Source organism: Streptomyces sp. NBC_00239, from assembly GCF_036194065.1.
Lineage (GTDB): Bacteria > Actinomycetota > Actinomycetes > Streptomycetales > Streptomycetaceae > Streptomyces.
This window is the reverse complement of record NZ_CP108095.1, coordinates 3,323,022-3,379,086: the sequence shown is the minus strand read 5'-3', so window position 1 is coordinate 3,379,086 and position 56,065 is coordinate 3,323,022. Positions and strand designations below refer to the sequence as shown.

General features: G+C 72.2%; 54 protein-coding genes and 2 pseudogenes (2 of these 56 only partly in view). 33 read left to right on the top strand and 23 right to left on the bottom strand.

Translation table 11 applies throughout. The features are described 5' to 3' along the window. A protein-coding gene (locus OG764_RS14705) for a hypothetical protein (RefSeq protein ID WP_328968882.1) crosses the window boundary here: on the top strand, positions 1–69 show its 3' end. Its footprint begins 1,080 nt before the window's first position; the window shows 69 of its 1,149 coding nt (coding positions 1,081–1,149); the start codon falls outside the window, past its left edge; its stop codon occupies positions 67–69. A gap of 660 nt (positions 70–729) precedes the next feature. Here OG764_RS14705 and OG764_RS14700 read toward each other — a convergent pair. Then, a complete protein-coding gene (locus OG764_RS14700; protein ID WP_328968881.1) occupies positions 730–1,590 on the bottom strand; it encodes a L,D-transpeptidase family protein in 861 nt (286 codons plus the stop codon). 118 nt (positions 1,591–1,708) lie between these two features. On the opposite strand from OG764_RS14700, the gene OG764_RS14695 reads away from it, so the two are divergent. Both OG764_RS14695 and leuE read left to right on the top strand, forming a co-directional pair. After that, entirely contained in the window at positions 1,709–3,292 is a 1,584-nt protein-coding gene (locus tag OG764_RS14695) for an acyl-CoA mutase large subunit family protein (protein ID WP_328968880.1), read from the top strand. Positions 3,293–3,337: 45 nt separating this feature from the next. Continuing rightward, complete coding sequence (gene leuE, locus OG764_RS14690; protein WP_328968879.1) at positions 3,338–3,994, top strand: leucine efflux protein LeuE; 657 nt, start codon at positions 3,338–3,340, stop codon at positions 3,992–3,994. On the opposite strand, the gene OG764_RS14685 is transcribed toward leuE, so the two are convergent. The 3 genes from OG764_RS14685 to OG764_RS14675 are packed head-to-tail and all read right to left on the bottom strand — an operon-like array spanning position 3,987 to position 7,518. Beyond that, positions 3,987–5,180 carry an acyltransferase family protein gene (locus tag OG764_RS14685; RefSeq protein WP_328968878.1) on the bottom strand — a complete coding sequence of 398 codons (1,194 nt, stop codon included), beginning with the start codon at positions 5,178–5,180 and terminating at the stop codon, positions 3,987–3,989. The two genes, leuE and OG764_RS14685, sit on opposite strands and share 8 nt — an antisense overlap. Next, positions 5,177–6,541: a polysialyltransferase family glycosyltransferase gene (locus OG764_RS14680; RefSeq protein ID WP_328968877.1), complete on the bottom strand. Its 1,365-nt coding sequence runs from the start codon at positions 6,539–6,541 to the stop codon at positions 5,177–5,179. The genes OG764_RS14685 and OG764_RS14680 overlap by 4 nt, the downstream gene beginning before the upstream one ends. Continuing rightward, a complete protein-coding gene (locus tag OG764_RS14675) occupies positions 6,541–7,518 on the bottom strand; it encodes a glycosyltransferase family 2 protein (protein ID WP_328968876.1) in 978 nt (325 codons plus the stop codon). The genes OG764_RS14680 and OG764_RS14675 overlap by 1 nt, the downstream gene beginning before the upstream one ends. Before the next feature lie 225 nt (positions 7,519–7,743). On the opposite strand from OG764_RS14675, the gene OG764_RS14670 reads away from it, so the two are divergent. The 12 genes and pseudogenes from OG764_RS14670 to OG764_RS14615 all read left to right on the top strand — a co-directional run. After that, the gene (locus OG764_RS14670) at positions 7,744–9,042 is read left to right on the top strand and encodes a DUF6716 putative glycosyltransferase (RefSeq protein WP_328973010.1); all 1,299 of its coding nucleotides are present in this window, start codon (positions 7,744–7,746) and stop codon (positions 9,040–9,042) included. Next, a pseudogene (locus OG764_RS14665) lies at positions 9,039–9,764 on the top strand (acylneuraminate cytidylyltransferase family protein); the annotation flags it as partial. The gene OG764_RS14670 and the pseudogene OG764_RS14665, both read left to right, overlap by 4 nt. Positions 9,765–10,016: 252 nt before the next feature. Then, entirely contained in the window at positions 10,017–10,940 is a 924-nt protein-coding gene (locus OG764_RS14660) for an N-acetylneuraminate synthase family protein (RefSeq protein ID WP_328968875.1), read from the top strand. Positions 10,941–11,017: 77 nt separating this feature from the next. Then, positions 11,018–12,358, top strand: a complete 1,341-nt coding sequence (locus tag OG764_RS14655; protein WP_443055933.1) for a hypothetical protein — start codon at positions 11,018–11,020, stop codon at positions 12,356–12,358. 137 nt (positions 12,359–12,495) lie between these two features. Further along, positions 12,496–13,740, top strand: coding sequence for an amidohydrolase (locus OG764_RS14650; protein WP_328973008.1), 1,245 nt, complete (start codon positions 12,496–12,498; stop codon positions 13,738–13,740). Between the two features lie 239 nt (positions 13,741–13,979). Next, the gene (locus tag OG764_RS14645) at positions 13,980–15,041 is read left to right on the top strand and encodes a BMP family lipoprotein (RefSeq protein WP_328968874.1); all 1,062 of its coding nucleotides are present in this window, start codon (positions 13,980–13,982) and stop codon (positions 15,039–15,041) included. A 231-nt stretch (positions 15,042–15,272) separates the two neighbouring features. Continuing rightward, positions 15,273–16,910, top strand: coding sequence for an ABC transporter ATP-binding protein (locus OG764_RS14640; protein WP_328973007.1), 1,638 nt, complete (start codon positions 15,273–15,275; stop codon positions 16,908–16,910). Further along, positions 16,907–18,022, top strand: coding sequence for an ABC transporter permease (locus tag OG764_RS14635; RefSeq protein WP_328968873.1), 1,116 nt, complete (start codon positions 16,907–16,909; stop codon positions 18,020–18,022). The genes OG764_RS14640 and OG764_RS14635 overlap by 4 nt, the downstream gene beginning before the upstream one ends. After that, positions 18,019–19,284: an ABC transporter permease gene (locus tag OG764_RS14630; RefSeq protein ID WP_328968872.1), complete on the top strand. Its 1,266-nt coding sequence runs from the start codon at positions 18,019–18,021 to the stop codon at positions 19,282–19,284. The genes OG764_RS14635 and OG764_RS14630 overlap by 4 nt, the downstream gene beginning before the upstream one ends. Then, a complete protein-coding gene (locus tag OG764_RS14625; RefSeq protein WP_328968871.1) occupies positions 19,281–19,685 on the top strand; it encodes a cytidine deaminase in 405 nt (134 codons plus the stop codon). The genes OG764_RS14630 and OG764_RS14625 overlap by 4 nt, the downstream gene beginning before the upstream one ends. A 100-nt stretch (positions 19,686–19,785) precedes the next feature. Continuing rightward, on the top strand, positions 19,786–21,063 hold the full coding sequence (locus tag OG764_RS14620) for a thymidine phosphorylase (protein WP_328968870.1): 1,278 nt from the start codon (positions 19,786–19,788) through the stop codon (positions 21,061–21,063). 64 nt (positions 21,064–21,127) lie between these two features. After that, positions 21,128–21,418, top strand: a pseudogene (locus tag OG764_RS14615) (STAS domain-containing protein); the annotation flags it as partial. A gap of 9 nt (positions 21,419–21,427) precedes the next feature. On the opposite strand, the gene OG764_RS14610 reads toward OG764_RS14615, so the two are convergent. From OG764_RS14610 to OG764_RS14600, 3 genes are all read right to left on the bottom strand, one after another. Then, positions 21,428–22,453 carry a sigma-70 family RNA polymerase sigma factor gene (locus OG764_RS14610; protein ID WP_328968869.1) on the bottom strand — a complete coding sequence of 342 codons (1,026 nt, stop codon included), beginning with the start codon at positions 22,451–22,453 and terminating at the stop codon, positions 21,428–21,430. Between the two features lie 85 nt (positions 22,454–22,538). After that, on the bottom strand, positions 22,539–23,252 hold the full coding sequence (locus OG764_RS14605; protein WP_328968868.1) for a L,D-transpeptidase family protein: 714 nt from the start codon (positions 23,250–23,252) through the stop codon (positions 22,539–22,541). A gap of 120 nt (positions 23,253–23,372) precedes the next feature. Beyond that, positions 23,373–24,707, bottom strand: coding sequence for an MFS transporter (locus OG764_RS14600; RefSeq protein WP_328968867.1), 1,335 nt, complete (start codon positions 24,705–24,707; stop codon positions 23,373–23,375). Between the two features lie 99 nt (positions 24,708–24,806). Between OG764_RS14600 and OG764_RS14595 the strand changes: the two genes are divergently transcribed. Then, positions 24,807–25,733, top strand: a complete 927-nt coding sequence (locus tag OG764_RS14595; protein WP_443056215.1) for a LysR family transcriptional regulator — start codon at positions 24,807–24,809, stop codon at positions 25,731–25,733. Here the strand turns inward: OG764_RS14595 and OG764_RS14590 are convergent. Both OG764_RS14590 and OG764_RS14585 read right to left on the bottom strand, forming a co-directional pair. Next, a complete protein-coding gene (locus OG764_RS14590; RefSeq protein ID WP_328968866.1) occupies positions 25,684–26,817 on the bottom strand; it encodes a helix-turn-helix transcriptional regulator in 1,134 nt (377 codons plus the stop codon). The two genes, OG764_RS14595 and OG764_RS14590, sit on opposite strands and share 50 nt — an antisense overlap. A gap of 377 nt (positions 26,818–27,194) precedes the next feature. Then, positions 27,195–27,893, bottom strand: a complete 699-nt coding sequence (locus tag OG764_RS14585; protein ID WP_328968865.1) for an alpha/beta hydrolase — start codon at positions 27,891–27,893, stop codon at positions 27,195–27,197. Between the two features lie 114 nt (positions 27,894–28,007). Between OG764_RS14585 and OG764_RS14580 the strand changes: the two genes are divergently transcribed. From OG764_RS14580 to OG764_RS14570, 3 genes are all read left to right on the top strand, one after another. After that, positions 28,008–29,156 carry an adenosine deaminase gene (locus OG764_RS14580; protein ID WP_328968864.1) on the top strand — a complete coding sequence of 383 codons (1,149 nt, stop codon included), beginning with the start codon at positions 28,008–28,010 and terminating at the stop codon, positions 29,154–29,156. A gap of 139 nt (positions 29,157–29,295) precedes the next feature. Further along, positions 29,296–29,574 carry a hypothetical protein gene (locus OG764_RS14575; protein ID WP_328968863.1) on the top strand — a complete coding sequence of 93 codons (279 nt, stop codon included), beginning with the start codon at positions 29,296–29,298 and terminating at the stop codon, positions 29,572–29,574. Between the two features lie 132 nt (positions 29,575–29,706). Next, positions 29,707–30,462, top strand: coding sequence for a hypothetical protein (locus OG764_RS14570; RefSeq protein ID WP_328968862.1), 756 nt, complete (start codon positions 29,707–29,709; stop codon positions 30,460–30,462). Positions 30,463–30,498: 36 nt separating this feature from the next. Here the strand turns inward: OG764_RS14570 and OG764_RS14565 are convergent, their stop codons facing one another. The 3 genes from OG764_RS14565 to OG764_RS14555 all read right to left on the bottom strand — a co-directional run bounded on the left by OG764_RS14565 (position 30,499) and on the right by OG764_RS14555 (position 32,015). Continuing rightward, positions 30,499–30,708, bottom strand: a complete 210-nt coding sequence (locus tag OG764_RS14565; protein ID WP_328968861.1) for a PspC domain-containing protein — start codon at positions 30,706–30,708, stop codon at positions 30,499–30,501. Positions 30,709–30,743: 35 nt separating this feature from the next. Next, positions 30,744–31,268 (bottom strand): VanZ family protein, encoded by a 525-nt coding sequence (locus tag OG764_RS14560; RefSeq protein ID WP_328968860.1) that lies wholly within the window; start codon positions 31,266–31,268, stop codon positions 30,744–30,746. A 123-nt stretch (positions 31,269–31,391) separates the two neighbouring features. Beyond that, positions 31,392–32,015: a PH domain-containing protein gene (locus tag OG764_RS14555; protein ID WP_328968859.1), complete on the bottom strand. Its 624-nt coding sequence runs from the start codon at positions 32,013–32,015 to the stop codon at positions 31,392–31,394. 234 nt (positions 32,016–32,249) lie between these two features. Here OG764_RS14555 and deoC point away from each other — a divergent pair, with 234 nt between their 5' ends. The 3 genes from deoC to OG764_RS14540 are packed head-to-tail and all read left to right on the top strand — an operon-like array spanning position 32,250 to position 35,546. Further along, positions 32,250–33,212 carry a deoxyribose-phosphate aldolase gene (gene deoC / locus OG764_RS14550; RefSeq protein ID WP_328973005.1) on the top strand — a complete coding sequence of 321 codons (963 nt, stop codon included), beginning with the start codon at positions 32,250–32,252 and terminating at the stop codon, positions 33,210–33,212. A gap of 5 nt (positions 33,213–33,217) precedes the next feature. After that, positions 33,218–34,654, top strand: a complete 1,437-nt coding sequence (locus OG764_RS14545; RefSeq protein WP_328968858.1) for an aldehyde dehydrogenase family protein — start codon at positions 33,218–33,220, stop codon at positions 34,652–34,654. Further along, a complete protein-coding gene (locus tag OG764_RS14540; RefSeq protein ID WP_328968857.1) occupies positions 34,647–35,546 on the top strand; it encodes an aldehyde dehydrogenase family protein in 900 nt (299 codons plus the stop codon). Before OG764_RS14545 ends, OG764_RS14540 begins: the two co-directional genes overlap by 8 nt. A 102-nt stretch (positions 35,547–35,648) precedes the next feature. Here the strand turns inward: OG764_RS14540 and OG764_RS14535 are convergent, their stop codons facing one another. Then, complete coding sequence (locus tag OG764_RS14535; protein ID WP_328968856.1) at positions 35,649–35,990, bottom strand: hypothetical protein; 342 nt, start codon at positions 35,988–35,990, stop codon at positions 35,649–35,651. A gap of 62 nt (positions 35,991–36,052) precedes the next feature. On the opposite strand from OG764_RS14535, the gene OG764_RS14530 reads away from it, so the two are divergent. Further along, positions 36,053–36,769 carry a uridine kinase family protein gene (locus OG764_RS14530; protein ID WP_328968855.1) on the top strand — a complete coding sequence of 239 codons (717 nt, stop codon included), beginning with the start codon at positions 36,053–36,055 and terminating at the stop codon, positions 36,767–36,769. 130 nt (positions 36,770–36,899) lie between these two features. On the opposite strand, the gene OG764_RS14525 is transcribed toward OG764_RS14530, so the two are convergent. Continuing rightward, positions 36,900–37,595 (bottom strand): SigE family RNA polymerase sigma factor, encoded by a 696-nt coding sequence (locus OG764_RS14525; protein ID WP_328968854.1) that lies wholly within the window; start codon positions 37,593–37,595, stop codon positions 36,900–36,902. A 165-nt stretch (positions 37,596–37,760) separates the two neighbouring features. Here OG764_RS14525 and afsQ1 point away from each other — a divergent pair, with 165 nt between their 5' ends. From afsQ1 to OG764_RS14505, 4 genes are all read left to right on the top strand, one after another. After that, the gene (gene afsQ1 / locus OG764_RS14520; RefSeq protein ID WP_328968853.1) at positions 37,761–38,438 is read left to right on the top strand and encodes a two-component system response regulator AfsQ1; all 678 of its coding nucleotides are present in this window, start codon (positions 37,761–37,763) and stop codon (positions 38,436–38,438) included. Continuing rightward, positions 38,435–39,919: a sensor histidine kinase gene (locus tag OG764_RS14515; protein ID WP_328968852.1), complete on the top strand. Its 1,485-nt coding sequence runs from the start codon at positions 38,435–38,437 to the stop codon at positions 39,917–39,919. The genes afsQ1 and OG764_RS14515 overlap by 4 nt, the downstream gene beginning before the upstream one ends. Continuing rightward, a complete protein-coding gene (locus OG764_RS14510; RefSeq protein WP_328968851.1) occupies positions 39,916–40,572 on the top strand; it encodes a hypothetical protein in 657 nt (218 codons plus the stop codon). Before OG764_RS14515 ends, OG764_RS14510 begins: the two co-directional genes overlap by 4 nt. A gap of 128 nt (positions 40,573–40,700) precedes the next feature. Beyond that, positions 40,701–41,492, top strand: a complete 792-nt coding sequence (locus OG764_RS14505) for a VOC family protein (protein ID WP_328968850.1) — start codon at positions 40,701–40,703, stop codon at positions 41,490–41,492. A gap of 56 nt (positions 41,493–41,548) precedes the next feature. Here the strand turns inward: OG764_RS14505 and OG764_RS14500 are convergent, their stop codons facing one another. The 4 genes from OG764_RS14500 to OG764_RS14485 form a co-directional block, all read right to left on the bottom strand. Further along, positions 41,549–41,983: a CBS domain-containing protein gene (locus tag OG764_RS14500; protein ID WP_328968849.1), complete on the bottom strand. Its 435-nt coding sequence runs from the start codon at positions 41,981–41,983 to the stop codon at positions 41,549–41,551. A 161-nt stretch (positions 41,984–42,144) separates the two neighbouring features. Continuing rightward, positions 42,145–43,794 carry a phospho-sugar mutase gene (locus tag OG764_RS14495; RefSeq protein WP_328968848.1) on the bottom strand — a complete coding sequence of 550 codons (1,650 nt, stop codon included), beginning with the start codon at positions 43,792–43,794 and terminating at the stop codon, positions 42,145–42,147. A gap of 29 nt (positions 43,795–43,823) precedes the next feature. Further along, on the bottom strand, positions 43,824–44,630 hold the full coding sequence (locus OG764_RS14490) for a purine-nucleoside phosphorylase (RefSeq protein WP_328968847.1): 807 nt from the start codon (positions 44,628–44,630) through the stop codon (positions 43,824–43,826). 123 nt (positions 44,631–44,753) lie between these two features. Continuing rightward, on the bottom strand, positions 44,754–45,191 hold the full coding sequence (locus tag OG764_RS14485) for a gamma-glutamylcyclotransferase (protein ID WP_328968846.1): 438 nt from the start codon (positions 45,189–45,191) through the stop codon (positions 44,754–44,756). A 172-nt stretch (positions 45,192–45,363) separates the two neighbouring features. Between OG764_RS14485 and OG764_RS14480 the strand changes: the two genes are divergently transcribed. Continuing rightward, complete coding sequence (locus OG764_RS14480; RefSeq protein ID WP_328968845.1) at positions 45,364–46,803, top strand: NAD(P)H-quinone dehydrogenase; 1,440 nt, start codon at positions 45,364–45,366, stop codon at positions 46,801–46,803. Between the two features lie 175 nt (positions 46,804–46,978). Beyond that, positions 46,979–47,935: a DeoR/GlpR family DNA-binding transcription regulator gene (locus tag OG764_RS14475; protein ID WP_328968844.1), complete on the top strand. Its 957-nt coding sequence runs from the start codon at positions 46,979–46,981 to the stop codon at positions 47,933–47,935. A 171-nt stretch (positions 47,936–48,106) separates the two neighbouring features. Here the strand turns inward: OG764_RS14475 and OG764_RS14470 are convergent, their stop codons facing one another. Next, positions 48,107–49,873, bottom strand: coding sequence for an acetyl/propionyl/methylcrotonyl-CoA carboxylase subunit alpha (locus tag OG764_RS14470; RefSeq protein ID WP_328968843.1), 1,767 nt, complete (start codon positions 49,871–49,873; stop codon positions 48,107–48,109). 407 nt (positions 49,874–50,280) lie between these two features. On the opposite strand from OG764_RS14470, the gene OG764_RS14465 reads away from it, so the two are divergent. Continuing rightward, positions 50,281–50,700, top strand: coding sequence for a hypothetical protein (locus OG764_RS14465; protein ID WP_328968842.1), 420 nt, complete (start codon positions 50,281–50,283; stop codon positions 50,698–50,700). A 216-nt stretch (positions 50,701–50,916) separates the two neighbouring features. Here OG764_RS14465 and OG764_RS14460 read toward each other — a convergent pair whose 3' ends face one another. From OG764_RS14460 to OG764_RS14445, 4 genes are all read right to left on the bottom strand, one after another. Further along, on the bottom strand, positions 50,917–51,528 hold the full coding sequence (locus tag OG764_RS14460; protein ID WP_328968841.1) for a Maf family protein: 612 nt from the start codon (positions 51,526–51,528) through the stop codon (positions 50,917–50,919). Between the two features lie 41 nt (positions 51,529–51,569). Continuing rightward, positions 51,570–51,695 (bottom strand): morphogenic membrane protein MmpB, encoded by a 126-nt coding sequence (mmpB, locus tag OG764_RS14455; protein WP_328968840.1) that lies wholly within the window; start codon positions 51,693–51,695, stop codon positions 51,570–51,572. Between the two features lie 94 nt (positions 51,696–51,789). Then, positions 51,790–51,996 (bottom strand): acyl-CoA carboxylase epsilon subunit, encoded by a 207-nt coding sequence (locus tag OG764_RS14450; protein WP_328968839.1) that lies wholly within the window; start codon positions 51,994–51,996, stop codon positions 51,790–51,792. A gap of 52 nt (positions 51,997–52,048) precedes the next feature. Further along, a complete protein-coding gene (locus OG764_RS14445; protein WP_328968838.1) occupies positions 52,049–53,650 on the bottom strand; it encodes an acyl-CoA carboxylase subunit beta in 1,602 nt (533 codons plus the stop codon). A gap of 117 nt (positions 53,651–53,767) precedes the next feature. Between OG764_RS14445 and OG764_RS14440 the strand changes: the two genes are divergently transcribed. The 3 genes from OG764_RS14440 to OG764_RS14430 all read left to right on the top strand — a co-directional run. Continuing rightward, entirely contained in the window at positions 53,768–54,646 is an 879-nt protein-coding gene (locus OG764_RS14440; RefSeq protein WP_328968837.1) for a biotin--[acetyl-CoA-carboxylase] ligase, read from the top strand. A gap of 128 nt (positions 54,647–54,774) precedes the next feature. Then, complete coding sequence (locus OG764_RS14435) at positions 54,775–55,941, top strand: adenylate/guanylate cyclase domain-containing protein (protein ID WP_443055930.1); 1,167 nt, start codon at positions 54,775–54,777, stop codon at positions 55,939–55,941. A gap of 91 nt (positions 55,942–56,032) precedes the next feature. Then, positions 56,033–56,065 carry the beginning of an enoyl-CoA hydratase/isomerase family protein gene (locus OG764_RS14430; protein ID WP_328973003.1) on the top strand. 771 nt of this gene lie beyond the right edge of the window, so only the first 33 of its 804 coding nucleotides appear in the window; the start codon lies at positions 56,033–56,035; its stop codon lies beyond the right edge, outside the window.

The following is a 56,065-nucleotide window of genomic DNA, read 5'->3' as shown; positions in this document are numbered from 1 at the left end:
CCGCCGGGAGGCACGACGCCGGGCGAAGGAACCCTCCCCACCCTCGGCTTCGGCCGCCCCGCGGCCTGACGCGTCCCAGCCCGCCCGGCTCGGCCGACGCCCTTCCGGGCAGCCCCCGGCCTCGCCGACGCCGTTCCGGGCAGCCCCCGGCCTCGTCGGCGTTTCAGGTGCGCCTCAGCCTGAGCGGGCCATCTTCAGCCTCGCCGGCGCCCTTGGGCGCAATGCCCAGCATCGCCGGCGCCTCGGGCGCAACACCCAGCCTCGCCGGCGTTTGAGGCGCGGGGTTTGGGGCGGAGCCCCAACGAACAACCCGGCTGGCGCCGGGCACCGGGCTCCGCCCGGACCCGCTCCTCAAGCGCCGGAGGGGCTGGAGGGGGCGAGGGGGTTGCCGGGCTCTGCCCGGACCCGCTCCTCAAACGCCGGAGAGGCTGGTCATGCCCAGGGCGCCGGCGAGGCTGCGGGTTGCGCGTCAGGGCACTGGCGGCGCTGCAATCCGCCGTTGCAAACAGGGGGGGCGGACCGGTTTCGGGAGGGGCACGGACGCGGTGGCGAAACGGTTCATCGGATTCGTGCACACGGCTGTAACACTTTTCGAGCGGTCGGCGCAGTACCTAGTGAGCCGACTGGTCATCGGCCGCGCATGAGCCGGGGTTCCCCCCGTACCCCTGGGCTCTGCGCAACCGGCGCGAGCGGGGCACGTTCCCCCGGCCCCGCTCGCGCCCCCCTCCGTCACCAGTAGACGACGACCTTGTCGCCCGTCTTCACCTGGTCGAACAGCGCCGACAGCTTCGCCTTGTCCCGGACGTTCACGCAGCCGTGCGAGGCCCCCGCGTAGCCGCGCGCGGCGAAGTCCGCCGAGTAGTGCACGGCCTGGCCGCGGCTGAAGAACATCGCGTACGGCATGGGCGTGTGGTAGATCGTCGAGGTCCACTTGCGGGCCTTCCACTCCACGCTGAACAGGCCCTCGCGGGTCGGGGTGTTCTCCGACCCGAAGCGGACGTCCATCGCCGAGACCACCTTGCCGTCGATCATCCACGCCAGGGTGCGGCTCTCCTTGCTGATGCACAGCACCCGGCCGGTCAGGCACCGCGGGTCCGGCGTGTCCAGCTCGTTGGTGGTCGGCGGCCGCAGCTCGTTCTCCGTCGGCTCGCGGGTCAGCCCCAGCAGCTTCTGCCAGGTCGCGTCGTTCACCGAGCCGGTCGCGGGCAGGCCCTGCCCGCTCTGGAACGCCTTGACGGCGGTGCTCGTGATCGACCCGTAGAAGGCGGTGGGGCTGCGCTTGAAGTGGCCGAGCTGCTTCAGGCGCGCCTGCAGCTCGCGGACCTGCTCGCTCTCCGTGCCGTCCTTCATCAGCACCCCCGTCGCGGGGGCGGACGGCGACGCGGCGTCCGACGGGGCGCCGGATCCGCCCGGCTTGCCGTCCGAGGAGCCCGACCCCGGGGCCGGACCCGAGGCCGACCCCGACGGCGTGCCGGCACCGGTCGGCTCCGACACGGCGGCCCCGGCGGAGGCCTGCGGATTGCAGCCTGACGCGAGCGTGACCGCCGCGACTGCCGCGATCGTGTGGATTATGACGGACTTACGGCGCATCGCTCTTCCCCCGAAATCTGCGTGTGTACCTAATGGATGCTGCTCGGACCTGCATGGTTGCGAACGGCTCGACGATGTTGCCAGGACGTGACCCGGCCCCTTCACGGAGGTACAGCACATGGCGCGCGAGACGGAATCGGGCCTGCCCATCCGGCAGGTGTACGGGCCGGGCGACCAGCGCGACTGGGACCCCCGGGAGCAGCTCGGCGAGCCCGGGGAGTACCCGTACACCCGCGGGGTCTACCCCACGATGTACACCGGCCGCCCGTGGACCATGCGCCAGTACGCCGGCTTCGGCACCGCCGCCGAGTCCAACGCCCGCTACCGGCAGCTGATCGAGCACGGCACCACCGGGCTGTCGGTGGCCTTCGACCTGCCCACCCAGATGGGCTACGACAGCGACGCCCCGCTCGCCCACGGCGAGGTCGGCAAGGTCGGGGTCGCCGTCGACTCCATCGACGACATGCGCGTGCTGTTCGGCGGGATCCCCCTCGACCGGGTCTCCACCTCGATGACCATCAACGCCCCCGCGGCCCTGCTGCTCCTGCTCTACCAGCTGGTCGGGGAGGAGCAGGGCGTGCCCGCCGGGCAGCTGACCGGCACCATCCAGAACGACGTCCTGAAGGAGTACATCGCCCGCGGAACGTACATCTTCCCGCCCGGCCCCTCGCTGCGGCTGACCGCCGACATCTTCCGCTACTGCCGGGCCGAGATCCCACGCTGGAACACCATCTCCATCTCCGGCTACCACATGGCCGAGGCGGGCGCCTCGCCCGCACAGGAGATCGCCTTCACCCTCGCCGACGGCATCGCGTACGTCCGTACCGCGGTCGCCGCCGGGATGGACGTCGACGCGTTCGCGCCCCGGCTGTCCTTCTTCTTCGTGGCCCGCACCACCCTCCTGGAGGAGGTCGCCAAATTCCGTGCCGCCCGCCGGATCTGGGCCCGGGTCATGAAGGAGGAGTTCGGGGCCCGCGACCCCAAGTCGATGATGCTGCGCTTCCACACCCAGACCGCCGGCGTCCAGCTCACCGCCCAGCAGCCCGAGGTCAACCTGGTGCGGGTCGCCGTGCAGGGCCTCGCCGCGGTGCTCGGCGGCACCCAGTCGCTGCACACCAACTCCTTCGACGAGGCCATCGCCCTGCCCACCGAGAAATCGGCCCGGCTCGCGCTGCGCACCCAGCAGGTCCTCGCCTACGAGACGGACGTGACGGCGACCGTCGACCCGTTCGCCGGCTCGTACGTCGTCGAGGCGATGACCGACGGGCTGGAGGCGGCGGCGCTGGCCCTGATGGCACGGGTCGAGGAGCAGGGCGGCGCGGTCGCGGCCATCGAGCAGGGCTTCCAGAAGGCCGAGATCGAACGGAACGCCTACCGGATCGCGCGGGAGACCGACAGCGCCGAGCGGGTCGTGGTCGGCGTCAACCGCTTCACCCTCGAAGCGGAGGAGCCGTACGAGCCGCTGCGGGTGGACCCGGCGATCGGGGCGCAGCAGGCCGAGCGGCTGGCACGGCTGCGGGCCGAGCGGGACGGGGCGGCCGTGGCCCGGACGCTGGAGGCGCTCAAGGAGGCGGCCGCCGGCACGGAGAACGTCCTCTACCCGATGAAGGAGGCGCTGCGGGCCCGGGCCACGGTGGGCGAGGTCTGTGACGCGCTGCGCACGGTGTGGGGCACCTACGTGCCCGCCGGTCCCGCCTGGTGAGAAAGGCCGGGAGCGCTGTCGGACCCCTGTGGGAGACTCCTGGACATGCTGGGTGTGACCGATCTTCCGACCTATGTCGCGGCGCTGGTGCTGATCGTGCTGCTGCCGGGGCCCAATTCGCTGTACGTGCTGTCCGTGGCCTCCCGCCGCGGGGTCCGCGACGGCTACCGGGCCGCCTGCGGGGTGTTCACGGGCGACACCGTGCTGATGGTGCTGGCCGCGGTCGGCGCGGGGGCGCTGCTGCAGGCCAGCCCGCTGCTGTTCGGCATCGTCAAGGTGCTGGGCGCCGGCTACCTGGCCTGGCTGGCCGTCGGGATGATGCGGGCGGCCTGGGGCATGTGGCGGACCCGCAGCACCCGGGCCGAGGAGCCCGCCGAGGCCGGTTCGCCGCAGCCCGGCCCGGCGGCGGAGCGGCCCTACCGGCGGGCGCTGGTGGTCAGCCTGCTGAACCCGAAGGCGATCCTCTTCCTGCTGTCCTTCTTCGTGCAGTTCGTGGACCCCGACTACGCCTACCCGGCGCTGTCGTTCCTGCTGCTCGGCACGCTGTCGCAGCTGGCCAGCTTCCTGTACCTGAGCACCCTCATATTCAGCGGCGCCCGGCTGTCGGCGGCCTTCCGGCGGCGCAAGCGGCTCTCGGCCGGGGCCACCTCGGCCGCGAGCGTGCTCTTCCTCGGCTTCGCCGCGAAGCTCGCCCTCAGTTGAGCGCCTTGCGCAGCGTCGGGGTCAGGGGGCGTTCCACCAGCCGGTGGACCAGCCAGGCCAGCCCCAGCATCAGCGCGACCGACCCCGGCAGGGTGACGAGCGGCGGCAGCCCCAGGGTCTGGTGCAGCTGACGGATCACCACCCAGCCCAGGTGCTCGTGCACCAGGTAGAACGGGTAGGTGAGGGCGCCCGCCACGGTCAGCCAGCGCCAGTTCATCCAGTCCAGCCTGCCCACCGCGATGAGCGCGACCAGCACGAAGCCGGCCGTGACCACGGCCACGATCACGCCCTCGCTGCGGTACGAGAAGAAGCGCGGGTCCGGGGCGTGCCACAGGCCCGTCACCGCGTAGTGCTGGCCGAGCAGCCAGCCCGCCGCCGCGACGCCCCAGGCCAGGGCGTCCCGCCGGTTGCGGTGCACCAGGTACAGGCCGATCCCGCCGATGAAGAAGGGCGCGTACTGCGGCATCAGCAGCTGCTGGAGGAAGTGCTCCTTGCCCAGGTCCGCCATGTCGGTCAGGGCCGCGGCCAGCGTCCACACCGCGCAGAACAGCAGGGTCCGCCGGCGCCCGCCGCCCGGCAGCACCACGAACAGCGCGAAGAGGGCGTAGAAGCGCAGCTCGGCCCAGAGGGTCCAGCACACGCCCAGCACCCGGTCCGCGCCCAGCGGCTGCTGGAGCATCGTCAGGTTGACCAGGAAGTCCGAGCCGGACACCGTCTCCTGCGCCACCCAGGGCAGCGCGAACACCACGGTGACCAGGACGATCGCCGCCCAGTACGCGGGATAGAGCCGGGCCACGCGGGAGGCGAAGAAGGACCGCAGCGGCCGGTTCCACGCGCTCATGCAGATCACGAACCCGCTGATCACGAAGAAGATCTGGACGCCGAGACAGCCGTACGCCAGCCAGGGCGAGGCCGTCGGGAACAGTGCGCGGGGCGACTCCCCCCAGGCCTCGGAGACTTCCCCGCCGCGGCCCGCGTAGTGGTAGCCGGCGACCATCAGGGCCGCGAGCAGCCGCAGCCCGTCGAGGGCGCGCAGCCGTACCGGGGGCCGGCCCGCCGGCGCGGGCGGGCCGCCACGCCGGGCGGGCACGGTGGTCACGGCGTCGGAGTCAGCGGTGCCGCCGGCGTCGCCGGCGTCGGTGGCCTTCGTGCCGGCGGGTCCGGCGCTCGCGGCGGTGGTGGTCATCCGAGTGCGGCCCGGCGCAGGTGGCGGACCCGGCGGACCACCCGGCGGACGGCCGGGCTGCGCGGGATGAAGGCCAGCTGGGGCGGGACGGCGCCGGGCAGGCCCAGTGCGGTCAGCCGGCGCTTCTTGAAGTAGCGCCAGGTGTGGGCGTCGAGGTGGCGGGCGAGGTAGCGCTCGGCCTCCGCGCGGCGCGGGGCGAGGATCTGCGCCTGCATCGCGAACCCGACGGCCGTGACCAGGCCGGTGAGGTCCTCCAGCACGGCGGGACCCGGCGGGCTCCAGGCGCGTACCGCCTTCGCGTCCTCCAGCTCGGGCAGCAGCGCGTCGACGATGGTCAGCGGCACCCGGTTGCTGTTCTGGTACGGGGTGACCCGGTCGAGCAGCGGGCCGGTGCCGGTGCGCGCGACGGGGATCCCGTACAGGGTGGCGGCGGTGAGCAGGCCGGTGGAGAAGCAGCCGACGACCAGCGCCGGGTCGAGCTGCCGGTAGAGGACCTCGGCGAGGACGGGGGAGTCGACGACGGTGAGCCGGGCCCCGATGCGCTCCGCCTCCTCCTCGACCATCCGCGACCAGCGGGCGGGGGCGCTCGGGTGCGGCTTGAAGACGAGGTGGCCGTGGCCGAGCGCGTGGGCGCCGCGGACCATGCGGACGTGCAGCTCCTCCTCTTCCTGCGCGGTGATCAGGCCGAGCGCGGACAGGTACTGGCCGAGCAGCACCGCCGGGCGGCTGCCGTCCGCGGGCTGCCCGGGCGCGCAGTCGGGGTCCTCGGCGAGCTCGTCGAGGACCTTGCGGAAGGCCTCCGTGGGCACGATCTCCGCGGGCACCCCGAACTCGGTGAGCAGCAGCGGTTCCAGCCCCGGCACCAGGTCGAGGTGGAGGAGCCGCTTGATGCGCACACCGGTCTGCGGGTCGAGCTTGTTGCGGGTGGGGCCGTAGCTCATCAGTCCGTCGGCGTACACCTCGACGGGGGTGCCCGCGAAGAGCTGGACGAGTGCCTGAGCCGGGGCCACCTGGACGGACTCGACGATCAGCTCGATCCGGTCGTCGCCCAGGCCCCACAGCGCGCGCAGCTGGCGCTCCCACAGCGGGGCGTCGTCGGAGCGCGGCTGCCAGCCGCCGGGGTGGAAGGGCGCGATGGCCGCGTTCCAGTCGCGCACCTCGTCGAAGCGGGCGGCGAGCCGGGTGAATCCGGGCATCTCGGCCGGCCCCGGAGTGGTCTCCGGTACCGCCGAGTTGTTGCTGACGAGCAGGATCCGCCGCCGGGCCGGCCCGAAACAGCCGGCGTCCAGGGCTGCCGCCAGCGTGGCCGTGCCGTAGAGAGTGGACGCGAGGAAGATCTGCGTGGTGCGGACGGCGCCCATCAGACGGCCACCTCCGTGCCGGCGGAACGGCGGCGGAGCCTGCGCAGCCGGACCGCGCGCTGTACGTCCATCGAATTCAATGCCGCGTCGAGAACGTCCTGCGGCATTCGCCGGAGTGCGGCCGCGCTCATCGAACGGAGTTTCCTGGCCACGGCCGGTTCGAACCTTTCGATGGATCCCACGTGATGCGAAATGATTGCGCAATAGGTACGGACGGCCTTGGGCATCAGAAGGTCCGCGTCCCGGTCCCGGGCGGTTTCTTCCAGTACCTGGTCAAATGCCCGGATGAAGTCGAGTTGGCGCACGTCGCCGATCTGCGTCAGCGAGGTGGCGACGCCGCGCCGGTAGAAGATCCCCGGCAGGCCGACGGACGCGAAGGTCGCCGCCTCCCGGTGCAGCCGCCAGATCCACGGCCGGTCCTCGGCCGTGCGCAGGCCGTCCGTGAAGTGCAGCAGCCCGCGGTCCACGAGCCGCCGGTGGTACATGCCGGCCCAGGCGTACGGGTAGTCCACCGACGTCGACCGGTCGGCGGGCAGGATCGCCTTGCGCGGGTCCAGCACCTCGCCCTGCGGCCCGTGCGGCATCCGCCGCACCGTCCGGTTCTTCCCCGTGCACTCCACGTGGTCGATGCGCACGAAGTCGCAGCCCAGCCCCTCGATGGCGGCCAGCACACGGCTCAGGTGGCCGGGGGCGAGCCAGTCGTCCCCGTCCATGAAGGTGAGGTACTCGCCGCTCGACGCGTCGATCCCGGTGTTCCGGGCGGTGGCGAGACCGCCGTTCTTCTCGTGCCTGATGTGCACCGCGCCGGGCAGCTCGCGGGCGGCCCGTTCCAGGAGTTCGGGCGTCGCGTCCGACGAGCAGTCGTCGACGAGGATGAACTCGAAATCGTCCCGCGCATTCGAGCGAAGGCTCCGGAGGGCGTCTGGTGCGTATGTCTGCACGTTGAAGAACGGCACGACGACTGAAAGCTTGACCACCTACGTGACACTAGGACTTGGCGCCGCATTCACCATGGCCCGGGCAAGGACTTTCGGTGAACGGCGAATGGCAGGACAGTTAACCCGAGCCATTCCCGGCGGTATTCGCGATTCGTCGACTGGCTGTTAACCCTCTGTTGTGCGGTCGTTGGGCCGATCACCGGAATTCAGGCATAGCTTCGGGCCGTGCCAGTAAGTACCAACGGCGTAAGTGCTCCCGGAACGATGCGGGTTGCCGTACTCGCCGATTCCGATACGCGATGGAAATGGGGCGCTCTCACCGCCCAGCGCCTCGCCCCCGAACCCAGCCTCACCGGATTCCTGCTGCGCGGCCGGGCCACCCCGACCGCACGCCAGCTCGGTGAGGTCGGCGTCCGCGCCGACCGGCTGACCGAGGTGACCTGCGCGCAATTCCTCGCGGAGGTCCGGGACGGCCGGTTCGACGCGGTCGTCCTCGCCCTCGTGGGCGGGGCCGTCCAGGCCGTGCTGCACGGAATGCGCGCCCTGTGGCCGCAGCCCGCGGACCGGCCGGTGATCGTCACCGGCTACGTCGGCGTCGTGTACGAGAAACTCGCCGACGGGCTGCTGCTGCGGCACGGCGCCGACCTCGTGCTCGCCAACTCCCGTCACGACGCGGACCGGTTCCGGGCCGTGTACGAGGGAGTGGGCGCCGACCCGTCGAGCGTCACCGAGGCCGCGCTGCCCTTCCTCGGCGGAGCCCCGTACGAGGAGCGCACCGGCCGTGCGCACACCGTCGTCTTCGCCGCCCAGCCCTCGGTCCCCGAGAGCCGCGCCGACCGCGGCTACCTGCTGCGCCGCGCCGCCGAACACGCCCGGCTGCACCCCGACCGCGAGGTGCTGGTCAAGCTGCGCAGCAAGCCCGGCGAACACACCACCCACCTCGAAGAGCTGCCCTACCAGCGGCTCGCCGAGAAGGTCCCCGGCGGCCTGCCCGCCAACTGCCGCCTGGTGTACGGGAACATGGGCGAGGTCCTGGACCGCACCGACCTGCTGGTGACGGTCAGCTCCACGGCCGCGCTGGAATCCCTGCACCGGGGCATCCCCACCGCCGTCCTCACCGACCTCGGCATCCGCGAGGCGCTGGGCAACCACCACTTCCTCGGCTCCGGCTGCCTGGCCTCCTGGGACCAGCTCGACGAGGGGCTGCGCCCGCGGCCCGACGCCGCCTGGCTGGCCCGCCAGGGCGTCGCCGCCGACGGCCCGTACGACCGGGCCTTCGAGACCGCCCGCGCACGGGTGGCCGAACTCGCCGCGCTCCCCCAACTGCCCCCGATCGCCCCCTACTACACGCGCGCCACCGCGCCCGGCTACCTGCCCGGCATCCTCGCCCGCCACCACCTCGGCCCCGACGGCACCCCGCTGCCCGGCGCCGCCCGCCCGGTGGCCGAGGGGTCGAAGGTACGGCGCTACGTGCGCTCCGCCCTGCGGGACGCGGCGCGCGGTGCCTACCGGCACGGCGTACAGCGGGTGGCCCCGGCCATCCGCCGGATGGGAGAACTGTGAACCTCAAGCCCGGCTCCGCCCACCCCGTGGTCCTCGCGGTCATCCCCGCCCGCGGCGGCTCCAAGGGCGTCCCCGCCAAGAACCTCGCCGAGGTCGGCGGAGTGCCGCTGGTCGCCCGCGCGGTCCACGCCTGCCTGGAAGCCGGCCTGGTCACCGACGTCGTGGTCTCCACCGACGACGAGGCGATCGCCGCCGCCGCCCGCGAGGCCGGCGCCGAGGTCGTGCCCCGGCCGGCCGCCATCGCGGGGGACACCGCCACCAGCGAGTCCGCGGTCCTGCACGCCATGGACGCCTTCGAGGCGCTGCGCGGCGTCCGCGTGGACGTGGTCCTCCTGGTCCAGGCGACCAGCCCCTTCGTCACCGCCGCCGAGATCGAGGGGGTCGCCGCCGCGGTCACCGTGCGCGGCGCCGACTCGGCGATGACGGTGGCCCCCTTCCACGGTTTCCTGTGGCGCGAGAGCGCAGTCCCCTCCGGCCGGACCGGATACGGCGTCAACCACGACGAGTCGCACCGGCCGCGCCGCCAGGACCGGCCGCTCGACCTGCTGGAGACCGGCGCCGCGTACGCGATGAACGCCTCCGGGTTCCGGGCCGCCGGCCACCGATTCTTCGGCCGCATCCTGCCCGTCCACACCGACCCGGCGCGCGTGCTGGAGATCGACGACCCGCACGACCTGGCCCGCGCCCGCGCCCTGGCCCCGCTGCTGGACGCCGTGGAACCGGACTGCCACCTCGACCCCGTGGACCCCGCGGATCCCGACGCACTCGTCTCCCTCGCGGACCTGCACGGCGTACCTCCGTACACCCCGCAGGACGTGCACGCGCCCTAGCGCCGCACCTCCCGCAGGCCAGCCAGCCACCCCGCCCGCCTGCCCGACCCGAAGCCCGTACCCGCCCCGGAGGCGGACCACCCCGAAGCAGTCCCCGGCCTCCGGGCACCCCGTACACCTCACCACCGAAGGACGTTCCCTGCCATGACCGCCACCTCTTCGCCCCGCCTGCGCCAGCTCGGCTCCCGCACCGCCGGCCCCGGTCAGCCCGTCTACGTCGTCGGCGAGATCGGCATCAACCACAACGGCGACCTCGGCAACGCCTTCGCGCTCATCGACGCCGCCGCCGAGGCCGGCTGTGACGCCGTCAAGTTCCAGAAGCGCACCCCGGAGATCTGCACCCCCCGCGACCAGTGGGACATCGAGCGCGACACCCCCTGGGGCCGCATGACGTACATCGACTACCGCCACAAGGTGGAGTTCGGCGAGGAGGAGTACCTCGCCATCGACGCGCACGCCAAGCAGCGCGGCATCGACTGGTTCGCCTCCCCCTGGGACACCGAGGCCGTCGCCTTCCTGGAGAAGTTCGACGTGCCGGCCCACAAGGTCGCCTCCGCCTCGCTGACCGACGACGAGCTGCTGCGCGCCCTGCGCGCCACCGGCAAGACCGTCATCCTCTCCACCGGCATGTCGACCCCGGCGCAGATCCGCCACGCCGTCGAGGTCCTCGGCAGCGCGAACATCCTGCTCTGCCACGCCACCTCCACCTACCCGGCCAAGGCCGAGGAGCTCAACCTGCGCGTGATCAACACGCTCCAGGAGGAGTACCCGAACGTCCCCATCGGCTACAGCGGCCACGAGACCGGCCTGCAGACCACCCTCGCCGCGGTCGCCCTCGGCGCCACCTTCGTCGAGCGCCACATCACCCTCGACCGCGCCATGTGGGGCTCCGACCAGGCCGCCTCCGTCGAGCCCGGAGGCCTCGCCCGCCTCGTCCGCGACATCCGCACCATCGAGACCGCCCTCGGTGACGGCGTCAAGAAGGTCTACGAGTCCGAGCTCGGCCCGATGAAGAAGCTCCGCCGCGTCCAGGGCGAGGTCGCCGAGCTCGCCCCCGCTTCGGTCTGAGCCCCTCCCCGCCCCGCCGCCGCCCCGCTTTCCCGCCGCCCGTCCGGCACGGCCCGCCCCGACCCGAGGAGCACGTGGTGACTTCGCACCCGACGACCCTGGCCTTCGTGGAGAGCCCGGTCCAGCTGCTCAACGTCCTGGAGTGGGCCTACGCGGACACCGGCCCGGCCGCGCCCGCACCGGCCGGCGGCGGGGCCACGGGGACGGACGGCACCGGGACCGACGGGACCGGGGGCGACCACGGCGCCGACGGCACCAGGACGGCCCCCGCGGAACCGGGAGCCGCCCTGCTGGACGGCGTACCGGCCCAGCCCTCGCTGCGCCGCCACGAGTCGGCGCAGCGGCCGGGGCACGAACCGGAGCGGGCGGCCGGCCTGCCCGACCGGGCCGGCGACCCGCCCTCGGACGACACCGGCCGGCGGCGGTACGACGACCTGCGGATCGTCGTGCTGCCGCCGGTGGACCCGATGTCCCGCGGCCAGCTGCGCCGGATGGCCGCGCTGGCCCGGGACGAGGGCCACCAGGTGCAGTGGCAGGAGGCCCGGGGCGGCGGCGCGGCCCCGCTCAAGGCCCTCGCCGCACTCGCCCGCCGGGTGCGCGGGGCCTCGCGGATCGTCGTCGGAGACCCGTTCTCCCGCTACGTACAGCTGCTCCTGACGCTGGTGAAGGCGGAAGAGCTGGTCGTCGTCGACGACGGCACCGCCACCATGGAGTTCGTCTCCCAGATCGCCCGCGGCGAACGGCTGGTGCGCTGGCACCGGGTCGGCGGCCGCGGCCTCGCCGGCCGGACCCGCGAACTGGCGTACGCGCCGGTCTCCGGCACCGCCCGCCGCCGCTTCACGCCCCGCGCCGGCCACCGGGTCGAGGTGTTCAGCTCGATGCCCGTCACCGTCCCCGACGGAGTCCGGCTGCGGGTCAACGACTTCGCCTGGACCCGGTCCGCGTTCGGCCCCCCGCGCATCGGCAAGGGCACCGACCTCGTCGGCACCTCGCTCGTGGAGACCGGCGTCGTCGACCTCGACCGGTACGTGGCCGCCGTCCGCGGCCTGGCCCGGGCCCACGGCGCCACCCGCTACTTCGCGCACCGCCGCGAGACCAACGACAAACTGCGCACCCTCGGCGAGGCCACCGGCCTGGAGATCGTCCGACCGGACCTCCCGCTCGAACTCATCGCCCGCCGTGGACCCGTGGGCCGTACGATCGTCAGCTTTCCGTCCACGGTCGTCCACACCCTGCCGTACGCCCTGACCGGCACCGGCGTCACCGTCGCCGTGGTGGACATCGACCCCGACTGGCTCACCGGCACGGCCTCGCCGCGGGCCCGCAGTTTCCTGTCCGACGTGACCGAGACGGCACGTGACGTGCGCAGGCTCAGCACCGCGGCGGGACCCCTTCCGACACCCACCCCGGCCGGATGAGCGGCGGAGTTTACCCCCAGCCGCAGGAGCCTATGCGCCTGGAAGCCGGTTTTTCTTACCCTAACGGGCTGAACTTTTGCTGATCTCCAGCCAGTTGGCCCTGGGGTGCGCCTACCCTTAAACGGGTGAACCAGTTGATGTCCCGCGACTCCCAGACCGCCCTGCCCGGAGAGCCGGCCGAGCCGGACCTGCCCGGCAAGCTCCCGGAGCACCTGCGTGCCGAACTGATCGCGTTCCGCCGGGACTTGCACATGCATCCCGAGCTGGGCCACCAGGAGTTCCGGACCACCGCCGCGATCAAAGCCAGACTCGAGAAAGCCGGGCTCCGGCCACGGATCCTCGCCACCGGGACCGGCCTGATCTGTGACATCGGCACATGGGACGGCAAGCGCCCCATGCTCGCCATCCGCGCGGACATCGACGCCCTGCCCATCCCGGACGCCAAGGTGTCCGCCCCGTACCGCTCCACGGTCCCCGACCGGGCCCACGCCTGCGGCCACGACGTACACACCGCCACCGTGCTCGGCACCGGCCTGGTGCTGGCCCGGCTGCACCGCGAAGGGCTGCTGCCGCGGCCCGTCCGGCTGCTGTTCCAGCCCGCCGAGGAAGTCCTGCCCGGCGGCGCCGCCGAGGCCATCGAGTCGGGCGTGCTGGACGGCGTGGGACAGATGATCGCCGTGCACTGCGACCCGCGGGTCGACGCCGGCCGCATCGGGCTGCGGGCCGGTGCCATCACCTCCGCCTGCGACCGGCTGGAGGTGGCCCTGTCCGGGCCCGGCGGGCACACCGCGCGCCCGCACCTGACCACCGACCTGGTCACCGCCGCCGCCCGGGTCGCCGTCGACGTGCCCGCCCTGCTGGCCCGCCGGCTCGACGCCCGCTCCGGGCTGTCGGTCACCTGGGGACGGATCGAGTCCGGCCACGCCTGCAACGTCATCCCGATGCACGCCGAGCTCTCCGGCACCATCCGCTGCCTGGACATCAACGCCTGGCACGACGCCCCCGACCTGATCCACGCGGCCATCGACGAGGTCGCCGCGCTCCACGGGGCCAAGTCGGAGATCACCTACGTGCGCGGGGTGCCGCCGGTCGTCAACGACCCGGTGGTCACCGAACTGCTGCGGGACGCGATGGCGGCCCGCCGCGGCGCCCACGCCGTCGAGGACACCGAGCAGAGCCTGGGCGGCGAGGACTTCTCCTGGTACCTGGAGCACGTCCCCGGCGCGATGGCCCGGCTGGGCGTCCGCACCCCGGGCGGCAGCGTCAAGCACGATCTGCACCGCGGCGACTTCGACGTGGACGAGTCCGCGATCGCCGTCGGGGTCGAGCTCTTCACGGCCGCGGCCCTCATCGACGCCCGCCGGGCCAGGCCCGTTTCGTAACGGAAGGCCAAAGGATTTCCGATCCGCTCCCGGACCCTCCAGGGGGTCCGGGAAGCTCCCCGGAGCCCGCTGGCAACAGGGTTTTAGGCCCTTCGGGTTACCGATCGGTCACTGTCCGGTTCGCGACGATCCGATAACGACTCCTGAACGGGCTCTTAACTGACATCTACGCGCGTTACGATCGCCGCGAAACCAGCGCCGGTCGTGGCGCTTCGGTCAGGTTTTGAAGGAGCCTCCCCTTGCGCCGGATCACCAGGATCGCGACCGTGGGCATTGCGTCCGCGGCCCTCGCCCTCTCCGCCACTGCGTGTGGTGGAAAGAAGTCCTCCGACACCGCGTCCTCGGACTCGTCCTCGTCGGCGGGTTCCACCGCCGCCATCGCGTACGACATCGGCGGCCGCGGCGACCAGTCGTTCAACGACGCCGCGTTCGCCGGTCTGGAGAAGGCCGAGAAGGACCTCGGCGTCAAGGGCGCGGAGGCCGAGCCCACCGAGGGCGAGAGCGACGCCGACAAGGTGCAGCGCCTCACCGAGCTCGCGCGCAAGGGCAGCAACCCGGTCATCGGTGTCGGCTTCGCCTACGCCCCGGCCATCAAGAAGGTCGCCGCGAAGTTCCCGAAGACCACCTTCGGCATCATCGACGACACCTCGGTGACCGCGCCGAACATCGCGAACATGGTCTTCAACGAGGAGCAGGGCTCCTACCTGGCCGGCGTCGCCGCCGCCAAGGCGTCCAAGACCGGCAAGGTCGGCTTCATCGGCGGTGTCGAGGTCCCGCTGATCAAGAAGTTCGAGGCCGGCTACGTCCAGGGCGTCAAGGACACCAACCCCAAGGCCGTGGTGCTGACCCAGTACCTGTCGCAGCCGCCGAACTTCGAGGGCTTCGCCAAGCCCGACCTCGGCAAGCAGGCCGCCGAGGGCCAGATCGCCAAGGGCGCCGACGTGGTCTACGCCGCTGCCGGTCTCGCCGGTTCCGGTGCGATCGAGGCCGCTTCCACCGCGGGCAAGTGGGCCATCGGTGTGGACTCGGACCAGTACAACCAGGCCGGTCTGGCGAAGTTCAAGGCCAAGATCCTGACCTCCGTCACCAAGGACGTCTCGGACTCGGTCTACAACCTGATCAAGTCGGTCAAGGACGGCAAGCCGCAGTCCGGTGAGGTCCGCTACGGCCTCGACAAGGACGGCGTCGGCCTGGCCGACTCCAACCCCGAGTACAAGAAGATGACCGAGCTCATCGCCGCGGTCGACAAGGCGAAGGCCGAGATCATCGCCGGCAAGATCAAGGTCAAGACCGCGCCGTAAGGCAGGTCGTCTCGATCTGACGGTCGCCGGGGTCCGGGTTGCGGTCTCTTCACCGCTCCCGGACCCCGGGCCGCATTTGTGGCCTGAAGTTTTCACTTTCGACAGAGCTACGCGCGTAGAGGTCTCGTGGACGCGATACCTTCACGACCCGCCCTGTCCTCCCTGCCTTCCGCTCCTTCGCGCCAAGGAGAGTGCGTCATCAACGCGTCCAGCCCGCCCCCCGCCGTAGAACTGCACGGCATTACCAAGCGCTTCCCCGGCGTCGTCGCCAACAAGGACATCGCGATCACGGTCCGCAAGGGCACTGTGCATGCCCTGATCGGTGAGAACGGTGCCGGCAAGTCGACTCTGATGAAGATCCTCTACGGCATGCAGAAGCCGGACGAGGGCACCATCGCGATCGACGGGGAGCAGGTCGCCTTCAGCACCCCCGCAGATGCCATCGCCCGCGGCATCGGCATGGTGCACCAGCACTTCATGCTGGCCGACAACCTCACCGTCCTGGAGAACGTGGTTCTCGGCGGCGAGAAGCTGTACGGCATCGGTGCCAAGGCCCGCAAGAAGATCCTGGAGATCTCCGACGCCTACGGTCTGGGCGTACGCCCGGACGCCCTGGTCGAGGACCTGGGCGTCGCCGACCGCCAGCGCGTGGAGATCCTCAAGGTCCTCTACCGCGGTGCGAAGATCCTCATCCTCGACGAGCCGACCGCCGTGCTCGTGCCGCAGGAGGTGGACGCGCTCTTCGGCAACCTCCGCGAGCTCAAGGCGGAGGGTCTGACGGTCATCTTCATCTCGCACAAGCTGGGCGAGATCCTGAAGGTCGCCGACGACATCACCGTCATCCGGCGCGGCACCACGGTCGGCACCGCCGACCCGAAGACCGCCACCACCAAGCAGCTCGCCGAGCTGATGGTCGGCAGCGAGCTGCCCTCGCCCGAAACCCGCGAGTCCACGGTGACCGACATCCCGATGCTCCAGGTGACGGGCTTGACCGTCGGCGCGGAGGGCGCGGTCGTCGCGGAGCCCGAGGTCCTGGTCCGCGAGTCCTCGGAGGACTCCGCGGTCCGCGAGAGGACCGAGGCCGGCCGGCTGCTGCTGGACGACATCAGCTTCACCATCCACAAGGGTGAGGTGCTCGGCATCGCCGGCGTCGAGGGCAACGGCCAGACGGAGCTCATCGAGGCCCTGATGGGCATGTGCCTCCCGGACGGCGGCGTCATCAGCCTCGACGGCCAGGACATCTCCACCGCCCCCACCCGCAAGCGGCGTGAGGGCGGCATCGGCTACATCCCCGAGGACCGGCACCGGCACGGCCTGCTGCTGGAGTCCCCGCTGTGGGAGAACCGCATCCTGGGCCACGTCACCGAAGAGCCCAACTCCAAGCGCGGCATCCTCGACCCGAAGGCGGCCCGCAAGGACACCGAGCGGATCGTGCGCGAGTACGACGTCCGCACCCCGGGCATCGAGGTCACCGCGGCCTCGCTCTCCGGCGGCAACCAGCAGAAGCTGATCGTCGGCCGCGAGATGAGCCACAACCCGAAGTTCCTGATCGCCGCCCACCCCACCCGTGGTGTGGACGTCGGCGCGCAGGCGCAGATCTGGGACGCGATCCGGGAGGCACGTCGCGAGGGCCTGGCCGTCCTGCTGATCTCCGCGGACCTGGACGAGCTGATCGGCCTGTCGGACACGCTGCGCGTGATCTACCGCGGGCGCCTGGTCGCGGACGCCGACCCCGCGACCATCACCCCGGAGGAACTGGGCACCGCCATGACCGGCGCGGCCCGGGGACACCTGGATCACGACGAGAACGCAGCGAGCACCGACAACGACTCCGCCGCGGCCGATTCGCCGGAGGACGAGGCCCGATGATGAAAATCGACAAGGACAAGCTGATCCTGGGTGCCGCCGGGCCGGTGCTCGCGCTGGTCAGCGCCTTCGTGCTGACCGCCGTGGTGCTGCTCGCCACGGGCGTCAACCCGATCGAGCCGATCCGCCTGATGGTGGAGAACGCCGGTTACGAGGACGTCCAGGTCCTGATCGTCAATCAGACCGGCACGTACTACCTGGCAGCCCTGGCCGTCGCCATCGGCTTCCGGATGAACCTCTTCAACATCGGCGTCGACGGCCAGTACCGCCTCGCCGCGATGGTGGCCGCCGTGGTCGGTGCGGCAGTGAGCCTGCCGGGTCCGCTGCACATCCTGCTGATCGTGCTCGTCGCCATGTGCGTCGGCGCCTTCTGGGCCGGCATCGCCGGCATCCTCAGGGCCAAGCGCGGTGTCAGCGAGGTCGTCTCGACGATCATGCTGAACGCCATCGCGACCGCCCTGGTGGCCTGGCTGCTGCGGCCCGAGAACTTCGGCGTGCAGCTGGAGGGCTCGAACGACCTCACCACCGGCGACATCCCCGAGTCCGGCTGGTTCCCGGCCCTGAGCCTGGGCGACTCCGGTGAGATCTACGGCTTCACCTTCGTCGCCTTCGCCCTCGGCATCGTCTACTGGTTCGTCCTCAACCGGACCCGCTTCGGCTTCGACCTGCGCGCCTCCGGCGCCAGCGAGTCCGCGGCCCAGGCCTCGGGCGTCGACGGCAAGAAGATGATCCTCACCGCGATGCTGATCTCGGGTGCGGTCGCCGGCCTCATCGGCATGCCGACCCTGCTGGGCGACACCCACACGTACAGCCTGTCCTTCCCGGCCGGTATCGGCTTCACGGGCATCACGATCGCGCTGCTCGGCCGCAACCACCCGGTCGGCATCTTCTTCGCGGCGCTCCTGATCGCGTTCCTGGACAAGGCCTCGGCCGTGCTCGACCAGTACGGCTACGCCAAGGAAATCGCCACGATCATGAAGGGCCTGATCGTGATCGCGGTGGTCGTCTCGTACGAGCTCGTCCGCCGTTACGGCATCCGCCGCCAGCAGCAGAAGGTCGGCGAGGAACTCGCCGCCGGCGGCGCCATGAAGACCGAGAAGGAGGTCGCGGCGTGAGCACCAGCACTGTCTCCGCGGCAAAGTCCGCGCCCAAGGCGGGCGGCGGCCGCAAGAAGCTCACCCTGCCCTGGATCCTGCTGATCATCGCCGGCGGCCTCGTGCTGATCTCGGCGGTCCGCCTGATCAGCGGCGCCGACGACCTGACCTCCGTCGGCCAGGTCTCCGGCGCCCTGAAGCTCGCGGTCCCGATCGGCCTCGCCGGCCTCGGCGGCCTGTGGTCCGAGCGGGCCGGCGTGGTCAACATCGGCCTCGAGGGCATGATGATCCTCGGCACCTGGTTCGGTGCCTGGGCCGGCTACCAGTGGGGTCCCTGGACGGGCGTCCTGGTGGGCATCCTCGGCGGCGCGCTCGGCGGCCTGCTGCACGCGATCATCACGGTGACCTTCAACGTCAACCACATCGTCTCCGGTGTGGCGGTGACCATCCTGGCCGCCGGCATGACGCAGTACCTGTCGAACTACACGTTCAACGAGGAGCCCGGCGGCTCCTCCAAGCAGTCGCCGCGCATCGACCCGATCACCGAGATCGACGTGCCCGGGTTGTCCGACTGGATGACCACCCTCCAGGGCAAGCACTGGTTCCTGCTCTCGGACATCGCCGGCGTCATCGGCGGCCTGGTCACCAACCTGTCGCTGCTGACCGTCGTCGCCCTGCTGCTGATCCCCGCGAGCACCTGGGTGCTGTGGCGGACCTCCTTCGGCCTGCGGCTGCGCTCATGCGGCGAGAACCCGGTCGCCGCCGAGTCCCTCGGCGTCAACGTGTACAAGTACAAGTACATCGCCGTGATCGTCTCCGGCGCCCTGGCCGGCCTCGGCGGCGCGTTCCTCGCGATCGTCTCCACCGGCATCTACCAGGAGGGCCAGACCGGCGGCCGAGGCTACATCGGTCTCGCCGCGATGATCTTCGGTAACTGGATGCCGGGCGGCATGGCGCTGGGCGCGGGCCTCTTCGGCTTCACCGACAGCCTCAAGCTGCGCGGCGGCGCCGAGAACGTGCACGCCATGCTGCTGCTCCTCGCGATCCTCCTGGTCGTGGCCACGGCCTGGCAGCTGTACAAGAAGAAGTACGTCCAGGCCGGCGTCGCCGCCGCGTTCTCGGTGCTGCTCTTCCTCTGGTACGCGCTGACCGACGAGGTCCCGAGCCAGTTCGTCGACGCCGCCCCGTACGTCACCACCCTGCTGGTCCTCGCGCTCTCCGCGCAGCGGCTGCGGATGCCCAAGGCGGACGGCATGCCGTACCGGAAGGGCCAGGGCAAGTGACCGCGCCCGGCGCGCCCGCCGCCGGCTGGGACGCCCTGCGGGAGCAGGCCAAGGACGCCATGTCCCGCGCCTACGCCCCGTACTCCGGCTTCCCGGTCGGCGTGGCCGCCCAGGTCGACGACGGGCGCGTGGTCACCGGCTGCAACGTGGAGAACGCCAGCTACGGACTGGGCCTGTGCGCCGAGTGCGGCCTGGTCTCCTCGCTGCAGGCGACCGGCGGCGGCCGGCTCACGCACTTCACGTGCGTGGACGGCAAGGGCGAGATCCTCGTCCCGTGCGGGCGCTGCCGGCAGCTGCTGTACGAATTCGGCGGCCCCGAGCTGCTGGTGGAGACCCCCGACGGGGTGCTGCCGCTCTCGGCCATGCTGCCGCAGGCCTTCGGGCCCGACCATCTGAGATAGCCGTACGACGACGGCCCTTCGCCCTGCGGGGCGGGGGGCCGTCGTACTTCCCCGCTGTACCGCCCACACCCCTCTCTATGCGCGTAGAAGGAAGTAACTCATGGACGTCATCTCCGTCATCCGGACCAAGCGCGACCGCGGTGAGCTGAGCCCCGAGCAGATCGACTGGGTCATCGACGCGTACACGCGCGGTGTGGTCGCCGACGAGCAGATGTCCGCGCTGGCCATGGCCATCCTGCTCAACGGCATGAACCGGGCCGAGATCGCCCGCTGGACCGCCGCGATGATCGCGAGCGGCGAGCGCATGAACTTCGACTCGCTGTCCCGCCCCACCGCCGACAAGCACTCCACCGGCGGCGTCGGCGACAAGATCACCCTGCCGCTGGCCCCGCTCGTCGCCGCCTGCGGCGCGGCCGTGCCGCAGCTCTCCGGCCGCGGTCTGGGCCACACCGGCGGCACTCTCGACAAGCTGGAGTCCATCCCCGGCTGGCGCGCGCTGCTCTCCAACGAGGAGATGCTGCACGTCCTCGACACCACCGGTGCGGTGATCTGCGCGGCGGGCGACGGACTGGCCCCGGCCGACAAGAAGCTGTACGCGCTGCGCGACGTGACCGGCACCGTCGAGGCCATCCCGCTGATCGCCTCCTCGATCATGTCCAAGAAGATCGCCGAGGGCACCGGCTCCCTGGTCCTCGACGTGAAGGTCGGCTCCGGCGCCTTCATGAAGAACATCGAGGACGCCCGCGAACTGGCCCGCACCATGGTGGGCCTGGGCACCGACTCCGGCGTCAAGACCGTCGCGCTGCTCACCGACATGTCGACCCCGCTCGGCCTGACCGCGGGCAACGCCCTGGAGGTCCGGGAGTCCGTGGAGGTGCTGGCCGGCGGCGGCCCCGCCGACGTGGTCGAGCTGACCATCGCGCTGGCGCGCGAGATGCTCGACGCGGCCGGCATCAAGGACGCCGACCCGGCGAAGGCCCTCGCCGACGGCACCGCGATGGACCACTGGCGCCGGATGATCGCGGCCCAGGGCGGCGACCCGGACGCGGCCCTGCCGGTGGCCCGCGAGCAGCACGTGGTCACGGCCTCCGCCTCCGGCGTCCTGACCCGCCTCGACGCGTACGCGGTGGGCGTCGGCGCCTGGCGCCTGGGCGCCGGCCGGGCCCGCAAGGAGGACCCGGTGCAGGCGGGCGCGGGCATCGAGCTGCACGCCAAGCCGGGCGACACGGTCACCGCGGGCCAGCCGCTGATGACCCTGCACACGGACACCCCCGAGAAGTTCGACTACGCGCTCGCCTCGCTGGAGGGTTCGTACGACGTGGCCCCGGCGGGCACGGACTTCAAGGCCGCCCCGATCGTGCTCGACCGCATCGCCTGACGGCCTCCGGCCGCGGCCGGGAGCGGTGTCCCGGGGCGGTGGCCGGGAGCGGTGTCCGGGACCGATGAGTTCCGGCCGCCGCGCCGGTCCACCTCCCGTGGACACCATCGAACGGGAGACCCTGATCGTCCCCGGGCCCGCACCGGGGCCCGGGGACGCGCCGGCACTGTGCGCGCGCTTACAGGAGATGCTGTGCCGGGACGGCCCCGGCGACGTCCGCTGCGACGTCTCCGCGGTCACCGAGCCGGGCCTCGGCGCGGTCGACGTGCTGGCCCGGCTGGTGCTCACCGCACGCCGGCACGGCGCCCGGCTGCGGCTGACGGGCACCGGGGCGCGGCTGCGCCTGCTGATCGGCCTGGCGGGCCTAGGCGGGCTCGTCGACGGGATCGGTGACGCGATCGGTGACGGGCTCGGCGGGGAGGCGGTCGGGGAGCCCGAACATCGGGAACCACCGGTCCGTGTCGAGGAACGAATTCAGTCCGACGATCTTCCCGCCTGAGATCTCCAGGACCTGCAGGGCCCACGGGACGTGCCCGTCGCCGTCCTCGGACCGCCGGTACTGGGCGAAGGCGGGCAGCCCGTTGGCCGTGGTCGCCAGCATCCGGGAGCCCTTGCAGCCGCTGCCCTGCTCCCGGTGCCAGGCCGCGATGTCGGCCGGCCCCTGGAGCCACAGGTCGAACGGCGGCATCGACAGCACCGCGTCCTCGGCCAGCAGCGCCGTCAGCTGGTCGATGTCGTACCCCTCGAAGGCCGCGAGATAGCGGTCCAGCAGCTTGCGCTGCTCCTCGTCGAGCGGGTCGACGGCCTCGCTCTCGCGCAGGTGCTGCGCGGCGAGCGTGGCCCGGGCCCGCTGGAGCGCGCTGTTCACCGAGGCCACCGTGGTGCCGAGCAGCTCCGCGACCTCGTCGGCCTTCCAGGCCAGTACCTCGCGCAGGATCAGCACCGCCCGCTGCCGGGAGGGCAGGTGCTGGAGCGCCGCCACGAAGGCGAGCCGCACCGACTCGCGGGCCAGCGCCATCTCCGCCGGGTCGGCGGTCTGCGGCAGCACCCGGCTGTCCGGCACCGGCTCCAGCCACGTCACCTCCGGCAGCGTGTTCAGCACGGCCGAGGACTGGGACTGCGGCGCCGACAGGTCCATCGGGCGGGCCCGCTTGTTGCCGGCGCTGAGCATGTCCAGGCACACGTTGGTGGCGATCCGGTACAGCCACGAGCGCACCGAGGAGCGGCCCTCGAACTTGTCGTAGCTGCGCCAGGCGCGGATGTACGCCTCCTGGACCGCGTCCTCCGCGTCGAAGGACGAACCGAGCATCCGGTAGCAGTAGCCGGTCAGCTCGACCCGGTGGCGGTCCAGCAGGCCGTCCAGTTCGGGCCTGGTCGCGAGCTCGCTCATGTCTGCCTTCCCCCTGGGGTTCCGATACTCCGGAACGTACCCCAGAGGTCTGACAGCGGCAGCCGGAAGCGCTCGGGGGCCGGTCTCACGTGCCCGGCTTGCGGCCGTACACGTAGACGTCCTCCCCGTTGCGCAGCATGTTCCAGTAGGCCTTGGCGTCCGCGGGCCGCATGTTCACGCAGCCGCCCGAGCCCGGCGGGTTCCACATGCTCTTGGTGACGGAGTGGAAGGCCTGGCCGCCGTCGAAGAACTGCGAGTACGGCATCCACACGTGGTAGATCGACGACCAGTGGTTCAGCTCGCGCTGGTAGATCTTCTTCAGGCCGGTCCGGGTCTCGGTGCCGTCCTTCCCGGTGCGCACCGGGACCGGGCCGTACTTCAGGGTCCGGCCGTCCTGGATCCAGCTCAGCTGCCGCGTCAGGTCCACGCACGCGATCCGTCCGCGGTTGACCGGGCACTTCCCGTCCTTGTTCGGGTTGGTCCCCGCGGCCCGCTGGGCGAGCATCGTGCTCATCGTCCGCCAGGTGAGGATCCCCGCGTACCCCACGGTCGGGGTGATGCCGTGCTTCGCCTGGAACGCCTTGGTCGCCTCGCAGTCCGCCGCGGACTGCCGCCCGTCCACCGGGCGCCCCAGGAACTTCTCCACCTCGCGCTGGTACGGGCCGGTGGTCAGGTTGCACGAGGCGGCCTGGGCCGGCGCCGCCGTGACCGCCACCGTCAGCGGCACCACCAGCGCGGCCGTCGCGGCCGCGGCCACCGCCCGCCGCCGGGTCGTGCGTATCTTACGAATCGGCCCCATGCCGTCCCCCTCGCCGTCACCGGGCCCCGTCGGGCCCTCGAAAGTGTGACGCTAGGCGGCCCGGCGCCAGTTGCGCGCCGGACCACCGTATTTTTTCTGCGCCTCGCGCCGGAGTGCTGACTACCGCGCGGTGCGCAGCATCAGGCGCTCGGCGCGGGCCACCCGGGAGCCGTACAGGGTGATGGAGACGACGCCCAGCACCGCCAGCAGCCCCAGCAGCACGGTGGCCTGCCAGCCCGCCGCGTGGAAGGCGACCGCTCCGAGCGTGCCGCCCGCGCTGCTGCCCAGGTAGTACGAGGACTGGTAGAGCGCGGACGCCTGCGCCCGGCCGCTCTTCGCGGTGCGGCTGACCGACGACGAGGCGACCGCGTGGCCCGCGAAGAAGCCCGCGGTGATCAGCACCAGGCCGGCCAGGACCGCGCCCAGCCGGTCGGACAGCGACAGCAGCAGACCCGCCGCCGTGGTGGACACCGCCAGGTACAGGGCCCCGCGCCGGCCGAGCCGGGCGACGAGCTGTCCGGCGGCGGCCGAGGAGACCGTACCGACGAGGTACACGAGGAAGATCGAGCCGATCACGCCCTGGCCCAGCGAGAACGGCTCCTCGGCCAGCCGGTAGCCGATCACCGTGTACACGGCGCCGAAGACCGTCATGAAGAGCGCGCCGATCGCGTACAGGCGCAGCAGCAGCGGGTCCTTGAGGTGCCCGGCCACGGTCCGGCCCAGCGCCCGCGGCGCGAGTGCGGCCGGCGAGAAGAAGCGGGCCCTGGGCAGCAGCACCCGGAAGACCACCGCGCACACCAGGGCCAGCACGCCCACCGCGGCCAGCCCGGCCCGCCAGCCGCCCAGCTGGGCCGCCCACCCGGTGACGAGGCGGCCGCTCATGCCGCCCAGCGAGTTGCCCGCGACGAACAGCCCGATCGCGCCGACCAGCGCCTTGGGCCGGACCTCCTCCGCGAGGTACGCCATCGCCGAGGCGGGGATGCCCGCGATCGCCGCGCCCTGCACCGCGCGCAGCGCGATCAGCGCGTCGAGGTCGGGGGCGAGGGGGATCAGCAGGCCGACCGCGACGGCCACGGCCATCGAACAGGTCATCATCCGGGTCCGGCCGAAGCGCTCGGACAGGGCGCTCAGCGGCAGCACGAACAGGGCGAGCGCGCCCGTCGCGGCGGACACCGTCCAGCTGGCCTGACCGGCCGTCACGCCGAAGTCGGCGGAGATGGCGGGCAGCAGGGCCTGGGTGGAGTAGAGGAGGGCGAAGGTCGCGAGTCCGGCGGCGAAGAGCGCGAGGCTCATCCGGCGGTAGCCGGGGCGGCCGGGGGAGAGCGGCTCGGCGGCGGGGCCGGCCACGGGCGCGGTGTCGCGCGCGGCGTCGGCTTCCGGCGCGGCTTCGGCTTCCGGGAACGGCAGGGTGGAGGCACCCGAGGTGACGGGTGCCCCGGTATGAGCGGGAGGCATGTCCTCGAAATTACGACTCCTTCTTTCATGCGTCCAATGCATGGAATCGCGATAATCAATTCACTGACGTATCAGTGCAGCTCAGAAGGGTGCATGTCAATGAACCGTTACGAAGAAGACACGGCCGTGACAACAATGCTCGCGCCGCGCCTCGCCTACTTCGCGGCGGTCGCCCGGCACGAGCACGTCACGAGGGCCGCGCACGAGCTGGGAGTTCCCCAGCCGACGCTGTCCCGCGCCATGGTCCGGCTCGAACAGGACCTGGGCGTCGCCCTGTTCGCCCGCAAGGGCCGGACCGTCACGCTGACCACCGCCGGCCGCACCCTCCTGGCCTCGGCGGAACGCGCCCTCGCCGAGATCGACCGGGCCGCCGAATCCGTACGGGCCGACGCCGATCCCGCCTCCGGCAAGGTCGCGTTCGGATTCCTCCACACCATGGGGTCGGAGACCGTCCCCGCCCTGATCCGGGCCTTCCGCGTCGACCACCCCCGGGTCCGCTTCTCCCTGGTGCAGAACTACGGCGAGGCCATGCTGGAGCGGCTGCGCTCCGGCGAGCTGGACCTGTGCCTCACCTCACCGCTGCCCGACGCCCCCGACCTGGTGGCCCGCCGCCTCGACGAGCAGCGGCTGCGCCTGGTGGTCCCCGACGACCACCGGCTCGCGACCCGCAAGCGGATCCGCCTCGCGGAGGCCGCGGACGAGACCTTCGTGACCCTCGAACCGGGGTACGGGCTGCGCCGGATCACCGACGACCTGTGCGCCCAGGCGGGTTTCACCCCGCGGGTGGCGTTCGAGGGCGAGGAGGCGGAGACGCTGCGCGGCCTGGTGGCCGCGGGCCTCGGCGTGGCGCTGCTGCCGCCGCCCGCGGTGGCCCGGCCGGGCGTGGTCGAACTGACCGTCACCGCCCCGCGAGCGGCCCGCGAGATCGGCGTCGCCTGGCTCGACGGCCACCCCGACACCCTGCCCGTGGCGGCCTTCAAGCGCTTCCTGCTCTCCCGCCGCGGCCGCCTCCTCCCGGAGCTCTGACGGCCCGGGCTTCCACGGCCCCCTCCGGCCTCTCCGACAGCTCCAGTAGCTCCTGCGGCTCCTGCGGCTCGGACGGCTCGGACGGCTCCACGGTCCGCCGGGCGCAGGCGGCGCGCCAGCCCGCCTGGAACCGGCTCTTCGCGCCGACCGCCCGCATGATCTCCGAGATGTGCCGCTGGCAGGTGCGCTGCGACATGCCCAGCCGCCGGGCGATCACCTTGTCCTCGACGCCCTCCGCCAGCATCCGCACGATCGTCTGCCGCAGCCCGTCCGAGATGGTGCGCGCCAGGTCCGGCCCCACCGTGGTGGGGAACGGCTCCGCGCCCAGCCACGACCGCTCGAAGGCCGCCGTCATGAAGTCCACGACGTTCGGCTCCCGCACCACCAGCGCCGCGCCGTTCTGCGCCGCCCCGTCCGCGCCCCGTACCGCCATCAGCCCGGTCCGCCCGTCGAACACCAGCATCCGCATCAGCCCGTCCCCGAGCGTGCGTACCTGCGCGCCCAGCGCGGTGACCCGCTCCACGTACGCGGCCGTCGGCCGGTCGTAGCGCGCGGTGTGCTGGTAGATGGTCCGGATCCGCACCCCGCGCGCCAGCATCGCCTCGTCGCGCCCGATCGCGTCCTCGAGCGTCTCCACCGGACGGCCGCCGCCGGGCTGTGAGGTGAGCAGCTCCTCCTCGCAGGACGCCGCCAGCTCCTCGATGATCGAGCGCACCGCGCCCAGATCGGTCACCAGCTCCAGCCCGCCGGACCCCTCCCCGGCACGCTGCGCGGCGCCCGACTCGTACGCCGGCACCAGCTCCTCCAGCCGGTGCCGGGTGCGGTCCATCTCCTCCTGGGCCTCGCGCATCCGCACGGCGAGCGGCGCCAGCGCGCGGGCCGCCGCCGCCCGCGGCTCGACCGCGCTCCACGTGTCCCGGGTGCCCGCGGCCCGCTGGAGCAGGTGGGCGGCGAGCAGCTCCGCCAGCGCCCCGTCCGTCTCCGGGCCGAGCGCGGCGACGGCCTCGTCGGTGCTGAAGGCGTGCCGGCCGGCCGCGTACCCGTAAAGGCGCCGGGCAGCCGGGCTCACATGATCGGCTGACATGCTCCCATTCGTCCCTGTCCCGGACGGTTTGTAAACCCCTCCGGTTCCCGCAAGGCGCCAACCGGAAGCGTCGGCCCTGCGGTACGGACCATTGCTCGCGGGCAGAGTGGACCGCACGGCGCGAGGGGGAGCGGGCACGCACGCCGTCGTGGTCGCGCCGGGGCCGTCCGTGCCATCCGTCCGTGAGGGGGCGGAACGGCGGGTACGGACGGACCGGCGCGACCACCGCCGTGCGGCGAGATGCCGAATCCGGCCTCGCAGGGGTTTGAGGCGCGGGTTTGGGGCGGAGCCCCAACTGGGCGACCCGGCTCCGCCGGGAACCGGGTCCGGGGGTACCTCCAGACGAGGCTGGGGCGGCGGCGCGAGCGGCCCGGGCGCTACCCGCGCAGGGACCGGCCGAAGCCCGAGGCGAGCGGCATGCGAAGCCCCAGCGGCGGCGGCGCGGCCAAGGCGTCGGTGAGCGGGCGCGAGTACCGGCCGGAGAAGAGCGCGCCCAGGACGAAGTCCACGGCGAGGGACACCACTTCGGCCCGGTGCTCGCGCAGCGAGTGCCCGTCGGAGTGGACCTCGAAGCGGCAGGTCGAACGATTCGCCTTCTTCGCGCGGGCCGCCATCCGGAAGGACAACTCCGGGTCCGTGCGCGCGTCGTTCGTGCCGTGCACGATCAGCACCTGCCGGCCGGCCAGCTGCTTTACCGGTTCGGGGGAGGCCGTGGGAGCCGGCTCCGGCAGGCAAGGGGCAAGGGCCAGGACGGAGTTGACGGCCTGATGGCCCGCCGAACGCAGCGCGGCCAGACCCCCCTGTCCGTACCCGGCCAGGCAGACCGGCACGTCTCCGTACCGCCGTACCACCTCGTCCGCGGCCCACTCCGGGGTGCCGCCGCGCACCCCGTGGACGGCGAGCCCCTCTGCCGCGCCCGCCCTGCTCAGCGCCCTGTTCAAGGCGCGGACCGGGCCGGCGGGAAGGCGGGAGACGTCGGGCAGTAAGAGGACGACACCACTGACAACCTCGGAGCCGTTCGCGCGGGTCGCCCGTCCCAGACGGGCCCCGCGCACCGGCGGCGCATGCTGTGCCATGGCGAAACAGTCTCAGACGCCCGGGTGTACGCCACCCGTCCGCACGGTCACTGTTACGTATCGACCGCACGGCCCGGCAGGGCACTCTACGCGCGTAGGCGCTAGAGTGCCGAGATGACGAGCGAGACGCCCAACCTGCCCACCCCGGATCAGATCCGCCGCGCCCCGAAGGTGCTCCTGCACGACCACCTCGACGGCGGTCTGCGCCCCGGCACCATCATCGAGCTGGCCCAGGCCGTCGGCTACGACAAGCTCCCCGAGACCGACGCCGACAAGCTCGGCATCTGGTTCCGCGACGCCGCCGACTCCGGGTCCCTCCCGCGCTACCTGGAGACGTTCGCGCACACCTGTGCCGTCATGCAGACCAAGGAGGCGCTCTTCCGGGTCGCCGCCGAGTGCGCCGAGGACCTGGCCGAGGACGGCGTCGTCTACGCCGAGATCCGTTACGCGCCCGAGCAGCACCTGGAAGCCGGTCTGACCCTCGAAGAGGTCGTCGAGGCCGTGAACGACGGCTTCCGCGAGGGCGAGCGCCGCGCCAGGGCCAACGGCCACCGCATCCGCGTCGGCGCGCTGCTGACCGCCATGCGGCACGCGGCGCGCGCCCTGGAGATCGCGGAGCTGGCCAACCGCTACCGGGACAACGGCGTCGTCGGCTTCGACATCGCCGGCGCCGAGGCCGGGTTCCCTCCCACTCGCCACCTCGACGCCTTCGAGTACCTGAAGCGCGAGAACAACCACTTCACGATCCACGCCGGCGAGGCCTTCGGCCTGCCGTCGATCTGGCAGGCGCTGCAGTGGTGCGGCGCCGACCGGCTCGGCCACGGCGTGAAGATCATCGATGACATCGAGGTCGCCGAGGACGGCGCGGTCACGCTGGGCCGCCTCGCCTCGTACGTGCGCGACAAGCGCATCCCGCTGGAGATGTGCCCCACCTCGAACCTGCAGACCGGTGCAGCCGCCTCGTACGCCGAGCACCCGATCGGCCTGCTGCGCAAGCTGCACTTCCGTCTGACGGTCAACACCGACAACCGGCTGATGAGCGGCACCAGCATGACCCGCGAGTTCGAGCACCTGGTCGACACGTTCGGTTATTCGCTCGACGACATGCAGTGGTTCACGGTCAATGCGATGAAGTCCGCGTTCATTCCTTTCGATGAACGACTGGCCATGATCAACGACGTCGTGAAGCCCGGTTACGCCGAGCTGAAGTCGGAGTGGCTGTTCCGTCAGACCGCGTCCACCAGCGGTTCTGTATCTGCCTAGGGCAGAGCCTGACGTTCCGAAAGCGCCCGGGAGGGTCAATTCCCGGGCGCTTTCTCGTATTTAAGGATGTTTGCGGTGAGGGGTTTGAGGTGGCTAGCTTGCGGAGCCGCTCAATTCCCCGTCGCAAGGACGAGATTTCATGAAGCAGTCAGCTGCCAAGACCCTCGGTGTCGCCGCTCTCGGTGTCGCCTTCGCCGCGGCCGCCGCGGGCACCGCTTCGGCCGCTCCCGCCCTGGGCGCCGCCGACGCGCTCAGCACCGTCACCGGCCTGACCAGCGCGGTGCCGATCGCGGACACCCTCGGCAAGGCCACCAACCAGACGGCGGCCCAGGGTGAGGAGGGTCAGAGCGAGTCGTCCGACCCGCTGAAGAGCGTGACCGGCCTCCTCGGCGGTCTGCCGGCCGGCCTGCCCGCCTAGCTCCCCTTGCCGCGTCTCGTACGCGCAATCGACAGGCGCACGCCTCTTTGAGGAGGTGTGCGCCTTGTCGCACCCTGTGCCAGGATCCCCCCAACTGCCGGAACACGGACGGGCTGTGAGGTTCTGACGATCATGCACGCGAAGGCGAGGGGGGCGGTCGCGCTCCTGGCGGTCCCCGTGCTCCTGCTGGCGGCCGGCTGCTCCGGCGAGCCCGCCGACACGAAGAACCGCGGCGAGGGCAAGAGCTCCGGTCGGCCGCCCGCCGCGGGCGCTCCGGCGACCTCCGCCGCGGGCCTCCCGGCCTCCCCGGCGCCGGGCTCCCCGCTGCGGCGGGCGGCGCTCGCCCAGGGCGATCTCGAGGGCTACCAGATCTCGGACGGCGCCAAGAACCCGTCCGCTCCGGACGGCCAGCCGCAGGCCGACCGCGCGCCCTGCCAGCCGCTCGCCGACATCATGGGCGACGAGCCCGACCCGGCCGCGCGTGAGACCGTCAACCGGGGCATCGGCTCCCGCACCCAGCTAGGCCTCGCCGTGTCCGCCTCGCTCAGCTCCTACGCCGAGGCCGACGCGCGCCGCCTGATGGCGGGACTCCGCTCGGCGCTCGGCGCCTGCAAGGACGGTTTCTCGGCGACGGTCGAGAAGCAGACCGGCACCTACAAGGACGTACGGACCGCGGCCTACCGGGTCGCGGGCGACGAGAGCGTCAGCTGGACGACCACCGCCGCCGCCGAGGGCGTCTCGGCCCCGGTCCACCTGGTCGTCGTGCGCGAGGGCGCGACGGTCGTGCGTCTGATGGCCCTGAACGTGGCCGGCCGGGGCAAGGCCGAAGTGCCGCACGACCTCGCCGACAAGCAGCTCGACAAGCTCTCCGTGGCGCTCGGCCACTGAGCCCGGCGGGCTCGCTCGGACACTGGGCCCGGCGGGCTACCAGGCGGTCGTGGCCTTGGCGGCGGTCCGGTCGTTGGGCAGCAGCAGCCACAGGGCCAGGTAGACCAGGACCTGCGGGCCGGGCAGCAGGCACGAGGCCACGAATATGACCCGCATGGTCGTCGCGGACATTCCGAAGCGGCGGGCCAGCCCGGCGCACACTCCGCCGATCATGCGTCCGTCACGGGGGCGGGTCAGGGCGGTCATGGGATCTCCTTCGTCGGATCGCTCTCTGCGATGACTCAATACTCCCGCGGGACCGCCGACAGGACGTCGCTCCACGGGGCGATGCCGACCCTGGAAATCCTCGGGGTCGACCCCTGAGAGTCGGCTCCGGGGGCGGGTGCGTACGGCTGTCCCCGGCGCAGCCGGGCCCGTAGCGCGGGCACCACGGCCAGGTGGGCCAGGGCCACGCCGGCGGAGTTGAGCAGCAGCGAGTCCACGTTCACGACCTGCCCGGCCACGCCGCTCTGCAGCATCTCGATGGCCAGCGACACCAGGGCGCCGACGGCGGTGGTGCGGGCGAGCGAGGCCAGCGGGGAGACCGTCAGCCGGCCGCCCGCGAGGGGCAGCAGCACGCCGAGCGGGGCGAGGAGGACGAGCGCGGAGCCGATCCGGCGGGCGGCCTCCACCGGCCCGTACTCCAGGTCGGCCCGGATCCCCTCCAGGGGGGTGAGGTTCGAGGAGGCGGCCCAGGGCACGTCCAGCGGCCGCAGAGTGAACCAGCCGACAAGGGCCAGGTGCGCGAGGAGCAGTACGCCGCTCACGGCCCGGATTCGCACGGCGGAAGCGCCGCCCACGTCATCACGCTGTTGCACACCTGCAAGGACGCAGCCCCCGGTGGGCCCGGTTCCGGGCCCGGGTGTGACGCACGCCCGGTTCCGGCGCGCTCAGCGGGTGGCGAAGAGGACGATCAGCAGGATCGCGCCCGCCACGGCCGGCGCGATCGTCTCGTACGACCAGCGCACCGACACCTCGCCCGTGGCGCCCGGCCGTCCGGTGGCGACGGCCCGCTCGTGGATCTCGTTCAGCTGGGCCACGTGCTCGTCGGCGGAGGCCCGGCTGATCTCCGGCTCGCCCTTGACCGCGTCCTCGCCCGCCGCCTGCCGCTTGGCGTTGCGCCGGTTCGCGGACTTGCGCTGGCGCAGCGACACCGGGATCGCCCACAGCTGGTAGGTGGAGCCGTCCGCCAGGGCCTCGGCCGAGAAGCGGGCCCGCAGGGCGTCCACCTTGGCCCAGGGCAGCTCGATGGTGCGGAACGGGTTGCGGATCTTCAGCCGGTCCTCGCTCGCGTACACGGCGGGGCGCAGCGTGTACGCGACCACCAGCGGGGCGGCGGTCAGGAAGGCGGCCAGCGCGAACCACGGGGTGCGGCCGGTGCCGCGGACGATCGCGTCGCCGCAGATCCACAGCAGCAGCGCGATCAACAGCCCGCCGGCCACCAGCGCGCCGGTGGACCGGTAGACCCGGTCCGCGTAGGCCGGTTCCGGGTGGGGCTGCGGGGAGCTCGTCATGCGCTCGATTCTGCCTCACGCCGCCGGGGCCCACGAGGTCGGAGCCCTCGTGCCGGTGCGGCCGCCCCCGGTGCGGCCGCCCCCGGGGCGGCCGGCCACCGGCCGACCATCGGACCGCCCCCGGCCGGGCGGCGGGGAACGGCGGGTGTGCGTCACGGATGTGTCACATCGCGCTCGGTCGAGCGGCGGGGGGTGACAGGTCGCTACGCGCGTAGATATGCTCATCTGGTGACCATGCCCACCACATCCCCCGCATTCGCTGACGTGACGACGTCCGACAGCGCACTGCGCCGCTTCCTCCACGGGCTTCCCGGCGTCGACGCCGTCGGCCTGGAGGCACGCGCGGCTGCGCTCGGCACCCGTTCGATCAAGACGACGGCCAAGGCGTACGCCATCGACCTGGCCATCTCGATGATCGACCTGACGACGCTGGAAGGCGCGGACACCCCGGGCAAGGTCCGGGCGCTCGCCGCCAAGGCCGTCAACCCCGATCCGACCGACCGTACGACCCCGATGACCGCCGCGGTCTGCGTCTACCCCGACATGGTGGCCACCGCGAAGGCCGCCCTGAACGGTGCCGACGTCAAGATCGCCTCCGTCGCCACCGCCTTCCCGGCCGGCCGCGCCGCGCTGCCGGTGAAGCTGGCCGACACCCGGGACGCCGTCGCGGCGGGCGCCGACGAGATCGACATGGTCATCGACCGTGGCGCCTTCCTCGCCGGCCGCTACCTCGACACGTACGAGCTGATCAGGGCCGTCAAGGAGGCGTGCGTCCGCGAGGACGGCAGCGCCGCGCGCCTGAAGGTCATCTTCGAGACCGGCGAGCTGTCGACGTACGACAACATCCGCCGCGCCTCCTGGATCGGCATGCTCGCGGGCGCCGACTTCATCAAGACCTCCACCGGCAAGGTGGGTGTCAACGCGACCCCCGCGAACACCCTCCTCATGCTCGAAGCCGTCCGCGACTTCAAGGCGCAGACTGGAATCCAGATCGGTGTGAAGCCGGCCGGCGGCATCCGGACCACCAAGGACGCGATCAAGTTCCTGGTCCTGGTCAACGAGACCGCGGGCGAGGACTGGCTGACCAACCACTGGTTCCGGTTCGGCGCCTCCAGCCTGCTGAACGACCTGCTCATGCAGCGCCAGAAGCTGAGCACCGGCCGTTACTCCGGTCCCGACTACGTGACGGTGGACTGATCACCATGGCATCTGCATTCGAGTACGCACCCGCCCCCGAGTCGCGGTCCGTCGTGGACATCGCGCCCTCCTACGGGCTCTTCATCGACGGCGAGTTCACCGACGCCGCCGACGGCAAGGTGTTCAAGACCGTCTCGCCGTCCTCCGAGGAAGTCCTCGCCGAGATCGCGCAGGCCGGCACCGCCGACGTCGACCGCGCCGTACAGGCCGCCCGCAAGGCCTTCGAGAAGTGGTCCGCGCTGCCCGGTTCCGAGCGCGCCAAGTACCTCTTCCGGATCGCCCGGATCATCCAGGAGCGCAGCCGCGAGCTGGCCGTCCTGGAGACCCTGGACAACGGCAAGCCGATCAAGGAGACCCGCGACGCGGACCTCCCGCTGGTCGCCGCGCACTTCTTCTACTACGCGGGCTGGGCCGACAAGCTCGACCACGCGGGCTACGGCGCCAATCCGCGCCCGCTCGGCGTGGCCGGCCAGGTCATCCCGTGGAACTTCCCGCTGCTGATGCTCGCGTGGAAGATCGCCCCGGCGCTCGCCACGGGCAACACGGTCGTCCTGAAGCCCGCCGAGACCACCCCGCTGTCGGCGCTGTTCTTCGCGGACATCTGCCGCCAGGCCGGCCTGCCCAAGGGCGTCGTCAACATCATCCCCGGCTACGGGGACGCGGGCGCGGCCCTCGTCGAGCACCCGGACGTCAACAAGGTCGCCTTCACCGGCTCGACCGCCGTGGGCAAGAAGATCGCCCGCCACGTCGCCGGCACCGACAAGAAGGTCACCCTGGAGCTGGGCGGCAAGGGCGCCAACATCGTCTTCGACGACGCCCCCATCGACCAGGCCGTCGAGGGCATCGTCAACGGCATCTTCTTCAACCAGGGCCAGGTCTGCTGCGCGGGCTCGCGCCTGCTGGTCCAGGAGTCGATCCACGACGAGCTGCTGGACTCCCTCAAGCGCCGGCTGTCCACCCTGCGCCTGGGCGACCCGCTCGACAAGAACACCGACATCGGTGCGATCAACTCCGCCGAGCAGCTGGCCCGCATCACCGCGCTCGCCGAGACCGGCGAGGCGGAGGGCGCCGAGCGCTGGTCCCCGGCGTGCGAGCTGCCGTCGGCCGGCTACTGGTTCGCCCCGACGCTCTTCACGAACGTCACCCAGGCGCACACCGTCGCCCGCGACGAGATCTTCGGCCCGGTGCTGTCCGTGCTGACGTTCCGCACGCCGGACGAGGCCGTGGCCAAGGCCAACAACAGCCAGTACGGCCTGTCCGCGGGCATCTGGACGGAGAAGGGCTCGCGCATCCTCGCCGTCGCCGGCAAGCTCCGCGCGGGCGTCGTCTGGGCCAACACGTTCAACAAGTTCGACCCGACCTCGCCCTTCGGCGGCTACAAGGAGTCGGGCTTCGGGCGCGAAGGCGGCCGTCACGGCCTGGAGGGCTACCTCGATGTCTGAGAAGTTCGAGCAGCGACTGAACGTCTTCAAGACCTACAAGCTGTACGTCGGGGGCAAGTTCCCGCGATCCGAGAGCGGCCGGGTGTACGAGGTGAGCGACTCGAAGGGCAAGTGGCTGGCCAACGCCCCCCTGTCCTCCCGCAAGGACGCCCGTGACGCGGTCGTCGCGGCCCGCAAGGCGTTCGGCGGCTGGTCCGGCGCGACCGCGTACAACCGCGGCCAGATCCTCTACCGCATCGCCGAGATGCTGGAGGGCCGCCGCGAGCAGTTCGTCCGCGAGGTCGGCGAGGCCGAGGGCCTGTCCAAGTCGAAGGCCGCCGCGGTCGTGGACGCGGCCATCGACCGCTGGGTCTGGTACGCGGGCTGGACCGACAAGATCGGCCAGGTCGTGGGCGGGGCCAACCCGGTCGCGGGCCCGTTCTTCAACCTCTCCACCCCGGAGCCGACCGGTGTCGTGACCGTGATCGCCCCCCAGGAGTCGTCCTTCCTGGGCCTGATCTCGGTCATCGCCCCGGTCATCGCGACCGGCAACACGGCGGTCGTGATCACGTCCGAGAAGTCCCCGCTGCCCGCGCTCTCGCTCGGCGAGGTGCTCGCCACCTCGGACCTGCCCGGCGGCGTGGTCAACATCCTCTCCGGCAAGGCCGCCGAGATGGGCCCGCACCTGGCGGCCCACCAGGACGTCAACGCGATCGACCTGGCCGGCGCGGACTCCGCGCTCGCCAAGGAGCTGGAGATCGCCGCGGCCGACAACCTCAAGCGCGTCCTGCGTCCACAGCCTGTGGACGACTGGAGCGCCGACCCGGGCACGCACCGGATGACCGCGTTCCTGGAGACCAAGACCGTCTGGCACCCCACGGGCTCGCTGGGCGCCTCGGGCTCCTCGTACTGACGCCGCCGTACGGGCCCGGCCGGGCGCACCCGCCAGGCCCCGTACGCGCGCGAAGCCCCCGGCCGGGTCGCACCCGGCCGGGGGCTTTCGCGTGCCCGGGCCTCAGCCCGGCAGCAGCGGGGTCAGCAGCGACACCCCCGGAAGCTCGCCGATCTTGGCGCCCTTGGTGACGGTGTCCGTCAGCGTCGTGGTGCCGACCGCCGGGAAGTCGGCGACCTTGGTGCCCACCCCGTTGTTCAACGGGTCCACGCCCGTGTTGGCGAGCGGGTCCACCTGGAGGTTCTGGATGGGCCCCAGCGCGCCGGCCAGCGCGTGCGGGACCGAGATCTCGCCCGCCTGGGCGCCGGTGGCGACCGCGGCCAGGGCCGCACCGGCCATCGAGACCGTGAGACCCGCGTTGAGCAGGGTGCGCCGGGTACTGCCGGGGACAGAGTGACGTGCCATGAGATCCCGCCTGAGTCCGTGACGTAGGTAACCGAATGCACACGCAGAGTAGTTGACGTGTGATGCTGAATACCAACGGGCCTCCCGAGGGGTCCCCTACGCGGGGTAATGCCTCACACTGGTGTTCCGTGAGCTGTTCATCTCCCCTTCCGACGCGCGTCGTCCTGCTGACGGGCCCCTCGGGTTCCGGCAAGTCCTCGCTCGCCGCCCGCAGCGGCCTGCCCGTGCTTCGCCTCGACGACTTCTACAAGGAGGGCGACGACCCCTCCCTGCCGAAGGTCGTGGGCAGCTCCGACACCGACTGGGACTCCCCGGCCTCCTGGGACGCGGACACCGCCGTCGCCGCGGTCGCCGAACTGTGCCGCACCGGCCGCACCGAGGTGCCGGTGTACGACATTGCGACCAGCTCCCGCACGGGCACCGAGACCCTGGACATCTCCCGCACCCCGCTGTTCATCGCCGAGGGCATCTTCGCCGCGGACATCGCGGCCCGCTGCCAGGAACTCGGCCTGCTCGCCGACGCGATCTGCCTGCGCGGCCGGCCCTCCACCACCTTCCGCCGCCGCCTCACCCGCGACCTGCGCGAGGGCCGCAAATCGGTGCTGGTCCTGCTGCGCCGCGGATGGCGCCTGATGCGGGCCGAGCGCGGCATCGTGGCCCGGCACGTCGAACTCGGCGCGTACGCCTGCGCCCGCGACGAGGCCCTGGGCCGCCTCGCGGCCGCCGCGGCCGGCCGGCACCGCGCCGCCCCCTCCCACGCGACCGCCGCCACCGCCTGACCCGTAAGGGCACGACGAAGAGCGGGACCAGACGGACCCCCGGCCGTCTGATCCCGCTCCCTTTCCCCCATGGCCCCCGTCTCACCCCCGCAAGACGGGCCCCCGTGGCCGCGTGGCGTGTGGGCCGCCGCTAGGCGACCAGCTCCCCGAAGGACTCGGCCTCGGTCTCGCCGAAGCTCAGCGCCTCGTCGTCCCGCAGGCGGCGCAGCGAACGCCAGATGCTCGACTTCACCGTGCCCACGCTGATGTCCAGGATCTCGGCGATCTCCGGGTCCGTACGGCCCTCGTAGTAGCGCAGCACCAGCATGGTGCGCTGCGGCTCCGGCAGCTTCGCCAGCGCCTGCCACAGCACGGCCCGCAGCTCGGTTCCGCGCATCGCGTCCGTCTCGCCGACCGTCTCCGGCAGCTCCTCGGTCGGGTACTCGCTGAGCTTGCGGCGGCGCCAGGCGCTGATGTGCAGATTGGTCATGGTCCGGCGCAGGTAGCCGCCGACCGCGGCCTTGTCGCTGATCCGGTCCCAGGCCCGGTACGTCGAGAACAGCGCGCTCTGCAGCAGGTCCTCGGCCTCGTACCGGTCGCCGGTCAGGTGGTAGGCGGTCGCGAAGAGCGCCGCCCGGCGCTCCCGCACGTACGCGGTGAACTCGGCCTCGGAAGCAGACGACGGGGTGCGCTGTGCGGGCACGGTGTACGCGTTGGCATCGATGGCCACCACGTGTGCCGTCCGGGTACGGGTGACCGGTGCGACGCGGACACCCGCCCGCCGGTGGTTCACATCGTGCAGCCGCGTGACAACCGCGCTGGTGGTGGTGCTGTGCAGCGTGTTCATCTCGCGCCCCCCGTCGTGGAGTCTGCTTCGTTCCGGCTGTTGCCGATGTGAAGAGCCTGCCCGGCGCACTTAACCGGGGTGTCCGCCGACTGTCACAGCACTGTCACAGCGATCGTCGCGCCCCGACCCGTCCCTGCCGGCGCGGCCATGGGACAGAATGGCCGGGTGCCTTTCCTGTTGCTGATCGAGGACGACGACGCCATCCGCACGGCGCTCGAACTCTCCCTGTCCCGTCAGGGCCACCGTGTGGCCACCGCGGCGACGGGCGAGGACGGGCTGAAGCTGCTCAAAGAGCAGCGGCCGGACCTGATCGTGCTGGACGTGATGCTGCCCGGGATCGACGGCTTCGAGGTGTGCCGGCGCATCCGCCGCACCGACCAGCTGCCGATCATCCTGCTCACCGCGCGCAGCGACGACATCGACGTGGTGGTCGGACTGGAGTCCGGCGCCGACGACTACGTGGTCAAGCCCGTGCAGGGCCGGGTGCTCGACGCCCGGATCCGTGCCGTGCTGCGCCGCGGCGAGCGCGAGGCGAGCGACTCCGCCGTCTTCGGCTCGCTGGTCATCGACCGCTCCGCGATGACGGTCACCAAGAACGGCGAGGACCTCCAGCTCACCCCGACCGAGCTGCGCCTGCTGCTGGAACTCAGCCGCCGGCCCGGCCAGGCCCTCTCGCGCCAGCAACTGCTGCGCCTGGTCTGGGAGCACGACTACCTGGGCGACTCGCGGCTCGTGGACGCCTGCGTCCAGCGGCTGCGCGCGAAGGTCGAGGACATCCCGTCCTCGCCGACGCTGATCCGTACCGTGCGGGGCGTCGGCTACCGCCTGGACTCGCCGCAGTGAAGCGCGCCACGCTCGCGGGCCGGCGCTGGACCAGCCTGCGACTGCGGCTGATCGTCGTGTTCGGACTGGTCGCGCTGACCGCCGCGGTCTCCGCCTCGGGGATCGCGTACTGGCTCAACCGCGAGGCCGTGCTCAGCCGTACCCAGGACGCGGCGCTCGGGGACTTCCGGCAGGAGATGCAGAACCGGGCCGCCGCACTGCCCGGCGACCCGACCCCGGAGGAACTCCAGCGCACGGCCGAGCTGATGGCCGCCAGCAGCCCCGGGTACGCCGTCCTGCTCGTGGACGAGAAGAAGGACGGCCGCAAGGTTTTCGGCTCGGGCGGGCCGGGCTCGTTCCGCCTCGCCGACGTGCCGAAGTCCCTCCAGGACGCGGTCGAACAGCGGCAGAAGGTCACAGCGGCCAACGACGCGCAGTTCCACATGTACTGGCAGCGCACCAAGCCCGACGGCGACCCGTACCTGGTGGGCGGCACCCGGATCGTCGGCGGCGGGCCCACCGGCTACATGTACAAGTCCCTCGCCACCGAGCGGGAGGACCTCAACGCGCTGGCCTGGTCGCTGTGCATCGCGACGGCGCTGGCGCTGCTGGGCTCGGCGCTGCTCGCGCAGGCCGCCGCGACCACCGTCCTCAAGCCCGTACAGCGGCTCGGCGACGCGGCGCGCCGGCTCGGCGAGGGCGAGCTCGACACCCGCCTCGACGTGTCGGGCACCGACGAACTCGCCGACCTATCCCACACGTTCAACAAGACCGCCGAGGCGCTGGAGAAGAAGGTCGCGGACATGAGCGCCCGCGAGGAGTCCAGCCGCCGGTTCGTGGCCGACATGTCGCACGAGCTGAGGACCCCGCTGACCGCGCTGACGGCCGTGACCGAGGTGCTGGAGGAGGAGATCGACGGGCTCGACCCGATGATCGCCCCGGCGGTGGAGCTGGTGGTCAGCGAGACCCGCCGGCTCAACAACCTGGTGGAGAACCTCATGGAGGTCACGCGGTTCGACGCGGGCACGGCCCGGCTGGTCCTCGACGACGTGGACGTCGCCGACCAGGTCACGGCCTGCATCGACGCGCGCGCCTGGCTGGACGCCGTCGAGCTCGACGCCGAACGCGGGATCATGACGCGGCTGGACCCGCGCCGCCTCGACGTGATCCTCGCCAACCTGATCGGCAACGCGCTCAAGCACGGCGGCTCGCCGGTGCGGGTGTCGGTGCGCCTGGAGGACGAGGACGAGGTCCTGGTGATCGCGGTCAAGGACAACGGGCCGGGCATCCCCGAGGACGTGCTCCCGCACGTCTTCGACCGGTTCTACAAGGCCAGCGCCTCCCGGCCGAAGTCCGACGGCAGCGGGCTCGGGCTGTCCATCGCGATGGAGAACGCGCACATCCACGGCGGTGACATCACCGCGCAGAACGCCCCCGGCGGCGGCGCGCTGTTCACCCTGCGGCTGCCGGCGGACCTCACCGCAGAGGAGGCGGGGGCGTGAAGACGACACGGTGGGCGGCGGCCGCCCTCCTCGTGCTGCCCGCGTCCTTCGCGGGCGGCTGCGGCATCCGGGCCACCACGGTCCCCGTGGACGTGGGCCCGGCGCCCTCCCGGGTGTCCTGCGACATCCCCGCGCAGTCCGCGGCGGACCCCGTGGACGGCTTCCGGGCGGAGGTCGAGCTGGTCTGCGGCTCGGAGCTCGTCGCGGTCCGGCGGGTCGTCCACGTCTCCGAGAAGCAGCCGGTGCGCCACCCCCGGGTGCCCGTCGCCCAGGCGCTGCTCGCCGAGCTGGAGCGGCCCGCGTCGGCCGCGGAGCGCGACGCCGGCTTTTCCAGCGAGGTGCCGCCCGCGCTGACGGTGAAGGCACCGCGGTCCGGCGACCCGGACGGCACGCTGCGGCTGAGCCGCAAGCCGGAGGACCTGCCGCCGCTGGCGCTCGCGCAGATCGTGTGCACGCTCGCCGGGAGCGCCGCGCTCGCCACGCAGGGCCCGGTGGTGCTCGGCGGGCCCGACACGGACCCGCCGCGCGCCTGGGAGTGCACCGAAGCGGTACGGGCCCGCCCCGAGGCGGTGCCCACGCTCGGCGAGATCGTCCGCCCGTCGCCCTCGCCCGACCGGCCCGCCTCGCCGGGCCCGTCCGCCTCGGCTTCCTGAGGGTCCCGCCGGCGTCCCCGGGGTGCCGCCGGTTCGGGGGACGGGGCGGCGCGGCGGCGGGCCCCGCCGACGGCGCTCCGCCAGGGTGGGCGGGTCGTCATCCCGCGCACAGACAAGGGCACCGCACCATGCTCAGCACCGACTTCACCACCGGCTCGCCGAACTGGATCGACCTCGGCAGCCCCGACACCGACGCCGCCGCCGCGTTCTACCGGGCGGTCTTCGGCTGGGCCTTCGTCTCCGCGGGGCCCGAGGCCGGCGGCTACGGCTTCTTCCGGAAGGAGGGCCACACGGTGGCCGCGCTCGGGCCGCTCACCGAGGAAGGCGCCTCCCCGGCCTGGATGGTGCACTTCAACACCCCGGACGCGCAGGCCGCCGCGCAGGCCGTGCGGGACGGCGGCGGCCGGGTGCGGATGGAGCCCATGGACGTCATGGGGGAGGGCTGGCTCGCCCAGTTCACCGACCCGGACGGCGCCGAGTTCGCGGTCTGGCAGCCCGGGAAGACCAAGGGGCTGGGTCAGACCTCCGCCGACGACACCCTGGTGTGGGTGGAGCTGACGGCGAGCGACCCGGCCGCCTCGATCGCGTTCTACCGCGGCCTGTTCGGCTGGCGCAGCGCGGACATGGAGGCGCCGGGCGGGATGACGTACACGGTGCTGTCGACGGCCGACGGAGACCAGGAGGACGCCTCGTTCGGCGGGGTCGCGCCCGCCGAGATGCTGGGGGAGAACGCCCCGCACCGCTGGATCCCGTACTTCGCCGTGGCCGACGCGGACGCGACCGTCGCGAAGGCGCAGGGCGCCGGCGGGTCGGTGGTCATGCCCGCCACCTCGATGGACGGGGTGGGCAGGATGGCGTGGCTGGCCGACCCGGCCGGCGGGGTCTTCGCGATCCTCAAGCCGGAACCCGCCAAGGGCTGAGCGGGGCCGGGCCCGTCCCGCGACGGCCCGGCCCGTGCAGGGCCGGGCGCACGGGGTCAGTTCGCGGCGTAGATGCGGGCGGCGAACTCCGCCATGGCCTCGTCGCTGAGGTTCTTCGCCAGGTTCGCCTCCGTGATCATGCCGACGAGGCGGTGGCCGTTGACGACGTCGATCACCGGCAGGCGCTTGATCTGGTGGACCTCCATCGTGTCCACCGCCTCGCTCGCGGGGGCCTCGGCGTCCACCCAGTGCAGTACGCCGGCCATCGAACCGGCCGTCACGTCCGCCGGGTTCATGCCCTCGGCGCAGCACTTGACCACGATGTCGCGGTCGGTGATCAGGCCCTTGAGCCGTTGGTCGGCGCCGCAGATGGGCAGACAGCCGACACTCAGGTCGCGCATCATCCGTGAGGCGTCCAGCAGCGTCTGCTCCTCGCGCACGCACTGCACCCCGGCGGTCATCATGTCCCTGGCCCGCAGGTTCTCGGCCATGGCGGCTCCTCCGTCCTGTGCGAAAGCTCGTGTCGGTCCTCTACGAGCACAGCACGGGACGGGCCGCGGCGCGCGCCGGGGCGCCCCCGGCCGGGACGCCGCAGGGCCCCCGCGGCCGGAGCTGCGGGGGCCCTGCGGGGCACTGCGGGCGGGTGGCGGGATCAGATGCCCGCCGCGGCCGCCAGGTCCTTCTTGACCGCGTCCAGGATCTCCTGGCCGCGCTCCTTGGCCGAGGCCAGCGCGGAGGCCTCGGCGACCGGGACCACGACCTCCAGGTAGCACTTGAGCTTGGGCTCGGTGCCGCTCGGGCGGACGATCACCCGGGCCTTGTAGTCGCCGTCCAGGTAGTAGCGCAGACCGTCGGTGGGCGGCAGCGTGGCCGTCCCCCGGGCCAGGTCCTCCGCGGAGACGACCCGCAGGCCCGCCAGCGAGGCCGGCGGCCGCTCGCGCAGGGCGCGCATCGCGTCGGCGATCACCGACAGGTCCTGGACCCGCACCGAAAGCTGGTCGGTGGCGTGCAGGCCGTGGGCCATCGCCAGGTCGTCCAGCAGGTCGGTGAGCGTACGGCCCTGCTCCTTGAGCTCCGAGGCCAGTTCGGCCACGAGCAGCGCGGCCGTGATGCCGTCCTTGTCGCGGACGCCGTCGGGGTCGACGCAGTAGCCCAGCGCCTCCTCGTAGCCGTACCGCAGGCCCTCCACGCGGGAGATCCACTTGAAGCCCGTGAGGGTCTCCTCGTGGCCGACGCCCGCGGCCTCGGCGATCCGGCCGAGCAGCGAGGACGACACGATGGACTCGGCGAACACGCCGGACGCGCCCTTGTGGACCAGGTGCGCGGCCAGCAGCGCGCCCACCTCGTCGCCGCGCAGCATGCGCCAGCCGTGCGCGGCCGAGTCGTCGGGGACGGCCACCGCGCACCGGTCGGCGTCCGGGTCGTTCGCGATCACGATGTCCGGGCCCGCCGCGGCGGCCGTCGCGAAGGCCAGGTCCATGGCCCCCGGCTCCTCCGGGTTGGGGAAGGCCACCGTGGGGAAGTCCGGGTCCGGCTCCGCCTGCTCGGCCACCAGCACCGGGGCGGGGAAACCGGCCCGGGCGAAGGCGGCCAGGACCACGTCCTTGCCGACGCCGTGCATGGCCGTGTAGACGGTCCGCACGCCGCGCGGCGAGCCGGGGCTCAGGACGGCGTCCGTGCGCGCCAGGTAGGCCTCCAGGACCTCGTCTCCGAGGTCTTCCCAGCCGCTGTCCGGACGGGGCACGTCCGCCAGCGCGCCGATCGCCGCGATCTCGGCCGCGATCTCGGCGTCCGCGGGGGAGACGATCTGCGAGCCGTCGCCCAGGTACACCTTGTAGCCGTTGTCCCGCGGAGGGTTGTGGCTCGCCGTGACCTCGACGCCCGCGACGGCGCCCAGGTGCCTTATGGCGTACGCCAGCACCGGGGTCGGCAGCGGTCGGGGCAGAACGGCGGCGCGCAGCCCGGCGCCCGTCATCACGGCGGCGGTGTCCCGCGCGAAGTCCGCGGACTTGTGGCGGGCGTCGTACCCGACGACGACGAGTCCGCCCTCGTGCCCCTTGGCCTTGAGGTGGGCGGCGAGGCCGGCGGCGGCCCTGATGACCACCGAGCGGTTCATCCGCATGGGGCCCGCGCCCAGCTCACCGCGCAGCCCGGCGGTGCCGAACTGCAGGGTGCCGGCGAACCGGCCGGCCAGTTCGGCCCCGTCGCCCGCCTCGATGAGGCGGCCGAGCTCGGCCGCCGTCTCCGGGTCGGGGTCCTCGGCCTGCCAGGCCCGGGCGCGTGCGATCAGATCGTCCTGCACTGGTTCCCTTTCCGTACGGGTGGTCCGGCTCAGATCCGGGCGAGGACCTGGGTCAGCAGCTCGCCCATGCGGGCGGCCGAGTCGCGGCCCGCCTGCAGGACCTCCTCGTGGTTCAGCGGCTCGCCGGACAGGCCCGCGGCCAGGTTGGTGACGAGGGAGATGCCCAGGACCTCGGCGCCGGCCTCACGGGCCGCGATGGCCTCCAGGACCGTGGACATGCCGACCAGGTCGGCGCCCATGACGCGGATCATGTTGATCTCGGCCGGGGTCTCGTAGTGCGGGCCGGGGAACTGCACGTAGACGCCCTCTTCGAGGGTCTCGTCGATCTCCTTGCACATCGCGCGCAGCCGCGGCGAGTACAGGTCGGTGAGGTCCACGAAGTTCGCGCCGACGATCGGCGAGGTGGCCGTGAGGTTCAGGTGGTCGCTGATCAGGACCGGCTGGCCGGGGCGCATGCCCTCGCGGAGGCCGCCGCAGCCGTTGGTCAGGACGACGGTCTTGCAGCCGGCGGCGACGGCGGTGCGGACGCCGTGGGCGACGGCGGCGACGCCGCGGCCCTCGTAGTAGTGGGTCCGGCCGAGGAAGACCAGGGCGCGCTTGTCGCCGATCTTGTACGAGCGGACCTTGCCGCCGTGGCCCTGCACGGCGGCGGGCGGGAAGCCGGGCAGGTCGGTGATGAGGAACTCGGACTCGGGGGCGCCCAGCGCCTCGGCGGCGGGGGCCCAGCCGGAGCCCATCACGAGCGCGACGTCGTGGGTTTCGGCGCCGGTGAGCTCACGCAGGCGATCCGCGGCGGCGGCGGCGGAGGCGTGGGGGTCGGTAGCAGATGCGTTCACGCGGATGAGGGTAGCCGCTGAAGTCCTACGCGCGTAGATGGCACAGCTCACGGTGTTCGGATCGTTGCCTTGTCGTTTCCCACCAAATGTCCCGCGCCGCCGGTCTCGCCGGGTGTCCGGGGGTCAGCAGGGGCGTTTGCGGAGTTCCATGACGTAGTCGTGCGGGGCGCCGGCGGATTCGGCGGCGTCGGCGATCTCACCCAGGTACCGGGCCGAGGGCAGACCGCCCTCGTAGCCGTTGAGCACGTACACCCAGGCCGCCTCCTCGCCGTCCAGGGTGTGCACGCGCACCCGCATCCGGCGGTAGATGTCCAGGCCCACGCCCTCCCACCGGTCCATGGACTCCTCGTCCAGGGGCGCGATGTCGTAGAGCGCGACGAAGACCTGGTGGCGCGGGGCCTCCACGACCGTGGCGAGGGCGCCCTCCCAGCCCATCTGCTCACCTCCGAAGGTGAGCCGCCAGTCGTTGATCCAGCCCGTGCCACGCAGCGGGGAGTGCGGGGCGCGGCGCGTCATCAGCCGCGCGTCGAGGTTGCCGGCGTACGCGGCGTAGAGCGACATGGGATCGAGAGTACGGGAGGGTCGGCCCTGCCGGGCCTCCCGGATGGGCGGCCCTGGAGTGAAGCACCTTGGCGCGTGCGGGACAATGGCGTACGGAATGCATCCCCCGGGGAGACCCCCCGGACCACCGGCCGGGGCGGCAGTCGGCCGGAAGACGTGAGGCGGACTTTTCGTGACCCGGATCGTGATCATCGGCGGCGGACCCGGCGGGTATGAGGCGGCGCTCGTGGGCGCCCAGCTCGGCGCGGAGGTGACCGTCGTCGACTGCGACGGTCTGGGCGGGGCGTCGGTACTGACCGACTGCGTACCGTCGAAGACCCTCATCGCGACGGCCGAGGTGATGACGAACTTCGATTCGTCGTACGAGGAGCTCGGCATCATCGTCGCCGACGACACCCCTCCGCTGGAGCAGTCGGCCCGGGTGGTCGGCGTCGACCTGGGCAAGGTCAACCGACGGGTGAAGCGCCTCGCGCTCGCGCAGTCGCACGACATCACCGCCTCCGTCACCCGGGCCGGCGCCCGCGTGCTGCGCGGCCGCGGCCGCCTCGGCGGCCCGCAGGGCATCGACGGCACCCGTGACGTCATCGTCACGGCCGCGGACGGCACCGAGACCATCCTGACCGCGGAGGCCGTGCTGATCGCGACCGGCGGCCACCCGCGCGAGATCCCGGACGCGCAGCCGGACGGCGAGCGGATCCTGAACTGGACGCAGGTCTACGACCTGGAGGAGCTCCCCGAGGAGCTCATCGTGGTCGGCTCCGGTGTGACCGGCGCCGAGTTCGCGGGCGCCTACCAGGCCCTGGGCTCCCGGGTCACCCTGGTCTCCTCCCGCGACCGCGTGCTCCCCGGCGAGGACCCGGACGCCGCCGCCGTGCTGGAGGACGTGTTCCGCCGGCGCGGCATGAACGTGATCTCCCGGGCCCGCGCCGAGTCCGCGAAGCGCGTGGGCGACCGGGTCGAGGTCACCCTCGCCGACGGCCGCGTCATCTCCGGCACCCACTGCCTGATGGCGGTCGGCGCCATCCCGAACACCGCGAACATGAACCTGGAGGAGTCCGGGGTCAAGCTCAAGGACTCCGGCCACATCTGGACCGACAAGGTCTCCCGCACCTCCTCGCCCGGCGTGTACGCGGCCGGCGACGTGACGGGCATCTTCGCGCTCGCGTCGGTGGCGGCCATGCAGGGCCGGATCGCGATGTACCACTTCCTGGGCGACGCGGTGACCCCGCTCAACCTCAAGACGGTCTCCTCGAACGTCTTCACGGACCCCGAGATCGCCACCGTGGGCTACACGCAGGCCGACGTGGACGCCGGCCGGATCGACGCCCGCGTCGTGAAGCTGCCGCTGCTGCGCAACCCGCGCGCCAAGATGCAGGGCATCCGGGACGGCTTCGTGAAGATGTTCTGCCGCCCGGGCACCGGCATCGTGGTCGGCGGTGTGGTCGTCGCCCCGCGCGCCAGCGAGCTGATCCACCCGATCTCGATCGCGGTCGACAACAACCTGACCGTGGAACAGATCGCAAACGCGTTCACCGTGTACCCCTCCCTGTCGGGATCGATCGCCGAGGTGGCCCGCCAGCTGCACACCCGCAAGGCCGCGGGCGAGGCGTAACGGGCCCCAACCGCCGCTGGCGGTAACGGCCTTGGGGCGGGGTGACGGGTCGCCGGCGGCGGGCGCCACGGCAGTGGCCGTGCGTATACCACTAGTCACCCCGCCGTACGGACAACTTCGGAAATCCGGCGCAAGGAGCTGAAAGCAGACGGTCGTTGGGGTTACTGTCAGTTTCGTGTTCGCTGCTGAACGTCGCCAATTGATCCTCGAAATGGTGCGTGCCAACGGAGCGGTTTCGCTCCGGGAGCTCGCCCGCGTCGTCCAGACCTCCGAAGTGACCGTACGGCGCGACGTGCGGGCACTGGAGGCCGAAGGACTCCTCGACCGCCGGCACGGCGGTGCGGTCTTGCCGGGCGGTTTCACGCGGGAGTCCGGCTTTCCGCAAAAATCCCACCTCGCGACGGCGGAGAAGACCGCCATCGCCGATGTCGCGGCCGGCCTCGTCGAAGAAGGCGAGGCCGTTGTCGTCGGCGCGGGCACCACCACGCAGGAGCTGGCCCGCCGGCTCGCCCGGGTGCCCGGACTGACCGTGGTCACCAACTCCCTCCTGGTCGCCCAGGCCCTCGCGCACGCCAACCGGGTGGAAGTGGTGATGACGGGCGGGACCCTGCGCGGGTCCAACTACGCGCTCGTCGGAAGCGGGGCCGAGCAGTCCCTGCAAGGGCTGCGGGTGTCCCGGGCCTTCCTGTCCGGAAGCGGCCTGACGGCCGAGCGCGGGCTGTCCACGTCCAACATGCTCTCCGCGAGCGTGGACCGGGCCCTGGTGCAGGCGGCCGCGGAGGTGGTGGTCCTCGCGGACCACACCAAGCTCGGCACCGACACCATGTTCCAGACGGTGCCGACGGACGTCATCACCCGGCTCGTCACCGACGAACCGCCGCCCCACGACGACCGCGCGCAGACCGAACTGCAGGCGCTCGCCGACCAGGGCGTGCAGATCACCGTGGCCGGTACGGGCATGCACCCCGGCGCCGCGGGCGGCGGGGACGGGCTCGGCGGTGGCCGCAGGCCCCCGCGGCGCGAATCCCCCCTCCCGGTGCAGCGCCGCGCCGGTACGGCCTCGCAGCTGAGGGCCGCCGCCCTGGCGGATCCGGGCGACCGGGCCAGGGTCGCCGACCTGAGGCGCCGGTGACCGGCTTAGGGGGTGGCCGGCGGACCCGCCCATGGTCCGCCCGACACCCCCTAGGGGCCCCGCCCGATCCGAACGGACGGCCCGCGGCGCCCCCGCCGGTACGGGCCGCCCGCAGCAAGGCCAAGGCCCCGCCCGGTCGGACCGGGCGGGGCCTTGGCATGCCTACGGACGTCAGTTGTCCTTGATCTCGCAGATCATGGCGCCGGACGTCAGCGAGGCGCCGACCTCGGCGGCCAGGCCGACGATCGTGCCCGAACGGTGGGCGTTGAGGGGTTGTTCCATCTTCATGGCTTCGAGGACGACGACGAGGTCGCCTTCTTCGACGTGCTGGCCTTCTTCGACGGCGACCTTGACGATGGTTCCCTGCATCGGGGAGGCGAGGGTGTCGCCGGACGCTGCGGGGCCGGATTTCTTGGCGGCGCGGCGTTTGGGCTTGGCGCCGCCGGCGGCGGCGGTGCGGGCCAGGGTCATGCCGAGGGAGGACGGCAGGGACACCTCGAGGCGCTTGCCGCCGACCTCGACGACGACCGTCTCGCGGCCCGGCTCGTCGTCCGTGTCGTCGGTGGCGGGGGTGGTGAAGGCGGGGATGGTGTTGACGAACTCGGTCTCGATCCACCGGGTGTGGACCGTGAACGGGTTCTCGCCTTCGGGGCGGAAGGCGGGGTCGGCCACGACGGCCTGGTGGAAGGGGATGGCGGTGGCCATTCCCTCGACCTTGAACTCGGCCAGCGCGCGGGCGGCCCGCTGGAGGGCCTGCTCGCGGGTGGCACCGGTGACGATCAGCTTCGCGAGGAGCGAGTCCCAGGCCGGGCCGATGACGGATCCGGATTCGACGCCGGCGTCGAGGCGGACGCCGGGGCCGGTGGGGGCCTGGAAGAGGGTGACGGTGCCGGGGGCGGGCAGGAAGCCGCGGCCGGGGTCTTCGCCGTTGATGCGGAACTCGAAGGAGTGGCCGCGCAGGACGGGGTCGCCGTAGCCGAGTTCCTCGCCGTCGGCGATGCGGAACATCTCCCGCACCAGGTCGATGCCGGTGACTTCCTCGGTGACGGGGTGTTCGACCTGGAGGCGGGTGTTGACCTCGAGGAAGGAGATGGTGCCGTCGGTGCCGACGAGGAACTCGACGGTGCCCGCGCCGACGTATCCGGCTTCCTTCAGGATCGCCTTCGACGCCGTATACAGCTCGGCGTTCTGCTCCGGGGTCAGGAACGGCGCCGGGGCTTCTTCCACGAGTTTTTGGTGGCGGCGCTGGAGGGAGCAGTCCCGGGTGGAGACGACGACCACGTTGCCGTGGGTGTCGGCCAGGCACTGCGTCTCGACGTGGCGGGGCTTGTCGAGGTAGCGCTCGACGAAGCACTCGCCCCGCCCGAACGCGGCGACGGCCTCGCGGACGGCGGAGTCGTAGAGTTCGGGGACTTCTTCCAGGGTGCGGGCGACCTTCAGGCCGCGCCCGCCGCCACCGAACGCGGCTTTGATCGCGATGGGGAGGCCGTGTTCCTTGGCGAACGCGACGACTTCGTCGGCCCCGGAGACGGGGTCGGGGGTGCCGGCGACCAGGGGTGCGCCGGCGCGCTGGGCGATGTGACGGGCGGCGACCTTGTCGCCGAGGTCGCGGATGGCCTGCGGGGGCGGGCCGATCCAGGTCAGGCCGGCGTCGATGACGGCCTGCGCGAACTCGGCGTTCTCCGACAGGAATCCGTAACCGGGGTGGACGGCATCCGCGCCGGCGTCCGCCGCGGCCTGCAGGACCTTGGACATGTCCAGATAGCTGGTCGCGGGAGTGTCACCGCCCAGGGCGAATGCCTCGTCTGCCGCGCGGACATGCAGAGCGTCACGGTCCGGGTCTGCGTAGACGGCTACGCTCGCGATCCCGGCATCCCGGCAGGCCCGGGCAACGCGGACAGCGATTTCGCCTCGATTGGCGATGAGCACCTTGCGCACGATGGCTCCCTCCTTGAAACAAGCTGAGTTTAGGGACTGCCGACACGGCCTTTCGACCCGTCCCCGGAGGTGACCTTGCCCACACAGAGCGTGATGCGGGTGCTGCTCCCCTGCCGAAAACCCTTGTGGCGCCCTGGACCAGGGGAATCCCCGACTGCACAGTAACCCCGCTCTGTGTCCAAGGTCTCTGTCCACGGGGTCCTCGCACCGGTGTGATTCTTTGTCGAGTCCCTACGAATGGGCGAATGATTCTTTGCCGTTGCGGCGACCGTCCCGCAAGTGCGACGCGCGGGCGCCGGCAGAGTCGTAACGAAGCCGTCCACAGCCCTTGTCCCCCGGTTTACTCGTTAGTAGCCTCCGGGGGTCGAACGCACGTCGAACGTACGTCGCACGGGGATGGGGACGTTGTGGCACGCAGGCTCGTGGCCGGACTGGCCGCGCTGTTGCTCTTCGCCGAGGCCGTCGGTTTTGTGCTCGTCAACCACGTCCTGGCGACGGTCGCCGACCGCCAGTCCATGTCCATAGCGGACGTGGACGCGGACGTGATGGTCACCGCGACGTACGTCATGGGCGCCGCGATGGGCGGGTTCCTGCTGTGCGCCGGGGTCGTCCTGCTGGTGGCCGTCCTGCGGGACCGGGGGCCGGGGCGGGTCGCACGGGCGCTGCTGATCGGTTGTGCGGTCACTCACGCGGTGCTGGGGGCGATCGCGGTGGGGCTGGTCGGGTGGGGCGGGTTCGCCTTCATGGTGCTGGTGCTCGTGCTGGTCGTCTTGACCCTGACCCTGTACGGCAAGCGGGGGCCGGCTGCCGCCGGCCTCGCCGGCTGACCATGGCGCCCCTCGGCCTCGCCGACCCTGCGGGCGCGAAACCCAGCCTCGCCGGCGTTTGAGGCGCGGGTCCGGGCGGAGCCCGGTGCCCGGCGGAGCCGGGTTGCTCTTGGGGCTCCGCCCCAAACCCCGCGCCTCAAACGCCGGCGGGGCTGGATTTGCCGCACGGAGCGCCGGCGGGGCTGGGGTGTTGCGCCCCCGGGGCAGCCGGCCGGGTCAGGTCCACAAGTCGGTGATGGAGACTTCCAGTTCGGCGAGGAGGGAGCGGAGGAGGGGGAGGGAGATGCCGATGACGTTGCCGTGGTCGCCGTCGATGCCGTCGATGAACGGCGCCGAAAGGCCGTCCAGGGTGAACGCCCCCGCCACGTGCAACGGCTCACCGCTCGCCACGTACGCCGCGACCTCCGCATCCGTCGGCTCCCCGAACCGGACCGTGGTGGAGGCCGTCGCCGACACCTGACGGCCGCTCACCGTGTCGATCACGCAGTGCCCGGTGCGCAGCACGCCCGCCCGGCCGCGCATCGACTTCCAGCGGGCCGTGGCCTCGTCGGCGTCCGCGGGCTTGCCCAGCGCCTCGCCGTCCAGTTCCAGTACGGAGTCGCAGCCGATCACCAGGGCGCCCGCAGCGGCCTCCTGGGCGGCCACCACGGCCGCCTTGGCCTCGGCGAGCACCAGGGCCAGCTCGGCGGGGGAGTCGGCGCTCAGGGCGTCCTCGTCGACCCCGCTGACGATCACGTGCGGGGCCAGGCCGGCCTGCCGCAGCAGGTTGAGGCGGGCGGGGGAGGCGGAGGCGAGGACAACGGGGCGCGGCGAAGGCTGGTCAGTCATGCGGCCCATCGTAGGAGCCCGCCGCGGCCGCCGCGCCCGGCTCAGACGCCGAGGACGTAGACGGCCACGATCATCGCGATCACCAGGACCACGGCCAGCCGGCGGATCATCGCCTGGGCTTCGCGCATGTCCTCGGGCGGCTCGTTCTTCGGGTCGGACCAGAGCATGTACCGATCCTGGTCCCGGCACGGCGACGGCGCCTGAGTACGGGTACTCAGGCGCCGTCGTCCGTTCACGTCATCTTCACGCGTGCCGGCCGGCTCAGCCGGGCCAGTACGTGCGCCCCCACGCCCGCGGACCGGGCTGCGGCAGCCGGTGGCGGGCCACCCGGGACGGGTCGGACCAGCCCTCGGGGACGGGGACCGCGCCGGACGGCGCCGAGGCGAGCGCCGCGGCGCGGGCTTGGACCACCGCCAGGGCGGCGGCCAGCTCCTCGGGGGTCGGGTTGCCCTTGACGACCTTGATCATGGAGTAAGGCCCTTCCTGTCAGAGCGGATCAGCGGATCGGCGGATCGGCGGATCAGAGCGGGATGTTGCCGTGCTTCTTCGGGGGCAGGGACTCCCGCTTGGTCCGCAGCTGCCGCAGGCCCTTCACGATGTGCCCGCGGGTGTCGGACGGCATGATCACCGCGTCGACGTAGCCGCGCTCGGCCGCGACGTACGGGTTGAGCAGGGTGTCCTCGTAGTCGGCGATCAGCTCGGCGCGGGTCGCCTCCTGGTCCTCGGCGGCGGCGATGGTGCGCCGGTGCAGGATGTTGACCGCGCCCTGCGCGCCCATGACCGCGATCTGGGAGGTCGGCCAGGCCAGGTTGAGGTCCGCCCCGAGGTGCTTGGAGCCCATGACGTCGTACGCGCCGCCGAAGGCCTTGCGGGTGATGACGGTGATGAGCGGGACGGTGGCCTCGGCGTACGCGTAGATCAGCTTGGCGCCGCGCCGGATGATTCCGTTGTACTCCTGGTCGGTGCCCGGCAGGAAGCCCGGGACGTCCACGAAGGTCAGCACCGGGATGTTGAAGGCGTCGCACGTCCGCACGAAGCGCGCCGCCTTCTCCGAGGCGTTGATGTCGAGGCAGCCGGCGAACTGCATCGGCTGGTTGGCGACGACGCCCACCGGGTGGCCCTCGACGCGGCCGAAGCCGGTCAGGATGTTCGGCGCGAACAGCGCCTGGGTCTCCAGGAACTCGCCGTCGTCCAGCACGTGCTCGATGACGGTGTGCATGTCGTACGGCTGGTTCGCGCTGTCGGGGATGAGGGCGTCGAGCTCCAGGTCGGAGTCCGACGGCTCCAGGTCGGCCTCCTCCGGGAAGGCCGGCGGCTCCGACAGGTTGTTCGAAGGCAGGTACGAGAGCAGCGACTTGACGTACTCGATCGCGTCCTTCTCGTCCCCGGCCATGTGGTGCGCCACGCCCGAGGTGGAGTTGTGGGTGCGAGCGCCGCCCAGCTCCTCGAAGCCGACGTCCTCGCCGGTGACGGTCTTGATGACGTCCGGGCCGGTGATGAACATGTGCGAGGTCTGGTCGACCATGACCGTGAAGTCGGTGATGGCGGGCGAGTAGACCGCGCCGCCGGCGCACGGGCCGACGATCAGCGAGATCTGCGGGATCACGCCCGACGCGTGCACGTTGCGGCGGAAGATCTCGCCGTACATGCCGAGGGCCATGACGCCCTCCTGGATGCGGGCGCCGCCGGAGTCGTTGATGCCGATGACCGGACAGCCGGTCTTCAGCGCGAAGTCCATGACCTTCATGATCTTCTGCCCGAAGACCTCGCCGAGCGAGCCGCCGAGCACCGTGAAGTCCTGGGAGAACACCGCGACCGGCCGGCCGTCGACCGTGCCGTAGCCGGTGACCACGCCGTCGCCGTAGGGGCGGTTGTTCTCCATGCCGAAGTCGGTGGAGCGGTGCCGCGCGAACTCGTCGAGCTCGACGAACGAGCCCTCGTCCAGCAGCAGATCGACCCGCTCACGGGCCGTCAGCTTGCCCTTGGCGTGCTGCTTCTCCACGGCCCGCTCGGAACCTGCGTGGACCGCTTCGTCGATGCGGCGCCTGAGGTCCGCGATCTTCCCCGCGGTGGTGTGGATGTCGATCTGCGTCGCCTCTGACGACTCTGAGGGTTGTGACATCGGGGTCGCGGCTCCCTGCCTGGTCAACCTTATGACTGCGGATGGCTACTGGCACGTAGCGTATCGGCGCGCATGGCGCTCGGCAGTGCGGCGTTCCCCACACCTAATCTGGCTTGCATGACGCCATCGGATGCCTCAGCCCCCGCATCGTCCGGCCGCTGGTCCAGCCTGGACCGGCCGCCCCTGAACCTCGCCTCCCTGCAGCGCTCGCTGGTCACCCCGGACAGCCTGTGGAGCTCCGTGGAACTGGTCGAGAGCACCGGCTCCACCAACACCGACCTGGCCGCCCGCGCCGCGGAACTCCCCGAAGGGGCCGTACTGGTCGCCGAGGAGCAGACCAGCGGCCGCGGCCGCCTCGACCGCAGCTGGACGGCGCCCGCCCGGTCGGGCCTGTTCTTCTCGCTGCTGCTCAAGCCGGACCCGGCGAAGGTGGCGCCCGCGCAGTGGGGCTGGCTCACCCTGCTGGCCGGGGTGGCCGCGTCGGCCGCGCTCTCCCGGGCCGCGGCCGTCGACACGTCCCTCAAGTGGCCCAACGACCTCCTGGTCACGGTCGACGGCCACGAGCGCAAGACCGGCGGCATCCTCGCCGAGCGGGCGGGCGGCGAGCAGGGCGGTGTCGTCATCGGCATCGGGCTGAACGTGACGCTCACCGAGGACGAGCTGCCGGTGCCCGCCGCGGGCTCGCTGGTCCTGGCGAAGGCGGCCGTCACCGACCGCGACTCGCTGCTGAAGGCCGTACTGCGTTCGATCGAGGACTGGTACCGGCGTTGGTGCGAGGCCGGCGGCGACCCGTCGGAGAGCGGGCTCCAGGAGACGTACGCGGCGGAGTGCGCGACGCTCGGCCGGCACGTGCGGGCCGAGCTGCCGGGCGGCCGGGAGCTGACCGGCACCGCGGAGGCGGTGGACGCGGAGGGGCGCCTGGTGGTCCGGACGGCGGACGGCGCGCGCGAAGCGGTGAGCGCGGGCGACGTGGTTCATCTGCGCGCAGGTCAGTAGGTGCGGCCGGTGGGGAGTGAGCTACGGCACACCTGCCGTATGGTTTAGGCGATCGCCGCTCCAACGGTGATCACTGTGATCACCTGGATCGACAGGGCAGTGCGCGCGCAATGGACAGGAGGCGGCCCTTGACCGTCGACGACTCTGGTTCCAGCGCGCCCGGAACCACCGGCGCCACCGGCTCCGGCCCGGCCACGCCGATCGGGCGTGACCAGCACACTCCCCTCCACGAGGTCGACCACACGGCCGAACCCACCGCCGACCCGCTCGCCATCCGGCTGGAGCAGCTGATCCTCGGCGCCGAGCGCCGGTACACCCCCTTCCAGGCCGCTCGCAGCGCCGGCGTCTCCATGGAGCTGGCCTCGCGCTTCTGGCGGGCCATGGGCTTCGCGGACATCGGGCAGGCGAAGGCCCTGACCGAGGCGGACGTACTGGCGCTGCGCCGGCTGGCCGGCCTGGTGGAGGCGGGGCTGCTCAGCGAGCCGATGGCGGTGCAGGTGGCCCGGTCCACCGGACAGACCACGGCCCGGCTCGCGGAATGGCAGATCGACTCGTTCCTGGAGGGTCTGACCGAGCCCCCGGAGCCGGGCATGACCCGCACCGAGGTCACGTATCCGCTGGTCGAGCTGCTCCTGCCGGAACTGGAGGAGTTCCTCGTCTACGTGTGGCGGCGGCAGCTGGCCGCGGCCACCGGCCGGGTCGTGCAGGCCGCGGACGACGAGGAGATGGTGGACCGGCGGCTCGCGGTCGGCTTCGCGGACCTGGTCGGCTTCACCCGGCTCACCCGGCGGCTGGAGGAGGAGGAGCTCGGCGAACTCGTCGAGACCTTCGAGACCACGGCCGCCGACCTGGTCGCGGCGCACGGCGGCCGCCTGATCAAGACCCTGGGCGACGAGGTGCTGTACGCGGCGGACGACGCGGGCACCGCCGCGGAGATCGCCCTGCGGCTCATCGAGACGATGGAGAGCGACGAGTCGATGCCCGAGCTGCGCGTCGGCATCGCCTTCGGCACGGTCACCACGCGGATGGGCGACGTCTTCGGCACCACGGTGAACCTCGCCAGCCGGCTCACGTCGATAGCGCCGAAGAACGCCGTCCTTGTCGACGGGGCGCTGGCCGAGGAGCTGGGCCGCACCGGGGACGCGCCGGTCTCCGAGAAGTCGGCCTCCGAGGAGGAGGCGGGCGCCTCGGCGTACCGGTTCGCGCTCCAGCCCATGTGGCAGCGGCCGGTGCGCGGGCTCGGTGTCGTGGAGCCCTGGCTGCTGACGCGGAGGGCCCCTAAGATCCCCGGGTAACGCTCGTTAACCGGGAGGGTCCGTCATGTCGTCCGAGTCGCCCCAGCTGTCCGAGCAGTCCGACCGGCCGGGGCAGCCCGAACCGTCCGCGCTGCCCGAAGAGCGCTTCGGCGAGTTCGTCGTC

What these genes read in the sequence shown, in the direction of transcription:
- OG764_RS14700 (WP_328968881.1), bottom strand. Translation starts at nt 1,590, where the DNA reads ATGCGCCGTAAGTCCGTCATAATCCACACGATCGCGGCAGTCGCGGCG.
- OG764_RS14695 (WP_328968880.1), top strand. Translation starts at nt 1,709, where the DNA reads ATGGCGCGCGAGACGGAATCGGGCCTGCCCATCCGGCAGGTGTACGGG.
- leuE (WP_328968879.1), top strand. Translation starts at nt 3,338, where the DNA reads ATGCTGGGTGTGACCGATCTTCCGACCTATGTCGCGGCGCTGGTGCTG.
- OG764_RS14685 (WP_328968878.1), bottom strand. Translation starts at nt 5,180, where the DNA reads ATGACCACCACCGCCGCGAGCGCCGGACCCGCCGGCACGAAGGCCACC.
- OG764_RS14680 (WP_328968877.1), bottom strand. Translation starts at nt 6,541, where the DNA reads ATGGGCGCCGTCCGCACCACGCAGATCTTCCTCGCGTCCACTCTCTAC.
- OG764_RS14670 (WP_328973010.1), top strand. Translation starts at nt 7,744, where the DNA reads ATGCGGGTTGCCGTACTCGCCGATTCCGATACGCGATGGAAATGGGGC.
- OG764_RS14660 (WP_328968875.1), top strand. Translation starts at nt 10,017, where the DNA reads ATGACCGCCACCTCTTCGCCCCGCCTGCGCCAGCTCGGCTCCCGCACC.
- OG764_RS14650 (WP_328973008.1), top strand. Translation starts at nt 12,496, where the DNA reads ATGTCCCGCGACTCCCAGACCGCCCTGCCCGGAGAGCCGGCCGAGCCG.
- OG764_RS14635 (WP_328968873.1), top strand. Translation starts at nt 16,907, where the DNA reads ATGATGAAAATCGACAAGGACAAGCTGATCCTGGGTGCCGCCGGGCCG.
- OG764_RS14620 (WP_328968870.1), top strand. Translation starts at nt 19,786, where the DNA reads ATGGACGTCATCTCCGTCATCCGGACCAAGCGCGACCGCGGTGAGCTG.
- OG764_RS14610 (WP_328968869.1), bottom strand. Translation starts at nt 22,453, where the DNA reads ATGAGCGAGCTCGCGACCAGGCCCGAACTGGACGGCCTGCTGGACCGC.
- OG764_RS14605 (WP_328968868.1), bottom strand. Translation starts at nt 23,252, where the DNA reads ATGGGGCCGATTCGTAAGATACGCACGACCCGGCGGCGGGCGGTGGCC.
- OG764_RS14600 (WP_328968867.1), bottom strand. Translation starts at nt 24,707, where the DNA reads ATGCCTCCCGCTCATACCGGGGCACCCGTCACCTCGGGTGCCTCCACC.
- OG764_RS14595 (WP_443056215.1), top strand. Translation starts at nt 24,807, where the DNA reads ATGAACCGTTACGAAGAAGACACGGCCGTGACAACAATGCTCGCGCCG.
- OG764_RS14590 (WP_328968866.1), bottom strand. Translation starts at nt 26,817, where the DNA reads ATGTCAGCCGATCATGTGAGCCCGGCTGCCCGGCGCCTTTACGGGTAC.
- OG764_RS14585 (WP_328968865.1), bottom strand. Translation starts at nt 27,893, where the DNA reads ATGGCACAGCATGCGCCGCCGGTGCGCGGGGCCCGTCTGGGACGGGCG.
- OG764_RS14580 (WP_328968864.1), top strand. Translation starts at nt 28,008, where the DNA reads ATGACGAGCGAGACGCCCAACCTGCCCACCCCGGATCAGATCCGCCGC.
- OG764_RS14575 (WP_328968863.1), top strand. Translation starts at nt 29,296, where the DNA reads ATGAAGCAGTCAGCTGCCAAGACCCTCGGTGTCGCCGCTCTCGGTGTC.
- OG764_RS14570 (WP_328968862.1), top strand. Translation starts at nt 29,707, where the DNA reads ATGCACGCGAAGGCGAGGGGGGCGGTCGCGCTCCTGGCGGTCCCCGTG.
- OG764_RS14565 (WP_328968861.1), bottom strand. Translation starts at nt 30,708, where the DNA reads ATGACCGCCCTGACCCGCCCCCGTGACGGACGCATGATCGGCGGAGTG.
- OG764_RS14555 (WP_328968859.1), bottom strand. Translation starts at nt 32,015, where the DNA reads ATGACGAGCTCCCCGCAGCCCCACCCGGAACCGGCCTACGCGGACCGG.
- deoC (WP_328973005.1), top strand. Translation starts at nt 32,250, where the DNA reads ATGCCCACCACATCCCCCGCATTCGCTGACGTGACGACGTCCGACAGC.
- OG764_RS14545 (WP_328968858.1), top strand. Translation starts at nt 33,218, where the DNA reads ATGGCATCTGCATTCGAGTACGCACCCGCCCCCGAGTCGCGGTCCGTC.
- OG764_RS14540 (WP_328968857.1), top strand. Translation starts at nt 34,647, where the DNA reads ATGTCTGAGAAGTTCGAGCAGCGACTGAACGTCTTCAAGACCTACAAG.
- OG764_RS14535 (WP_328968856.1), bottom strand. Translation starts at nt 35,990, where the DNA reads ATGGCACGTCACTCTGTCCCCGGCAGTACCCGGCGCACCCTGCTCAAC.
- OG764_RS14530 (WP_328968855.1), top strand. Translation starts at nt 36,053, where the DNA reads ATGCTGAATACCAACGGGCCTCCCGAGGGGTCCCCTACGCGGGGTAAT.
- OG764_RS14525 (WP_328968854.1), bottom strand. Translation starts at nt 37,595, where the DNA reads ATGAACACGCTGCACAGCACCACCACCAGCGCGGTTGTCACGCGGCTG.
- OG764_RS14505 (WP_328968850.1), top strand. Translation starts at nt 40,701, where the DNA reads ATGCTCAGCACCGACTTCACCACCGGCTCGCCGAACTGGATCGACCTC.
- OG764_RS14500 (WP_328968849.1), bottom strand. Translation starts at nt 41,983, where the DNA reads ATGGCCGAGAACCTGCGGGCCAGGGACATGATGACCGCCGGGGTGCAG.
- OG764_RS14485 (WP_328968846.1), bottom strand. Translation starts at nt 45,191, where the DNA reads ATGTCGCTCTACGCCGCGTACGCCGGCAACCTCGACGCGCGGCTGATG.
- OG764_RS14460 (WP_328968841.1), bottom strand. Translation starts at nt 51,528, where the DNA reads ATGACTGACCAGCCTTCGCCGCGCCCCGTTGTCCTCGCCTCCGCCTCC.
- mmpB (WP_328968840.1), bottom strand. Translation starts at nt 51,695, where the DNA reads ATGCTCTGGTCCGACCCGAAGAACGAGCCGCCCGAGGACATGCGCGAA.
- OG764_RS14450 (WP_328968839.1), bottom strand. Translation starts at nt 51,996, where the DNA reads ATGATCAAGGTCGTCAAGGGCAACCCGACCCCCGAGGAGCTGGCCGCC.
- OG764_RS14445 (WP_328968838.1), bottom strand. Translation starts at nt 53,650, where the DNA reads ATGTCACAACCCTCAGAGTCGTCAGAGGCGACGCAGATCGACATCCAC.
- OG764_RS14440 (WP_328968837.1), top strand. Translation starts at nt 53,768, where the DNA reads ATGACGCCATCGGATGCCTCAGCCCCCGCATCGTCCGGCCGCTGGTCC.